Genomic DNA, 54,828 nt, shown 5'->3' with positions numbered 1-54,828 from the left:
GATCACGCAGTTGGAGATCACGACGTCGATGGTGTTCGCGGGCAGCGGGACGGCCTCGATCGTGCCCTTGAGGAACTCCACGTTCGTCGCGCCCGCCTTCGCCGCGTTGGCCAGGGCCAGGGCGAGCATCTCCTCGGTCATGTCCAGGCCGTACGCCTTCCCGGTCGGGCCGACCCGGCGGGCGGAGAGCAGGACGTCGATGCCGCCGCCGGAACCGAGGTCCAGGACCCGCTCGCCCGCCCGCAGCTCCGCCACGGCGGTGGGGTTGCCACAGCCGAGGGAGGCGGCGACGGCCTCGGCGGGCAGGGCGTCGCGCTCGTCGGCGCCGTAGAGGGTGGAGCCGAAGGTCTCGTCGACCTCGACCGGCTGCGGCCCGCAACAGGCGGTGCCGCCCTCGGTGACCTGCAAGGCCGCCGCCGCGTAGCGCCGGCGGACGGTTTCGCGCAGCTCGGTGGACTGCTCGCTCATGACTCACTCCCACGGCCCGTGCCGACGTTGCATCGACACTTATCAATACAGTTCCTGTTGCAAGCTTGCGCCTTGAATCGAAAAACTTCAACATAGAGGCATGTCGAAACAAGAGCTTGAGGTGATCGGCCAGGACGCCGACTGCTGCACAGGGCTGAGCGCGGCGCCGTTGGACGAGGACCGGGCGGCCGAGCTGGCGAAGGTGTTCAAGGCCCTGGGCGACCCGGTCCGGCTGCGCCTGATGTCGATGATCGCCTCGCGCGGCGAGGGGGGCGAGCTCTGTGTCTGCGAGCTGACCCCGGCCTTCGACCTGTCCCAGCCGACGATCTCCCACCACCTCAAGCTCCTGCGGCAGGCCGGACTCATCGACTGCGAGCGCCGCGGCACCTGGGTGTACTACTGGGTGCTGCCCGGCGTCCTGGACCGGCTCGCCGCGTTCCTCACCACCCCGCACCCCGCGGGAGCCACCGCGTGAGCGCGCCCCTCGGCCGCCGCGTCGCAGCCGAGGCGATCGGCACCGGTCTGCTGGTCACGGTGGTCGTCGGCTCCGGCATCCAGGCCACCGAGCTTTCGCGCGACGTCGGCGTGCAGTTGCTCGCCAACTCCCTCGCCACCGTCTTCGGCCTGGGCGTACTGATCGCCCTGCTCGGGCCGGTGTCCGGCGCGCACTTCAACCCCGCTGTCACCCTCGCCGCCTGGTTCACCGGCCGCCGGGGCCCGGACGGCCCGTCCCTGCGGGACGTGGCCGCGTACGTGCCCGCGCAGATCGCCGGCGCCATCGGCGGCGCCGTCCTGGCCGACGCCATGTTCGCGAGGCCGCTGGTGACGTTCTCCACCCACGACCGGTCCGCCGGGCACCTGTGGCTCGGCGAGATCGTGGCGACCGCCGGGCTCGTCGCCCTGATCCTCGGTCTGGGGCGCATCGGCCGGACCGGCCTCGCCCCGGTCGCCGTGGCCTCGTACATCGGGGCCGCCTACTGGTTCACCTCCTCCACCTCGTTCGCCAACCCGGCGGTGACCGTCGGCCGTGCCTTCACCGACACGTTCGCCGGGATCGCACCCGCCTCCGTCGCCCCGTTCGTCGCCGCCCAACTCCTCGGAGCCGTGCTCGGGCTCGGCGTCGTGGCCGCGGTGTACGGGCGGCGCCCCACCCCCACCGCGGAGGCCGCCGCCCCGCGCGGCACACCCGAACTCTCAGCGCCCTGACCCCCTGGTCCTTCGAGAAAGACGTCTCCCATGAGCACTCCCACCGCCCCACGCCCGTCGGTCCTGTTCGTCTGCGTCCACAACGCCGGCCGCTCCCAGATGGGCGCGGCGTTCCTCAGCCACTTCGCCGGTGACCGGGTCGAGGTCCGCTCGGCCGGCTCGGCGCCCGCCGACTCGGTCAACCCGGCCGTGGTGGAGGCGATGAAGGAGGTCGGCATCGACATCTCCGCCCGGTCCCCGAAGGTCCTCACCACGGAGGCCGTCCGGTCCTCGGACGTGGTCATCACGATGGGCTGCGGGGACGCCTGCCCGGTCTTCCCCGGCAAGCGGTACCTGGACTGGCAGCTGGACGACCCCGCCGGACAGGGCGTCGAGGCCGTCCGGCCGATCCGCGACGCCGTCGAACAGCGCGTGCGCGGCCTGCTCACCGACCTCGGCCTCCCGGTGGCCTCCTGACCAGTCACGACGCCCGTCCGAGGGTGGCCCCATCGACGGTGACCGGAGAGACGAGCGGGTGAAAACGCCTCCGTGCCGATCGGCGCCGTGCGGCAGGATGGAGCCGTGCCGACCGAGTCAGACAAGATCGAGCTGAGCGAACACGAGTTGCGTGAGATCGCGGGTTACGCGGCCGAATGCGCGCGCAGGACGCTGTCGATCTTCGAACGGAGTCGTCCCGCCGACACGCGCCCCCGCGACGCCGTCGACGCGGCCCACGCCTTCGCCGGGGGCGGCCGGCGCACGGCCGCGCTGCGGCAGAGCGCGTGGGCGGCGTTCAGAGCGGCACGGGAAGCCGGATCGCCCGCCGCGGGCGACGCGGCACGAGCGGCGAGCCACGCGGCCGCCGCCGGGTACCTGCACCCCCTGGCGGACGCCCATCAGGTGAAACACATTCTCGGCGCGGCAGCACATGCGGCACGAGCGGAAGAGCTGGCCTCCGAAGAGGACCGGTGTGTCACCGCGGGCACCCTCGAATGGGCGCGTCATCACGCGCCACCGGCGGTCACCGCGGTGCTCGGCCGTCTGCCCGCCGCACCTCCCGGAGGCGGGCGCGTGGGAGAACTGATGCGCGATCTCGACATCGCGCTCCGCGCCTGAGGGCGGCCACCGCAGGCCCGCCGAGCGGTCCGTCAGCGGGACGCGTCGAGGTGTGCACGTCCTCGAAGTCCATCAGCTGCGAGAACAGCTCCGGCCACGGCTTCCTGATGCCGCCGACCTCGAACTTCTCACCGGCCGCGAGGAACCGGTCCAGCAGACCCCGCTGGTCGGTCGCCCGCGGCCGAGCCGAGTGCTTCCGACGCCTCGGCCGCTGCCCTGCGCAGCCGTACGGACGTCTCCGAAGCGGCGAGGGCCGCGAGGCGCTCGGCCACGTCATCGTCGTCCTGCGGCAGCGCCCCGACGGCCCTGATCCGGCGGGTGAGGCCGAGCACCGCGTGGTAGCGGACGGCCTCGTGCGGGTCGTCCAGGCCCCTCATGAAGCGGCGTGCGTCGGCATCGGAGACGTCGTCCGCGTTCAGCAGGGACAGCGCGGCCGCCCGGACCTCCGGAGCGGACGCCCGGTCGGCGAGCCGGCGTACGGCGGGCAGGGCCTGGGCGAGGCCGGCCAGGGCGTTGCGGGTGCGCCAGATGTCGTCCCGCCCCGATTCCAGGTGGGCCGTCAGCGTCCATGCGACCAGGTGGCGTTCCCAGAGGCGCAGGCCGCCGTCGATCAGCGCCCCCAGGCCGCCGATCGCCCCGGCGCGTACGGGGCCGTCCGGGTCGTCGAGGAGCGGCAGCAGCAGCCAGACGGCGTCCAGCGCCCCCGACTCCCCGAGGGCGGCGGCCGCGGCCCCTCGGGTCGGGCCGGGCAGGGTCCGGTCGTCGAGGGCCGCGCGCAGGTGCTCGGCCGCGGCCGTGGTGTCGACGCGGCCCAGGGCAGCGCGCGGCGCTCGGTCCGGCGACGGGATCGCCCAGCCACTTCACGGCCGAATCGGTGATTCGCCGGTCCCCCCGTGCGCCGAGCAGGTTGAGCAGCCACAGCGCCGCTTCCGGGTCCCTCTCCTCCTCCAGGGCGGTGGCCGGCGCGTCGTCCGCCACGCCGGAGCCGGTGCGCGGCAGCCGCTTCGCCACCGCGATCCGCACCAGCGGCGACGGGTCCCGCAAGCCGGCGAGCAGCGAGTCGAGCAGCCCCTCGGTGCAGGCGGCCGGGAGGATCTCCAGGGCCTGGGCGCGCGGCCCCCGTGCCCTCACGGGCCGTACGGACCGTCTCCGCCCGGACCTCCGGATCGTCCCGGAACCGGTACACCAGGCTCCGGGCACGCCCCCACACCGCGGGGTCCGGATCGCCGAGCGACTCCACCAGGGCCACGACGTCACCGGGCACGCCGAGACCGTCGAGGCCGACGAGCGCGTTGATCCGGACACGCCGGTCCGGGTCCCGCAGGAGCCGTCCGAACGCCTCCGCCACCGGCGGACCGGCCGGCTCCAGCCGGAGCGCGGCCGGCGCGGCCACCGCGGCCCGGTGCCGTACCGCCGGGTCCGGATCGCCCATCAGCGCCATCAGCGTCCCGCCGACGGCCTCACCCGCGCCGAGCCGGCCCAGGGCCTGGGCCGCGGCCGCGCGTACCTCCGCGTCAGGATCCCCTGCGGCCCGCACGAGTGTGGCGGTGTGCTCGCGACCGCCGATTCTCCCCAGCCCCTTGGCCGCCGCCGCGCGGCGCCCCGGATCCGTGCCGTCCAGCTCACGCAGGAAGTGAGCGATGTGATGGTCGACCGACATGGCACCCCCTGGGAGTCAAGACTCCCGAGCCGCCCGGAGGTTGTACGCGCTCAGTAGCGCTGTGCCTTGGCGATCTCGGCGGTCAGTTGTGGCTCGGGGGGCTTGCGGCTGATGGCGAGGGGGCGGGCGATGTCGCCGGGCGCGAGGTCCTGCGCGCCGACGAAGCGGGTCTCGACGACCTTGCCGTCGGGGTCGCGGAAATCGACCTGAACAGCGTAGGAGGCGGTCGCGTCGGTACGGTTCGTGATGTTCACGACGACCGCGAGCAGACCGCTCGTCTCCGCTCGCGGCTTTCCGGTGAGCGAGACGTCGGCGGTGGCGTTGCCCCGGCCTTCGATGTCCTCGAGTTCCTGCTCGGCGGCCCGGTTGGCGCGCGCGACCTCCGCGGACACCGACGCCTCGAACTCCGAGGCCCTCGCCGAGGCGGAGGAGGCCGCGGCCGAGGCCGCCGCGCGGGCGGACTCCTTGACGGACTCACCGAGCGAGGCGAGGGCGGACGGCGCGGCGCCGGAGAACGACGCGGTGTCGGGTGCCGTGAGGCTCGGGGTGAACGAGGCATCGCCGTCGCCGTCGTCGTCGCTGCTGCACGAGACCAGCGACGCCGTGCCCGCGACCACGACGACGAGGCCGGCGACGGCGGTCGCGACGCGGGTTCGCAGAGGCTGCGGCTTCGGCATCGACATCGGCTTCAACGTCTGCTTCGGCATCGGCTTCGGCTTCGCCTCTGACACGCCGTCGCTCATGAGATCGGACCCTTCGTGGGGGGTTTGTCTGAACCATCACCTTTTGATCGGCTGGCAACAGCGTGCCCCGCACGCTCCTACGGGGCCACCCAGTGCGGCGCGGAAGAGTGGCCCCGCGGCGTCAGCGGAGAGAGAACGAGGCGCGAACGGAGAGAGCGGAGCTACAGCAGCGGCATCGGCCGCCCCGTGCTCCCCTCGCCCCGAACCGTCGCCGTGGTCCCGCAGTACTCGGCCTCCACGACGGCGATCGGGTCGCCGGTCCAGTCGCCGTTGAGGTTGAAGGCGAGGGAGTGCCGCCCGTTCTCGGTGGTCACCGCGCCCGACAGCGAGCCGTGGATGCCGCCGGTGTGCCCCCAGACCTCCTTGCCGCAGGAGAGCGTCATCCTCATCAGCCCCAGCCCGTAGGCCGCCGAGCCCGGGGGCCGCTCCCCTCCGTCCGGAACGGTCGTGGTCATCTCCTTCAGCCCCGCGGGCGAGAGGAGCCTGCCGCCGAGCAGGGCGGACGTGAAGCGGTTGAGGTCGGCGGAGCTGGAGACCATCTCGCCCGCCGCCCCGGCGATGGACGGGGCGTCTTCGCCGTCGCCGACGGGGACGAATGGCACGACAGGACCGTCTCCGGCACCTTCGACTCCACCCTCGTCAGCCCCGCGTATCCCGTCACCGGCGGCGGGACCGCGACCCTGGCCCACACCACGTACTACCGGCAGGAGGCCCCGCAGAAGGGCGAGGTCCTGGTCTCCTACGACGACGGGACGCCCGTCACGGTACGCACGTACACCGCCGACGTCCCCTCCCGCACGGAGACCGTCACCCTCCATGTGCCGGCCGGTGCCCGCACAGCCCGCGTCCGGTTCCGCTACACGGTCGGCAACAACTGGTACTGGGTGATCGACCAGGTGCGTCTGACCTCGTCGTGACCCGCCGGTGCCGCCGAGTCCGTCGGCGGTCGGCTTGAACCCATCGCGCCTCACAGACGTAGGGAGTACCGGGAGGGCCTCTGCCCTCCCGGCATCCGCAACGACACGTCCAAGGAGTACCGATGACCACTTCGCGCCTCAGCGACGGGCTGACGACGCGCCAGCCCCTCGTACTGGGCCTGTTCCGCATGGTCCTGGGCCTGTTGTTCGCCAGCGAGGGCGCTGCGACGGTCTTCGGGGTGCTGGACCGGAAGGCCAGTCCGGTGGGCGACTGGCCCTTCTGGTACGCCGGGGTGATCGAGCTGGTGTGCGGCGCTCTCGTCCTCCTCGGGGTCGCGACCCGCAGCGCGGCCTTCCTCAGCTCCGGCATCATGGCGTTCGCCTACTTCACCGAGCACCAGAAGGACGGCCTCTTCCCCTTGCAGAACGGCGGACTGGCCCCGGTGCTGTTCTGCTGGGGCTTCCTGCTGCTGGTGTTCTCCGGGCCGGGCGCGCTGTCCCTGTCGGGCCTGCTCGGCCGGGAGAGCCGGGAGAATCCCGCGGGGTCCGCCGCCGCTCGCGGGACCGTCTAGGAACCCGGCCCGCGCACCGCTTCCTCAGCTGTCGAAGTCGACCGTGAGGGTCTCGGAGACGGGGAAGGACTGGCAGGTCAGGACGTAGCCGGCGTCGACCTCCGCGGGTTCCAGCGCGTAGTTGCGGCGCATGTCGGCCTCGCCCTCGGTGACCAGGGCGCGGCAGGTGCCGCAGACGCCGCCCTTGCAGGCGAACGGCAGGTCGGGGCGGGTCCGCTGGGCGCCGTCCAGGATCGTCGCCGCGCGCGGCAGCGGGGCGGTGGTGGAGCGCCCGTCGAGGGTGAGGGTGACCTGGCTGACCGGGCCCTCGGCGACGGCGTCCTCGTGGCGCACCTCCCGCACCGGCTCGTCGTCGGCGAAGAACAGCTCCCGGTGGATCCGCTCGCCGGGGACACCGAGGTCGGCCAGGACGCGCTGGGCGTCGCGGACCATGCCGTGCGGGCCGCACAGCCACCAGTGGTCGGCGTCGGCCACGTCGACCAGGCCGTCCACGAGCGCGGCGAGCCGGGCGCCGTCGAGGCGGCCGCTGAGCACCTCGGCCTCGCGGGGTTCGCGGGAGAGGACGTGCGCGAGCTGGAAGCGGGTGGGGTGGAGGTCCTTCAGGTCGGCGAGGTCGTCGGCGAACATCACCGAGTCGGTGCGGCGGTTGCCGTAGAAGAGGGTGACCTGAGAGCGGTCGTCGGCGGCGAGGACCGACTCGGCGATGGACAGCATCGGGGTGATGCCGGAACCGGCGGCGACCAGGACGTGGTGTCCGGGCGTGGTGAGGTCGGGGGTGAACGCGCCGGTGGGTGCCATCACCTCGATGACGTCCCCGGGGCCGACCTCGTGGACCAGCCAGGAGGAGAACAGACCGCCGGGCACCTCCCGCACGCCGATGCGCGGGCGGGCGCCGACCGGCGCGCAGATGGAGTACGAGCGCCGCTCGTCGCGCCCGTCGACCAGGCGGCGCAGGGTGAGCGACTGCCCGGGGGCGAAGACGAACTCTCCGGCCAACTCGTCCGGCACCTCGAAGGCCACGGCGACCGCGTCGTCGCACAGCCGCTGGACGGCGGCCACGCGCAGCGGGTGGAAGGCGGGCCGGCGGCGCGCCGCCCGCACGGGGGCGGGGCTCAACAGCTCTGCCATCAGATCTCCTTGACGTACTCGAACGGCTCGCGGCAGGCACGGCAGCGCCACAGCGCCTTGCAGGACGTGGCGCCGAACCGGGAGGTCTCCTCGGTGTCCGCCGAGCCGCAGCGCGGACACGCGACCTCGCAGCGGGTCGGCGACAGCACCAGCGGCACCGGGCCGGGCGCGGGGCGCGGCGCCGGTCCGGGCGGGGCGATGCCGTGCTCGGCGAGCTTGCGGCGCCCGGCGGGCGTGATCCAGTCCGTGGTCCACGGCGGGTCGAGCACCGTACGGACCTCCACGCGCGGGTACCCGGCGGCCGTCAGCCGGGCGGCCACCGCGGCGCGCATCTCGGCCATCGCCGGGCAGCCGGAGTAGGTGGGGGTGAGGCTCGCGACGACCGTGCCGTCCGCGCCGACCTCGACCTCGCGCAGGACGCCCAGGTCGGCCAGGGTGAGCATGGGCAGTTCGGGGTCCGGGACGTCCTCGGCGATGCGCCGGGCGTGCCGGGCGTCCGTCAGGGTGGTCACCATGTCGCCTCCGGGTGGGCCCGTGCCACGGACTGGAGTTCGGCCAGCAGCGGGGCGAGGTGCCCGGTGTGGTCGCCGTCCCGGCCGGCTCCCGGAAGCGGCTCTGCCGCCGGCAGGGTCAGTCGGGCCGCGTCCATGACCTGGTTCAGGACGGTGACGACCTCGTCGCGGACGTCGTACGCCGCGAACAGCTCGTCCAGATACGGGGTCACGGCCAGCAGCGCGGCCCGCGTGCGGCGCTGCGACTCCTCGGTGCCGTCACCGAGGCGCACGACCCACTCGGCGGCCCACTGCCGGTGGTACGTCAGCTCCTTCACGCCCTTGACGGCGATCGCGGCGAGCACCGGGTCGGCGGCTGCGGTCAGCCGCTCGAAGTGCGCGAGCCGCCAGCTGGAGAGCACCAGCAGCCGTACGACGCTGAACGCGAAGTCGCCGTTGGGCAGTTCGGCCAGGCGTACGTTGCGGAAGTCGTCGGCGTAGCGGAGGTAGGCGTACGCGTCCTCGTCGCGGCCGGTGCCGTCGGCGTGGCCGGTTCGCGCGTACAGGAGGCGGGCCTGGCCGAGCAGGTCGAGGCCGATGTTGGCGAGCGCGACCTCCTCCTCCAGCTCGGGGGCGCGGGTGGTCCATTCGGCCAGGCGCTGGGCGCAGACGAGGGCGTCGTCGGCGAGCGCGAGGCAGCTCGCGGCCAGTTCCGCCCGGTCGACGCCGGCGGGCACGTCGGTGTCCACGCCGTGCAGCGGGTCCTCGAAGCCGGTGCCGAACGCCCACCGGGCGTCGCTGTCGTCGTGCCCCTCGGCGAGGGACAGGTAGACGTGGTCGTCACTCATGCCCTGCTCCTAGATGTGGGGGACGTCGTCGGGGATGTCGTAGAAGGTGGGGTGGCGGTACACCTTGTCCGCGCTGGGCGCGAAGAAGGGGTCCTTCTCGTCGCGGGTGGAGGCGGCGATGTGCTCCGAGCGCACCACCCAGATGCTCACTCCCTCGTTGCGCCGGGTGTACAGGTCCCGGGCGTGGGTGAGGGCCATGCGGTCGTCGGCGGCGTGCAGCGAGCCGACGTGGACGTGGTTGAGGCCTCGCTTGCCGCGCACGAACACCTCGTACAGCGGCCAGTTCGCCCTGGTCTCCTGCGTATCGCTCATGCCGCCGCTCCTTCGCGTGCGCGTGCCGTCTGCTTCGCCGCGTGGGCCGCGGCCGCCTCCCGTACCCAGGCGCCGTCCTCGTGGGCGGTGCGGCGCCGCTCGACGCGCTGTGCGTTGCACGGCCCGCCGCCCTTGATGACCCGCATGAGCTCGTCCCAGTCGGGGGTGCCGAAGTCGTGCCGGCCGCGTTCCTCGTTCCACCGCAGCTCGGGGTCGGGCAGGGTGACGCCGAGCTTCTCCGCCTGGGGCACGGTCATGTCGACGAAGCGCTGGCGCAGTTCGTCGTTGCTGTGGCGCTTGATCTTCCAGGCCATGGAGGCCGCCGAGTTGGGGGAGTTCTCGTCCGGCGGTCCGAACATCATCAGGGAGGGCCACCACCAGCGGTCCACCGAGTCCTGGACCATCTGCCGCTGGGCGTCGGTGCCGCGCATCATGGTCATCAGCAGTTCGTAGCCCTGCCGCTGGTGGAAGGACTCCTCCTTGCAGATGCGCACCATGGCGCGGGCGTAGGGGCCGTAGGAGCTGCGGCACAGGGGGACCTGGTTGCAGATGGCCGCGCCGTCCACGAACCAGCCGATCACGCCGACGTCGGCGAAGGTCGGCGTGGGGTAGTTGAAGATCGACGAGTACTTCTGGCGTCCCTCGATCAGCCGCTCGGTGAGATCCGCGCGGTCGGCGCCGAGGGTCTCGGCGGCCGAGTACAGGTACAAGCCGTGCCCGGCCTCGTCCTGGACCTTCGCGAACAGGATCGCCTTGCGGCGCAGCGAGGGGGCGCGGGTGATCCACTCGCCCTCGGGCTGCATGCCGATGATCTCCGAGTGCGCGTGCTGCGCGATCTGCCGGATCAGCGTCCTGCGGTAGCCGTCGGGCATCCAGTCGCGCGGCTCGATGCGCTGGTCGCGCGCGATGGTCGCCTCGAAGTACTCCTCGAGCTGCGGTTCGGCGCGCCCCGCCGAACCGGGCTGTTCGTCGTTCATGCCATCTCCCCTACCGACCATTCGTTCGGTTAATAATACGGTGCACTCCCCCGGTTTCCACAAGTGCTCCGTTCATCGCCACGTGTGGAAACCCTGTCCGGTCTTGCGCCCCAGCTCGCCGCGGGCGACCTTCTCGCGCAGCAGCCGGGGCGGCGCGAAGCGTTCGCCGAGGGTTTCGTGCAGGTGTTCGGCGATGGCGAGGCGTACGTCGAGTCCGACGAGGTCGGTCAGGCGCAGCGGGCCCATCGGGTGCTTGTAGCCGAGCCGCATGGCGTCGTCGATGGCCTCCGGCTCCGCGACGCCCTCCTCGACCATGCGGATCGCCTCCAGGCCGAGGGCCACACCGAGACGGCTGCTGGCGAAGCCGGGCGAGTCCTTCACCACCACGTCCTGTTTGCCGAGGCCGTGCGTCCAGTCGAGGGCGGCGCGCAGGGTGCCGGCGTCGGTCTCCGGCGCGAGGACGATCTCGACCAGCTCGGAGGCGGGCACGGGGTTGAAGAAGTGCATGCCGAGGAAGCGGCCGGGCCGGGTGAGGGCGCAGGCCAGCTCGGTGACCGACAGGGAGCTGGTGTTGCTGGCCAGAACGGTCGCCTCGCTCACCGCCCGCTCGGCGGCGGCCAGCACGCGGGCCTTGAGCGCGGCGTCCTCGGGGACGGCCTCCACGACCAGGTCCGCGTGCGCGGGCAGCCCGTCGACCGATCCGGCCGTGGTCACCCGGGCGAGCACCCGGTCCGCCGGCTCGGACAGCCGGCCGCGTTCGGCGGCCCGTGCCAGGCCGGTGGCGACGCGCTCGCGTGCCGCGGCGGCCGCCTCGGCGCCGCTCTCGACGACGGTGACGGACGAGCCGGCCGCCGCGAAGGACTGCGCGATGCCGGCGCCCATCCGGCCGCCGCCGATCACCCCGACGACCGCGGGTGCTGTGCTCATGTGCGGGTCCTCTTCTCCAGGAAGCGGGTCATGCGGTCCTTCTTGTCCTGGCTCTCGAAGAGCACGGCCTGGGCCAGGTCGTCGGCGACCGGGTGGGCCCCGGGCGAGTCGACGACGAGCTTCGTCAGGCGCAGGGCCGCGGCGGAGGACCTGGCCATGCGGTCCAGCAGCGCGTGCGCCTCGTCCAGCAGCCGCTCGGCCGGTACGACGTCGATGACCAGCCCGGTCGCCAGGGCGGCCCGCGCGTCGAGGTTGCGCCCGGCGAGCAGCACCTGCTTGGCGACCGACTCGCCGACCAGCTCGGGCAGCCGCCAGCAGGCGCCGGCCGCCGCGAGGATGCCGAGCCCCGGTTCGGGGTTGCCGAAGACGGCGTCCGGTCCGGCGATCCGCAGGTCACAGGCGTACGCCAGCTCCGCGCCGCCGCCCAGCGCCCAGCCGTCGACCGCCGCGAGGGTGGGCAGGGGCAGCCGCCGTACCCGTTCGAACAGCCGGCTGTTGATGCCCTGGAGGGCCTCGTCCCGGCCGCGCCGGAGCAGCTCGGCGATGTCTGCGCCGCCCGCGAAGACCCGGCCGTGTCCGGTGAGCAGCAGCAGCTTCGGCCGACGCTCCAGCTCCGCGCACACGTCGTGCAGCTCGTCGATCATCCGCCCGCTGATGGCGTTGCGTGCCTCGGGCCGGTGCAGGGTGACGACGACCCGGTCGTCGAGTTCCTCGACCAGGAGCGTCTCGTGGGTCGCCGCGCTCACACCCGCTCCACCAGCATCGCCACGCCCTGGCCGACGCCCACGCACAGGGTCGCGAGGCCCCTGCGGGCGTCCTCCCGCTCCAGCCGGCCCAGCAGGGTGAGCAGGACGCGGGCGCCCGAGCAGCCGAGCGGGTGGCCCAGCGCGATGGCGCCGCCGTCGGCGTTGACCTTCGCCTCGTCGAGCTCGAGGCGGCGGATCACCGCCAGGGCCTGCACGGCGAACGCCTCGTTCAGCTCGACCGCGTCGAGGTCGCCCCTCTGCCATCCGGCGCGGGCGAGAGCCTTCTCGGTGGCGGGCACCGGGCCGAGGCCCATGAGGTTCGGCTGGACGCCGGCCGAGGCGGAGGTGACGATCCGGGCACGCGGGGTGAGCCCGTACCGCTCGACGGCCGCCGCGCTCGCCACCACGAGCGCCGCCGCGCCGTCGGAGAGCGGCGAGGAGGAGCCCGCCGTGACGATGCCGTCCGGGCGGAAGATGGTGCGGAGCGCGCCCAGCTTGTCCAGCGTGGTGCCGGGGCGCGGTCCCTCGTCGCGGGTGATCTCGCCGTCCTTCACCGCGACCGGCACGATCTCCCGGTCGAAGTGCCCGGACTCCTGCGCCGCGAGCGCCCGCCGGTGGCTGCGCAGCGCGAACGCGTCGGACTCCGCGCGGGTGATGCCGTCGAGCGCGGCGACCTCCTCGGCGGTCTCGCCCATCGACAAGGTCACCTTCACCGCCTGCGGGCCGGCGCCGGCGGGCACGGCCCGGTCGGCGGCGGCGAAGCGCGGATGGGTGAAGCGCCAGCCCAGCGACGTGTCGTGCACCTCCCCCGGCTTGGCCCAGGGCGTGCCGGGCTTCTGCATCACCCAGGGGGCCCGGGTCATGGACTCCACTCCGCCGGCGACGACCAGGTCGGCCTCGCCGGCGCGGATCGCCTGGGCGGCGGAGGCGACGGCCGTCAGGCCCGAGGCGCACAGCCGGTTGACGGTGTAGCCGGGCACGGTGTGGGGGAGCCCGGCGAGCAGCACGGCCATGCGTGCCACGTCCCGGTTGTCCTCCCCGGCCTGGTTGGCGGCGCCGAGGATCACCTCGTCCACGGCGTCCGCCGGAATCGCGGCGCGGCGCACGGCCTCGCCGACCACGAGGGCGGCCAGGTCGTCGGGGCGTACGGAGGCCAGGGCGCCGCCGTAGCGGCCCTGCGGGGTGCGGGCCCCGTCGATCAGGTAGACCTCGTCAGGCATGTACGGGCTCCTCTGGGGTGACCGGGCGGCGCGACCGAAGCGTGGCGAACCGCCTCTTGACAGGCAAGGTTCGTGGCTGGATAAGTTGACCCTGCCGCACGCTAACCGAATGTTCGGTCGGTACACAAGGTGGTAGGAATCGTGACGCAAGCCATGGCGACGGGACCGGATCCCGCCGCATCGATGTTCGCCGCGGACGAGGCGTCCCGCAGTCTCGGCATCGAGCTTCTCGCGCACGGCCACGGAACCGCCGTGCTGCGGATGACCGTGACGGCGGCGATGGTCAACGGGCACGGGATCGCCCACGGCGGCTGTCTGTTCCTCTTCGCCGACACCGCCTTCGCGTGCGCGTGCAACGGGCACGGCCCGGTGACCGTCGCCGCCGGGGCCGGCATCGACTTCGTCGCCCCCGCCCACGAGGGCGACGTCCTCACGGCCACCGCCGTGGAGCGCACCCGGTTCGGCCGCAGCGGCATCTACGACGTGAGTGTCCTGCGCGGTGACACGCTGATCGCGGAGTTCCGCGGCCGCAGTCGCAGCGTCGGCCGTACGCAACCCGAGGAGTCGCAGCCATGACCAGCGAGCGGGAGACCCCGGCGCCGACCGCGGCGCGCCGGGGGGAGCCCCTGCCCACCGAGCTGTCCGACGACGCCGAGCGGCTGTCCCGTGCGGAGCTGCGCGATCTCCAGCTGCGCCGGCTGCGCGCGACCCTGCGGCACGCCTACGACAACGTCGAGCTGTACCGCGGGAAGTTCGACGAGGCCGGTGTCACCCCCGAGGACTGCCGCGCCCTGGAGGACCTGGCCCGTTTCCCCTTCACCACCAAGGCCGACCTGCGCGACACCTACCCCTTCGGCATGTTCGCCGTCCCGATGGACCAGGTCCGCCGTGTCCACGCCTCCAGCGGCACCACGGGCCGCCCCACCGTCGTCGGCTACACCGAGAACGATCTGGCGATGTGGGCGGACGTCGTCGCGCGGTCGATCCGCGCCGCCGGCGGCCGCCCCGGCCACAAGGTGCACATCTCCTACGGCTACGGACTGTTCACCGGCGGCCTCGGCGCCCACTACGGCGCCGAACGGGCCGGGTGCACGGTGATCCCCGCCTCGGGCGGCATGACCGCGCGCCAGGTGCAGATCATCCAGGACTTCCGGCCCGAGATCATCATGGTCACGCCGTCCTACATGCTCACCCTGCTCGACGAGTTCGAGCGGCAGGGCGTCGACCCGCGCTCCACCTCCCTGGAGGTGGGCATCTTCGGCGCCGAGCCGTGGACGGAGGCGATGCGCCGCGAGATCGAGGAGCGCATGGACATCCACGCCGTCGACATATACGGGCTGTCCGAGGTGATCGGCCCCGGCGTGGCCCAGGAGTGCGTGGAGACCAAGGACGGCCTGCACGTGTGGGAGGACCACTTCTACCCCGAGGTCGTCGACCCGTTCTCGGACGAGGTCCTCACCGAGGGCGAGGAGGGCGAGCTGGTCTTCACCTCCCTCACCAAGGAAGCCCTGCCGGTCATCCGCTACCGCACCCGCGATCTGACCCGGCTCCTGCCCGGCACCGCCCGGCCGGCCTTCCGCCGGATCGAGAAGATCACCGGCCGCTGCGACGACATGATCATCCTGCGCGGGGTGAACGTCTTCCCCAGCCAGATCGAGGAGATCGTGCTGCGCACCCCCGGTGTGGCCCCCCACTTCCAGATCGAGCTGACCCGGCGCGAGCGGATGGACCATATGACCGTCCGCGTCGAGGTCCGCCCCGGCACCCCCGCCGACCGGCGCGAAACCGCCGCCCGCGCGATCGCCAGGGGTGTCAAGGACGGGGTGGGAGTGACCGTGGACGTCCTGATCGTCGAGCCGGACACCCTGGAGCGCTCACTGGGCAAGCTGCACCGGGTGAAGGACCGACGCGAGGCATGATTTCCCGCTTGTCACAATGACACGATGAACAGAACGACCGCACCGGCCTCCGGCGACCGCCGTGGCCGCCCCGTCTACGACCGCGACTCCCTTCTGGAGGTCGCGGTCGCGGTCTTCAACGAGCGCGGCTACGACGGCACCGGCATGGAAGAGCTGGCCAGGCGCCTGGGCCTGAGCAAGTCGAGCATCTACCACCACGTCTCCGGCAAGGAGGAACTGCTCGACCTCGCCGTCACCCGGGCCCTGGACGCCCTCTTCGCGGTCCTCGACGAGGTCCCCGGCCCGGACACCACGGCGACGGCACACCTGCGGCATGTCGTACGGCGCAGCGTGGAGGTCCTGACCGCCGAGCTGCCCTACGTCACCCTGCTGCTGCGCGTCCACGGCAACAGCCCGGCCGAGCAGCGGGCCCTGGAGCGGCGGCGCGACTTCGACCACCGGGTGGCGGCTCTGGTGGCCGACGCGGCGGCCGAGGGCGGCGTACGGGACGACATCGACCCGCATCTGGCGAGCCGGCTGCTGTTCGGTACGGTCAACTCCCTCATCGAGTGGTACCGGCCGGAGGGCGGTCTGCCGGTGCCGGTGCTCGCCGACGCCCTGACGGCCGTCCTCTTCGAGGGTCTGCGCGGGCCGAAGCCGCACCCGGGGCGCTGAAAGAAGCCGAAAGAAGCCGAAAAGAAAAAGACAAGGAGTGGATGAACTCCTTGCCATGTTCAACTTATAGCGCACCGGGGGGCTTGCGGCAAGACCCCCCTCGTGCCGCAGAATCTCCGGCCTAGGCCGGAAGCTGCGGAAATCGGAGTCGCTGAATGCGTGTGTTGTTGTCGACCTACGGGTCGCGCGGGGATGTCCAGCCGATGGCGGCGCTGGCGGTGGCGCTGCGTGGACTCGGTGCGCAGGTACGGGTGTGCGCGCCGCCGGACGAGGAGTTCGCGAAGCTGCTGGCCCGGGTCGGCGTGGAGCTGGTGCCGGCCGCCGAGCCGGTGCGCACGCTGGTGACCGGGACAGCGCCGATGACACCGGAGGGCCTGCCCCAGCGCGCGGCCGCGCTGGTCGCCGCGCAGTACGAGGCGCTCGCCTCGGCGGCCGAGGGATGTGCCGCGGTGGTGGCGACCGGCCTGGTCCCGGCCGTGGCCGCGGCGCGGTCGGTGGCCGAGGAGCTGGGCGTCCCCTTCTTGTACGTGAGCTACTTCCCGACCATGCTGCCGTCGCCCCACCACCGGCCGCACGCGCTGCCGCTGTGGCCGCTGCCGCCGGAGGAGACCGACAACCGGGTGCTGTGGGAGCTGAACGCCCGCAGTTTCGACGCCCTGTACGGCCCGGGGATCAACGCCCACCGGACGGCGATCGGCCAGCTGCCGGTGGACGACGTCCGCAGCCATGTCTTCACCGGCCGGCCCCTGCTGGCGGCGGACCCGGTCCTGGCGCCGTGGCAGGAGCCGGCGGACCTCGACGTCGTACAGACCGGCGCGTGGATCCTGGCGGACGAACGCCCGCTGCCGGACGGACTGGAGGAGTTCCTGGAGGCCGGCGAACCGCCGGTGTACGTGGGCTTCGGCAGCATGCCCATGCGCGAGTCGAAGGACGTCGCCCAGGTGGCCGTCGCGGCGGTCCGCGCGCAGGGCCGCCGCGCGGTGGTCGCCCAGGGCTGGGCCGACCTGGGCCTGATCGACGACGGGGACGACTGCTTCGCCGTAGGAGAGGTGAACCAGCAGGCGCTGTTCGGGCGGGTGGCCGCCGTCGTGCACCACGGCGGCGCGGGCACCACGACGACCGCGGCCCGGGCCGGCGCGCCCCAGGTGGTCGTACCGCAGCTCGTGGACCAGCCATACTGGGCGGACCGGGTGGCCGGCCTGGGCATCGGCGCGGCGCACGACGGTCCGACTCCGACCTTCGATTCCCTGTCGGCCGCGCTCGCGACCGCCCTGGCCCCCGAGACCCGCGCGCGGGCGAAGGCCGTGGCCGGCACGGTCCGTACCGACGGGGCGGCGGCGGCCGCGAAGCTGCTGCTCGACGAGATCGGCTGAGAGAGGCCGCCGGTGTCCGCGTGCACTCGCGCGGACACCGGCGAGCCGGAACACCGTCAGCCTGGACACCTTGCCGCGTGCAGCGGTCGCGAGAGACCACAGATCGGAACTGATGACTGACGTGAATCCCCTGACCACCAGCGCGTTCGACCTTCCCGACCGCCTCTCCCCCAAGGCCGACCCGACGCTGATCGCGGGCGACGAGCGGCACTTCGCGGCCATCGCGCAGTGCCTCGAGGAGTCGATCGCCGAGCTCTCCGGCCGCCTCGACGCCGAACGCAGGGCGCCCGGCGGCATCGGCCGGCAGGCGATGGACCGGGACACGGAGATCCACCGGCTGACCTCCCGCCTGCGCACACTGCGCCGCTTCGGTCTGGACCTGTGCCTCGGACACATGGTCGGCGCGGACGACTCCGAGCCCGTGTACATCGGACGGCTCGGCCTCACCGACAGCACGGGCCGTCGGCTGCTGATCGACTGGCGCTCCCCCGCGGCCGAGCCGTTCTTCGGGGCCACCCACGCCAACCCGATGGGTCTGGCGAGCCGCCGCAGGTACCGCTGGACCCGCGGCCGGATCAGCGACTACTGGGACGAGGTGTTCAGCTCGGACGGGTTCGCCGGGCACGCCGCGCTCGACGACCAGTCCGCCTTCATCGCCAGTCTGGGCACCGACCGGTCGCCCCGGATGCGCGACGTGCTCGGCACCATCCAGGCCGACCAGGACGCCATCATCCGCGCGGGATCGCGCGGCGCTCTGGTCGTCGACGGCGGCCCGGGCACGGGCAAGACCGTCGTCGCCCTGCACCGCTCCGCCTACCTCCTCCACTCCGACCCCCGCCTCGGTCACCGTCGGGGCGGCGTGCTGTTCGTCGGCCCGCACCGGCCCTACCTGGCCTATGTCGCCGACGTCCTGCCCAGTCTCGGCGAGGAGGGCGTGCAGACCTGCGTCCTGCGGGACCTGGTCGCCGAGGGAGCCGCGGCGACGGCCGAGACCGACCCGGACGTGGCCGTCCTGAAGTCGTCCGCGAAGCTGGTGAAGGCGATCGAGGCGGCCGTCAGGTTCTACGAGGAGCCGCCCGCGAAGGGGATGACGGTCACGACCCACTGGTCCGACATCCGGCTGAGCGCCGACGACTGGGCCCTGGCGTTCGAGGCGGCGGAGCCCGGCACTCCGCACAACGAGGCGCGCGAGCAGGTCTGGGAGGAGCTGCTCACGATCCTGGTGGACAAGCACGAAGGCGGCGACGACGCCACGCCCGCCCTGCTCCGCAGATCGCTGCTGCGCAACAGGGAGCTGCTCACCGCGTTCAACGCCGCGTGGCCGCTGCTCGAAGCGGCCGACCTCGTCGGAGACCTCTGGACGGTGCCCGCCTACCTGCGGATGTGCGCTCCCTGGCTCGGCCCCGACGAGGTACGCAAGCTCCAGCGCGCGGACGCGCAGGCCTGGACGGTGTCCGACCTGCCGTTCCTGGACGCGGCGCGGCAGCGGCTCGGCGACCCGGAGACGGCGCGCCGCCGGCGCCGGCACACCGCCACCCTCGCCGCCGAACGCGAGCGCATGGCCAAGGTCGTCGACTCCCTGCTCGCCGCCGACGACGACGGTGAGGGCGCGGTGACGATGCTGCACGGACAGGACCTGCAGGACGCCCTGGTCGACGAGACCGCTCTGCCCACCGCCGAACCGGACCTGCTCGCCGGTCCGTTCGCGCACGTCGTCGTGGACGAGGCTCAGGAACTGACCGACGCGGAGTGGCAGATGCTGCTGCTGCGCTGCCCGTCCCGGAGCTTCACCATCGTCGGCGACCGCGCCCAGGCCCGGCACGGGTTCACGGAGTCGTGGCAGGACCGGCTCGCGCGGATCGGGCTCGACCGGATCGACCTGGCCTCCCTGACGATCAACTACCGGACGCCGGAGGAGATCATGACGGAGGCCGAGCCGGTCATCCGGGCCGTGCTCCCGGACGCCAACGTGCCGACCTCCATCCGCAGCGGCGGCGTCCCCGTCGTGCACGGATCCGCCGCCGACCTCCACTCGGTCCTCGACACCTGGCTCGCCGCGCATGCCGAGGGGATCGCCTGTGTCATCGGCGATCCCACGTTCCGGGCCACGTCCCGGGTCCGCTCGCTGACCCCGGAGCTGTCGAAGGGGCTCGAGTTCGACCTGGTCGTGCTCGTCGATCCGGAGGAGTTCGGCAAGGGCGTCGAGGGCGCGGTCGACCGCTATGTCGCGATGACCCGGGCGACCCAGCGGCTCGTCGTCCTCACCTCCTGACGGCGGCCGCGGGGGCGGCGGTCAGCCGGAAGCTCTGAGCGGCGGAACCGTCGCAGGCGCGCTGCACCAGCTGCGTGCCCTGCGACGAACTCCCCGTGGTGCTCAGGCACTTGCCGCTGTGCCGCGCGATGAAGTGGTAACGGCCGGACGTCTCCCGGACCGGCAGCCACTGCTGGTTGCCGCCACCGCCGTAGGACCACAGCTGCAAGGGCGCGTTGTCCGCGGTGGAGACGCCGGTGACGTCGACGACCTGCGCCGGGTCGCCGCGGTTCGCGATCCGGGTGTAGCCGCCGTCGGTGGAGCGGAACTGGAACTGCTGGGCCGTGGTCCCGTTGCAGGGGTACTGCTGGATCGCGGTGCCGTTGGCCGTGGCCGCCGCGCGCGCGTCGACGCAGGTGCCGCTCTGGTTGTCGGCCAGTGAGTACCAGGCGGTCTCGGAGATCGGGTCGGTGGGCGCGGGGCCGCCGCCCGCTCCGCCGAGCCACTTCAGCCCGTCGATCAGGAACCGGTTCTGCGTGGCGCTGGCGAACGTCGAGGACAGCCGGGTGTCGGTGGCGTAGTTCATGGCGTTGTGCCCGAAGTTCGCGTACAGCATCTTGTACTGGCTGTTGGTCCACAGGATGGGGTAGTAGCCGCTGTACCAGGACTGGTTCGGGTCCGTGCCCAGGGGGAAGCTCGACGGGTCGACGGACGCCAGGATCTTGATGTTCGGGTTGGTCCGCAGGTCGTTGGACCAGCTGTACCACTCGCTGACCGCGGACGTGAAGGTGGCGGGCAGGGCGGCGGTGGAGGGGTGGGTGCGGTCCTCGGTGCGCAGCACGGCCGTCGTCGGCCCCCAGGTGTTGCTCCTGAAGTTGCCGCTGCCGAGGAACTGGTTGTAGTACCAGGGCCAGGATCCAGCGTCGGTGGTGAAGGCCGACACGTGGAAGCCCAGCCAGCCGCCGCCGGCCCGTATGTACCGCTCGAACCCGGCCCGCTGGGCGGCGGACTGGGGTGCGTCGTCGAGGAAGAGGACGACCTGGTAGTCGTTCACCCCGCCGTTGGCGAGAAGGTTCCAGTCGGTGGTCGCCGTGTAGGTGAAGTTGTTCTGCGCGGCGGTCCGCGGGAACCACTCGTTGGCTTCCTTGACGAAGTCGATGTGGGCGGCGTCCCAGGTGCCGTTGTAGAAGGCGATGACCTTGAAGTCGGGCGCCAGGGGCGCGGCGGAGGCGGTGAGCCCGGCGTGGGCCGGGGCGGTCAGCCCCAGCGCCAGCGCCAGCGTGGTCAGCAGCCGTACTACGAGCCGCCTCACGGGTAGCTCACCAGGTTCGCCACGTTGGTGGCGGAGTTGGAGGGGCCGCCGCGGTCGTTGATGACGTGGCGGATGGTCCCGGTGCCGCCGAGCGAGACGGTCACCATGTTCTGGAAGCGCACGTTCGGGTTGTTGGGGACCTCGAAGGCGTGCTCGGCGGTGACGGCCGGGTTGACGTTGAAGTAGCAGTAGCTGCCGAGCCCGTACGCCTGGTGGCTGGTGACCGAGTTGGCGACCTTGTAGGCGGCGTAGCCCTGCGTGGAGCCGTTCATCCAGGCGGCCTGGTTCAGCGGGTCGTAGGGCATCTCGTTCTGGTAGAAGTACGTCCGCCCGCCGTTGCCGTTCCAGATCGTCTGGTGCTTCTGGTAGTGCTCGACGAACAGGCCGTACATGGTGACGTTGTCCCCGTTGACGACGAGTCCGGTGTCGGCGGTGTTGCTGTTCCAGCCGATGCCGCTGCCGTGGTCGCCGCGCCAGATCCACATGTGGTCGCCGATGACGTTGTCGCTGTTGACGACGAGGCTGGTGGTGGCCTTTCCGACGGCGGCGCCGCCGACGCGGAAGTAGACGTCGTGCAGGGAGGTCGGGTTCGCCGCGTGGCCGGCGGCGGCGCCGGCCGGGCCGATCTCCACCAGGGTCTGCGAGTTGGTGGTCCCGGCGTCGAAGAGGACGCCCGCGATCTTCACGCCGTCGACGTCCGCGACGGTCATGGCCGTGATGCCGTTGTCCGGGATGAAGGTGGCCAGGCCGAGGCCGAGGACGACGGTGTCGGGGCGGGTGACCCGCAGGGTCTGGTCGAGGTGGTAGACGCCGGGGGTGACCAGCAGGTTCTTGCCTGCGGCGAGGGCGGCGTTGATCTGGGCGGCGGTCGCGCCCGGCTTGACGACGTAGAACTGGTCGATGCCGAGGGAGGTGCCGGCGGCGGTGCCGTTCGCCCAGGTGGTGGCGGAGGAGTTGGTGCGCAGGGAGGGCACGAACACCTGGTAGGCGCCCGCTCCGTCGACGTACAGGAAGGGCTTCTCGCGGACCGTGGGGGTCTGGGCGACCGTGGTGTACGGCGGGTTGGGGAAGCTGTTGCCGGGCACGCCCTGGCTGCCGACGAAGACCATGTTCCAGTTGGAGCCGGTCCAGCTGCCGAGCTGGGAGTTGCGGGTGAGCCACTGCTGCTGGGTGCCCGACCGTACCTGGCCGTCGATCTTGCTGTCGGCCATGAAGCCGCCGCTGGACCAGCCGCCGTCACTCAGTTCCAGGTTGCCGCGGACGTGCATGCGCCGGTACCCGGACGCCTGGGAGACCGCCCACCGGTCGGTGCCGCCCGTGGGGTTGACCGACAGGTTCTCGGCGCCGCGCCAGAAGTTCTGGGTGGCGTTCTGCGGCGGGAACCAGTCGGCCTCGACATGCACGGCCCCGTTGATCGTGACCGAGTCGGGCGACTGTCCGAGCCCCAGGACCTGGGTGTAGAAGCCGACGTTGACGTCGTTGCTGTACGTGCCCGGCTTGAACATGACGGCGTAGCGCTGGGAGCCGAACTGGTTGGTCTCCTGCTGCTGGAAGATCTGGTTCAGCCGGCTCTGGATCGTGGCCGACGGCATCGACGGGTCGAACACGACCACGTTGGGGCCGAGGTCGACGTCCCCGGGCGCGGTGCTCACCGGCGTCACCTGGAAGCGTTGTGCGGCCGTGCCGTTGCAGGTGTACTGCACCAGCTGGACGCTGTCGGCGGTGGAGGCGGAGGGGACGTCGAGGCACTTGCCGCTGTTGCGGTTGACGAAGTGGTAGGCGCCGCCGCCCTCGTCGACCGCCTGCCACTGCTGGTTGTTCCCCCCGCCGTACGTCCACAGGTGCACGGCCGCGTTGTCGGCGGTGGACACGTCGCTGACGTCCACGACCTGCTGGGCGTCGTTGCGGTTGCCGATCCGTACGAAGCCGTCGCTGGTCGCGGTGAAACTCCACTGCTGGGCGGTGGAGTTGTTGCAGGCGTACTGCTGGACCGTGGTGCCGTTCACGGTCGCGGCCGCTCGGGCGTCCAGGCACTTGCCGCTGCCGGTGTTCACCACCGTCGACCAGCTCGTGGGCAGGGCGGCGGCGGTCACCGCGTCCGGGGCGGACGGGGCGGCCTGGCTCGGCTGGACACCGGTGAGGAGTGAGGCGGCCGTGGCCACGGCGGCGAGGGCCGAGACACGGCGCACCGCGGCGCGGGCCGGACCGGAGCGGGGACGGCGGCCGGTGGGGGGTGGCGGAAATCGAAGCACTTCTTCTCCTGTGCCGCCGCGGCGGCGTGGGTGGGGCGGGGGGAGGGAGCGGGGTCAGCCGGCGTACTGGGCGAGGACGCGGGTGAAATCCCAGGGCTGCTGGGCGACGCCCGAGCAGGTGTCGGCGCCGCCGCCGGTGCAGGGCCGGTCGCGGTTGACCGACCAGAAGGTCAGCCGGGCGAGGTGCCGCTGCTGGGCGTAGGCGAGGATCGTGCGGAAGTCGGCGACGGTCACCGTCTCGTTGTTGTCGGTGATGCCGTTCATCGAGGAGATGCCGGTGTGCCGGTAGGCCTGGTCGTCCGAGTACCCGTAGGCGTTCTTGACGGCGGTCTTGAGTCCTTCGGCGGCGCGGACGGTGAGCTGGCCCATGTTCTGGCCGGCACCGCCGAAGTTGAACGGCATGATCGTCCAGCTGTCCACCGTGAGTCCGGCGGCAGCGGCCCTGCCGATCAGGCTGCTGTCGGGCCCGTTCTGCCCGGTGCCGAAGGTGACGTACACCTTGATCCCGGGGTTGTTCGCCTTGACGGTCTTCAGCGCGTCGACCGTGCGCTGCTGGACGGTCGGGCTGTCGTACGCAGCCGCCTCGATGTCGATGTCGATCGCCTTGAGACCGTAGGCGTTGATCACCTTCTGGTAGGTGCAGTCGTACAGCTGCACGGCCGTCCCGTTCGCACTGTTCGCCCCGGCCACGTCGGCACACTTGCCGCCCAGCCCGGTGATCCGCCCGGTGGCCGCTGCGGCGCCGGTCGCGGGGGCGCCGGTCAGGCCGGTGAGGAGGGCGGCGGCGACCGCCGTGCCGAGCAGCCGCCTTACCGCGGGTCCGGTCGAGAGGCGGGGGATCACCTGGTCACCGTCCACTTCTGGTTGGCGGCACCCGTGCAGGTCCAGATCTGGAGGCGGGTGCCGTTGGCCGAGCTGTTGCCCGTGACGTCCAGACACTTGTTCGCCTGCGGATTCACGATGTCGCGGGAAGCCGGCACCGCCCACTGCTGCGCCGCGGAACCATTGCAGTCCCACACCTGCACGACCGTCCCGTCGGCCGTACCACCCGACGCCACGTCAAGACACTTACCGAGCGCACGGATCGTCCCGTCAGCCCCCACCGTCCACTGCTGCGCCGCGGTCCCATTGCAGTCGTACAGCTGCACGGCCGTCCCGTTCGCACTGTTCGCCCCGGCCACGTCGGCACACTTGCCGCCCAGCCCGGTGATCGGGCCCGTGCCGCCCGGCTGGGCGGTGTCGGTGCTGACGCGGACGTAGTCGACCAGGAGTTGCTGGGGGAGGACCGTGCTGCCGTCGGGGTCACCGGGCCAGTAGCCGCCGACCGCGAGGTTGAGGATGAGGAAGAAGGGCTTGTCGAAGACCCACTGGCGGCCGCCGAGGTCGGCGGGGGTGCGCCGCTGGTACACGGTGCCGTCGACGGACCAGGTGATCGCGTTCGGGCTCCAGTCGACGGCGAAGGTGTGGAAGGCGTCGGCGAACACCTGTCCGCCGGGCAGGGTGTACCCGGCGCCGATGCCGCCGGAGCCCGAGTAGCCGGGGCCGTGCAGGGTGCCGTGGACGGTGGACGGTTCGAAGCCCACGTTCTCCATGACGTCGATCTCGCCGGAGTTGGGCCAGCCGACCTGGCCGATGTCGTTGCCCAGCATCCAGAACGCGGGCCACATGCCCTGCCCGCGCGGGATCTTCATCCGCGCCTCGACCCTGCCGTACGTGGTCGTGAACCGGCCGGCCGTGTTCAGCCGGGCGGAGGTGTACTCGCACCGGCCGTACCAGCACTGGTAGTTGCCCGGGTTCTCCCGGCGGGCGGTGATGACCAGGTGACCCTGGCCGTCCAGCGCGGCGTTGCGGTTGCCGGCGGTGTAGTACTGCCGCTCATGGTTGTTGACGTTGTCGCCGGTCTCGATCTGCCATTTGGCGCCGTCCACGGCCGAGCCCGCGGGCCCGTCGAACTCGTCGGAGAAGGTGACGGCGGCAGCCGCCTGGGCCGCCGCGGCCGTCCGCGCGGAGGGTTCCGCCGGGGACGGTGACGCCCCCTGGGCCAGTCCGGTGGACAGCGAGGCGAAGGCGAGCAGCGAGGCGAGCGACAACAGCAGGCGCCGGGGCGTGCGCGGGGAGTCCATGACTCTCCCTTCATGGGGCAGGACGCGGCTCGACATTGCAGGTACATGACAGAGCCGGGCGCGGCGGAGCCCGATCGATGACCGCGCCGGTGGGTGGGAGGTGGGAACAGCTTGGGGACGCTCCGAGAACAGTCCGGGAGCAGCCCTTGGGGAGCACTTACTTCACCATGTGATTTAAGAAGTGAGCAATGCACCTGTCAAGTGTTTGGTACAGACCTGTACACGCGGGTCCACACCCCTGCCGGCCGACGGCGGCCCCACGTCCACCGCCCACGTGGACCTCGGCGGCAGGCCGCGCCTTTTCGGCGACGGCCCGCCCGCCGATCGGTGGACGCTCAGGACGCGAGCCAGTCGCGGTAGTGCGTGGGGGCGATACGGGCCCCGTCCGGCGCGATCAGGACATCACCCTTGACGACGGCGAACATCCCGGCGGTGTCGTCCGTGACGACCTGGCGGCCGTCCCCCTTGGCGGCGACGGTGACGCGCCCCAGTTCGTCGAGCGGGAAGACCTCGGGACCGGCGATGTTCCGGATGCCGTCGACAGGCGCGCCCGCGGCGGTCTCCGCGACGGCGGCCGCGACGTCGGCGGCGGCGATGGGCTGGACGGGCGTGCGGGGCAGCCGTACGGTCTCGCCGTCCGTGGTCCAGGACAGGACCGCGTCGACGAACTCCATGAACTGGGTGGCCCGCACGATGGAGTACGGGAGCCCGCCGGCCTGAAGCAGCTCCTCCTGGAGCACCTTCGCCCGGTAGTAGTCCAGCTCGGGCACCTGGTCCACGCCCACGATGGACAGGACGACGACATGGCCGACGCCGGCTTTGCGGCCCGCCTCCAGCAGGTTGTCCATCGACGTCCGGAAGAAGTCGAGGGACGCCGCGTCGAAGGTGGGCGAGTTCGTCAGGTTGACCACCACCTCGGCGCCGGCGAGCGCTTCGTCGAGGCCCGCTCCGGTGATGATGTCCACGCCCGTCGACAGGGCGGCCGCGACCGCCTCGTGTCCCTGCTCCGTCAGGCGTCGGACCACCTGCGAGCCGATCAGTCCCGTGCCGCCGACCACGACGATCTTCATGACCGTTCCTTCCCTAGTCCCTGCGTCGCGTGTCCGCGCGGCGGCCCGCTCGGGGGGAGCACACCGACCTCAAACCCGGACACTTCTTATCCGGGATAATACTCGGACACATGTTGTCCGAGTCAAGGCTCCGAGTAGGGTGAGGCACGTGAAGATGTCAGGCGGGGTGGAGTGGGCGCTGCACTGCTGTGTCGTGCTCACCTCGGTGCGGGAGCCGGTCCCGGCCGCCCGGCTGGCCGAACTGCACGACCTCTCCCCCACCTACCTCGCCAAGCAGCTCCAGGCCCTCTCCCGCGCCGGGCTGATCCATTCGGTGCAGGGCAAGTCGGGGGGCTACGCGCTGACTCGGGCCCCCGAGCTGATCACCGTCCTGGACGTGGTGGACGCCGTGGACGGCCCGGGTCCCGCCTTCGTGTGCACGGAGATACGCCAGCGCGGCCCGATGGCCACCCCGGCCGAGGCCTGCACGACTCCGTGCGCGATCTCCCGCGCCATGGCCGCCGCCGAGGCCGCCCGCCGGGAGGCCCTCAGGGCGATCTCCATCGCCGACCTGGCGAAGGACGTCGAGTCCGACTACGGCACGGGCGCCCTGGACGGGATCGGCGCCTGGCTGCGCGCGTCGGCCGGCTGAGGATCCCACCGCATCGCCGTCTGACCACCGGACGGTCCGCCGCGGCCCGTCACACCAGCTCGTAGCCGCACACGAGGTACATCCGGGTGACCGGGCCCGTCCCGTCGGGGAGGGTGAAGGTTCCCAGATCGCGCTCGCGTGCGCGCCGTAGGGTCGGCAGGGGCAGGGTCAGTTCGCCGTGGAAGAGGCCCGGGTACTCGGCGCTGCTCACACAGATGATGTCGTGGCCTTGGCAGCGGCATGCCTCCCCTGGCGCGTGGGACGCCTCGTGTGCGGGCCGGAACCGTACGGTGCGGTGGCCCGGGTTCCGGGACCCGGCCGTCTCGATGAACAGGCCGAGGCGGTTGACGCGCAGGTCGTGGTCACCGGGGACGTAGGGGAAGTGCGCGAGCGACAGGCGGAGCGGAAGGTGAAGCGGCAGGTGGGTCGGCCCGGTGCCGCTGGTCAGGCGGTGCCAGTCGTCAGGGAAGTCGTGCCGCACGTCGAACAACTGCGTTCCGGCACCGGGCAGTCGGCGGCGGGCCGTCGCGTTCGCGGCTCGTGCGGGTGACCGCCTGGAGCCCCGCTCCCCAGCCGATGCCGAAGGCGCCGTTGCCCGCCGCCGAGTCGTAGCCGAGGGCGAGGGACGGACCGAAGCCGGACCGGCCGGGGGTGAGCGCGAGGGGAACGGAGAGGCCGCCCGTACCCGTCGCCAGGTTCGCGGTGAACTTCTCCCCCATTCCGCGAATGGCCCCGCCGCCCTTCGGCAGCGAGATCACCGGGGTGTTCGGAACGGCCGGTGCGGAAGGGGTGAACGCTGAAGGGGAAAATGACGACGGTGTCGCGGCACCCGAAAAGGGAGGGAACTCGTCCGAATCGAAGCCCGTGACCATGCCCGCCTCCCCCGATGGTGGGCCATCAGGGGAGGGCTGACCGATACGCGTCAGAGCAACCCTGACGTGGAAATCCCCCGAACGAAGCGGCAGTTGTCATTTGTTTGTGTGAGCTTCCGATCGACCGGCTTGACAGGGCGGCGACGGCCTTCCGCGTCGGTGGCACTGGACTCCGCCCGGCATCGAGGGCGGCCTGGCCGGCCGTGAGGTTCTCCGGGGGGACGGGCACATGGTCTGGTCGCTGCTGCGTCGCGGGCGGGCGACGCCCCTGCTCCCCCGGCCCGGCGTCTGCGGGCGGCACCGGCACGTCCTGCGCACGGAACGCCTCCTGCTCTACACCCCGCGGAACATGCTGGACGTCGGCGACCGTCCTTGCCGCCGCCTCGGACCCGCAGGCCCAGCGATGGCTCGGATGGGACCGGGGCCTGGTGACCGACGCGGCCGTCCGCACGGCCCTGCTTCGGCTGCGCCCGGTGACACCGGCTCCCGTCGTCACTTCCCGGCCGCCCGGCGCCCGCTGGCCGAACCGTTCGAACCCGGCCCGGATCAGGGGGAGATGCTGATCGCCGTACGCCTGGACGACGGCCGGTACGCCGGTGCCACGGAGCTGAACACCGCCACCGGGGAGACCGGCGGATGGCTGGCTCCCCATGCGCGTGGCCGCGGCCTCGGCACGAAGCTGTTCCGGGCCGCCGCGCTGCTCGGCCACGCGCATCTGGGGCTCGCGTCGGTGCGGGCAGGGTGCGAGCCGGCGAACGCCCCGAGCGCGCGAGCGCTGACGCGTGCCGGATTCGTCGCGGACGACGGACCGCCGCGTCATGTCCTGCCGGACGGCCGCGAGATCGACTCCCGCCGGCTGCGCCACACGGCCCCGGAGCCGGCCACCCGCTGCCCCGGGGCCGGGCCGCTCATACCGTGAGGGTGGGTTCGTGCTCGGGCCTGTCCGCCGGTGGCAGGGGATCGTCGTGCCGCGCGAACAGCCTGCCGGGCCACCACATCCATCGGCCCACGTCCAGGGTCAGCGCGGTGACCAGCACCGAACGGACGACCAAGGTGTCCAGCAGCACGCCGAACGCCACCGCGAACCCCAGCTCGGCCGCGAACACCAGCGGCAGGGACGCCATCGCGGCGAAGGTGCCGGCCAGCACCAGACCCGCCGAGGTGATCACACCCCCGGTGGCGGACAGACCGGTCAGCGCACCGCGCCGGGTGCCGTGCGACAGTGCCTCTTCCCGTACCCGGGTGACCAGGAAGATGTTGTAGTCGATGCCCAGGGCGACCAGGAACACGAACGTCAGGAGCGGGAAGGAGGCCTCCGTCCCGGCGAAGTGGAACACGTGGTGGAACATCAGAGCGCTCACACCGAGGGCCGCCCCGAACGACAGCACCACCGTCGCCATGAGCAGCAGGGGTGCGACGATCGCCCGCAGCAGAAGCGCGAGGATGAGGAACACCGTCACCAGCACGATGGGGATGATCACCTCGGAGTCGCGGGCGGCCGCTTCCCGTGTGTCGAGAAGGATCGCCGTGCTGCCGCCGACCTGGGCGTCCGCACCCTCGATCGCGTGGACCGCGGCCCGGGCCCGCTCGACGGTGCGCATCGCGGCCGTGCTGCTGGGATCGTCCTCCAGCTCCCCGAGCAGGACGGCCTCACCGTCCTCGGTGATCGGCGGCGAGACGCCGGCGATCCCCGGGACGCCGGACAGCGCGGTGCGCACCCGCTGCGCCGAGGCGGCCTCGGCCACGACGTGGAGGGGGTCGCCCGACCCGGCCGGGAAGTGCCGGGACCGGATCTCCTCGCCGACGGCCGACTGCGGTCTGCCGGTGAACTGGTCCGTGTGGGAGAGCCCGTCGGCCTTGAGCCCGAACGTCCCGATGGCCAGGGCGGCGAGGCCCAGCGCGGTACCGATCCACACGATCCGCGGCCGGGCGGAGACGGCGGTGCCGACCCGGTTCCAGACGCCGTCCTTGCTCGCCCCGGCCGATCCGTACGACGGCCGCACCGGCCAGAAGACCCAGCGGCCGCAGACGACCAGCAGCGCCGGCATCAGGGTGACCATGGCGAGCAGTCCGATCAGGATGCCGACGGCGCAGGCCGGCCCGAGCCCCTGGGTGGAGTTGAGGGTGGCCAGCATCAGGAGCATCAGGCTGACCGCGACGGTCGCCGCGCTGGCGACGATCGCGGGACCGGAGCGGTGCAGGGCCTCCGCCATCGCCTCGTGCCGGTCCTCGTGGCGCCGCAACTCCTCCCGGTATCGCGAGATGAGCAGGAGCGCGTAGTCGGTGGCGGCACCGAACACCAGCACGGTCAGGATGAAGCCGGTCTGCTTGTTGACGGTGAGTCCGGCGTCCCTCGCCAGCAGGTAGATCACCGCCTCCGACGTGACCAGGGCGACGCCCGCGGTCAGCAGGGGCAGCAGCGGCAGCACCGGGCTGCGGTAGGTGAGCAGCAGGATCACGACCACCACGGCCGCGGTGATCGTCGTCAGACCGCCTCCCGATCCGAACGCCTTGATCGAGTCGGACGCGTGACCGGCCGGTCCGGTGACATGGAACCCGAGACCGTCGGCGTTCTCCTCGCCGACCTCGGTCATCGCGCCGACGGCCTTGCCGATCCCCTCCCAGCCCGTCCTGTCCTGGTGGACCTGGACCACGGTCAGGAGGGCCTGGCCGTCGCGGGACCTCGACGGGCCCTGCGGCTGCCCCACGACGCGGTCGATGCCCCGGAAGGCCTCGGCGTCGGCCTGGGCCTTGGCCAGGTCGGCGGCCGTGATGCCGGCGGGCCGGTCGTAGATCACGATCGCGGGTACGGTGTCGGCGAGCCGGAACCTCTCGGCCCGCTCGACGACCTCGGTCGACTCCGCGCTGCCGGGCAGCCAGGCCGAGTTGTCGTTCTCCTCGACGTCGCCGAGTTGGCCGGCCAGCATGAGCGCCGGGACCAGCAGGACCGTCCAGAGGGCGAGGACGACCCATTTCGCCACCCTGCCACCGGGCAGGGACGCCATTCTTCGCAGCATGTGGATTCCCCGGTGTGTCAGTCGATGTGAGCGAGCTTGTCGGGATTGGCGACGGCGTAGATCCCGCACACCTGGTCGCCGTCCGGGGTGAGGTCGAGGACGAGGACGGCGAAGGGGGTGCCGTCGGCGAACAGCACGGCGGACGGGTCGCCGTTGACGCTGCGGTAGGCGATGTCGAGGCCTTTGCCGGAGTGGGGCGCGACAGCGGCGAACAGCCGGGCGATCTTGTCCCGGCCGTGGAGCGGCCGCAGGCCGCCCGCGCCCTTGCCGCCGCCGTCACCCCACAGGGTCACCTCGGGCGCCAGGAGCCGCAGGAGGGCGTCCAGGTCACCGCCGAGCGCGGCGGCCAGGAAGCGTTCGGTCACCTGCTGGCGGACCTGGGGGGCGGGCTCGTACCGGGGGCGCCGGGCGTGGACGTGTTCGCGGGCCCGATGGGCGAGCTGGCGAATCGCCGAGGGACTGCGGCCGAGGATGTCCGCGATCTCGGTGTGGGCGTAGCCGAAGACCTCGTGCAGGACGAACACCCCGCGTTCCAGCGGGGTGAGGGTCTCCAGGACCACCAGCAGCGCCATCGACACCGACTCGGCGCGCACCGCCGCGTCGGCGGCGTCGTCGGGGGCGGGGGTGTCGGTGAGGGGGCTGACGAGCGGTTCGGGCAGCCATGGCCCGACGTAGGTCTCCCGGCGGCGGCTGATGGCGGCCTGGTGGGCGAGGGCCCGGTTCACCGCGATCCGCACCAGGTAGGCGCGCGGGTTGTCGATCCGCTCCGCCCCCGCCGTCCCTGTCCTGTTCGTCCACGACAGCCAGGTCTCCTGCACCACGTCCTCGGTGTCGGCGACGCTGCCGAGCATGTTGTAGACGATGGAGAACAGCAGCTCACGGTGGTCGTGGAAGACCTGGGTCGCGGCCGGTACGTCCGGCCGGGCGTCCGGCGGGGCGTCTGGCGGGGTGTCGGACATCGTGGGCCTCCCGTCGTGGTCACGTTCCCAACTGAGAGGGATCCGGGCGCCCGGAGTGTGACATCGACTCCCCGAAAGTGATCTGAATCTCATCCGGGGCCGACCGCTCAGTCCGGCAGCGCCTTGCGCAGCGCCCGGTCAAGGCGCTCGGCCAGTTGGGCGTCGGTCGGTGGGGCCTCGCCGAAGAGGGGGGCCAGTTCGGTGGTGAGGGTCTGGGTGAACGCGCCGTAGAGAGGGGTGCGGGGGCGGGGCACGGCCTGCTGGAGGGCCTTGAGGAGGATGTCGGTGGCGTACGCGGGGCGGCCGGCGGCGTCGCGGGGCATGCGGTCGGCGCTCTCCCCCGTGGCGGAGGGTGCCGGGGTGGTGGAGACCCGGGCGTTCGTGCATCGCACGTCGGTGTCGTAGACGGAGGTGCGGGTCGCGGCGAACCCGGCGTCCAGGAGGCAGCGTTCGCTGTCGGCGCCGGTGAGGAAGTCGATCAGCGCGGCCGCGCCGTCGTAGCGCTGGGTGGACCGCGTCACCGCCAGGTTCTGGCCGCCGAGCACCGCCCGGCCGGGCAGCGGGACCACACCGAGCTGTTCGGGGGTGAACGTCTGGTGCAGGGTGCGGTAGGCGTACGGCCAGTGGCGCAGGAACGCCGTGCGGCCGTCCGCGAAGTCGCCGAGCGAGGCGGTCTCGTCGGAGCCGAAGGCGTCGTCGAGCGTGTACGAGGAGTCGGTGCGCCGGCGCAGTTCCGCAACGCCGTCCGTGAGGTGCTGGACGTCACCGTCGTAGTGGCCGTCTGCCCCGGTGAGCGCGAAGTCCCCCGTCGCCGAGGCGAACGCCTCGATCGCGTTGACGGTACGGCCCTCGTAGGCGGCCAGTTGGGTCGTCCAGCCCTCCTCGTAGCGTCCGGGTTCCTTGCGGTCCAGGGAGTTGATCAGTTCCCGCAGCTCCTGCCAGGTGACGTCCTCGCCGAGGTCGGTACGGCCCACCTCGGCGAGATGGTCGCGCCGGTAGTAGAGGAGGCCGACGTCGCTGTTGAACGGCACCGAGTAGACCCGGCCGTCCCAGCGGGCCGTGCGGGCCACCGACGGGATGACGTCCGCGTCGACGGCGTCGTCGGCCAGCGGCCGGACCAGTCCCGCCTCGGCGAACTCCGGCACCCAGGTCACGTCCAGGTTGACCACGTCGTACCGGGCGCTGCCCGACTGGAGGGCGCCGAGCAGCTGGCTGCGCTGTTCGTCGGCGGAGCCGGGGAGTTCGACGAGGCGGGCGTGGTAGCCGGTGCCGCTCTTCTCCTGCTGCCGGTTCCAGGCGTCGATGAGCTGCTGGCGGATGCCGTTCTTGCCGGTCACGTCCCGCCCGCTGGCCACCACGATCTCGCCGGGCGTCGCGGCGGCCGCGGACGGTTGCTCCGGACCGGCGGAGCCGCCCGTGCAGGCGGTGACCGCGAGGAGCAGCAGGGCGAGCAGCGCCCGCCGGAAGTCGCCGGGGAGCATCAGTCCTCCCCCGTCCCCGCGCGCGCGACCTCGTCGTGCAGGGCGGCGCCGAGGTCGTCGCCGGCGTCCAGGCAGCGGCCGCCGCTCGCCTCGGCGATCGCGGCGTCGGCGCGGCCCCGGTCGCAGGCTCCGCTGTCCAGGGACACCAGGACGACCGGCACCTTCGTCCGCCGGGCCCCGGACAGGACGTCGTCGAGTCTCCCGCCGGTGAGCCGGTTGTTGTCCTCGTCGTCCGTGAGAAAGACGATCAGCTGCGGTCCGTCGTCGTCGGCGCCGCGGCCCGCCATGTCGTCGAACGCGGCGAGCAGGACGGCGTGCGGGTCCGCCTCGGCGTCGCGCACCGTCGTCCGCCGTGGGTCGAGGGCGCGTTCGGTGTCGGCGCGCCGGTGGTGGCCGAACGGGAGCAGGACGTCGTGGCGGGCGCCGGACGTGCCGGACACCGTCCACACGCCGTACTGGTCCTGGTCGCCCAGGCCGCCCAGCGACTGCTTCAGGATGCCGGGGCCGCCACTGGCACCCTCCCACAGGCCGGCCATGGAGCCGGAGTTGTCGAGCAGGTACAGGACACGGCCCGGGCCGCTGGCGCCGCGGTAGCGGGTGAGCGCCGTGTCCATCTCGGTGCGGCCGGTGTCCCCGGCCGTCCGGCCGGGGTCGCGCAGGACCCCGGTGCCGAGGTGGTCGGAGTCGAGCAGGGGACGGTCGCCGGCCGCGGACCGGAAGCCGGCGTCCCGGAACACCGCGAGGCCGTCTCCGTCGGTCAGCCAGGTGTGGAAACGGCCGACCGCGTCGTCGCGCGCGGTCACGTCCAGGTCGGCATCCTTCCAGCGGACCCGCACGAAGGTCGGGGTCAGGCCCGGGACGTCCGTGGGGTACGCGGCCAGCCGCGGGGTGCGGATCGCCTGGCGGCAGCCGACGCCGCTCTTCAGCAGGAACTCCGGGGCGAGGGCGGCGGTGGTGCGGTCCGTGTCCGCGTCGTCGGGCAGCGCGCACAGCAGGTCGGCGGCCTTCGGCGCGGGTGCGCCCGGCGCCAGCCGCCGTTCTGCGTCGCCCGGATCGCCGGTGCCGTCGTACAGACCCAGCGTCGCCAGCAGGGCGGAGGTGGTGAACTCCGGGTCGGGGCGGCGTACCTCCGCGTCCGTGTCCCGGCGCCGAAGGTCGTCGATCAGCAGGGACAGCGGTCGGTCCCGGCGTTCGTCGAGGGTGCCGGCGAGGTCGCGGGGGACGGCGAGGACGACCGGGGAGTACACGAAGGGCCGGCTGTCCCGTTCCAGTTCCGCGTAGACGCGGCCCTGCCGGCCGCCGGTGACCCGGGTGACGTCCGTGGTGGAGGCGGGGATCCACACATCGGGCTGGGGGCCGATGTCGCGCTGCGGGTTGTCGTCCTCGGCGACCGGCTCCTGCCATGCGTCGGTGTCCTCGCGCAGCGCGCCGACCGCGTCAGCGGAGCCCGCGCTGTAGACGGTCAGACCGCTGCGACGGCAGCCGTGGCCGGTGGTGTTGGCCGTCGAGGTGAGATACGCGTCGGCGGCCGCGCGGACCGTGGCCTCCAGGTCGGGGTCGGTGAGGACGCGCAGTTCGAGGGGGGTGGCGCAGGTGGGGTCGTCGTCGGGGCCGAGGAGGACGTAGCCGAGGCCGGAGACGGCGACCACGAGGACGACGCTCAGGGCGGTCCGCAGCGCGGGGCGCCCCTGCCGGAACCAGCGGGCGGCGGCGCGCAGACCGGCGCCGAGTTCGTCGAGGAGAGGGCGCAGGACGGGTGCGAGGGCCGGTTTCAAGGGGGTGAGGAGAGTGAGGCGTTCCTTGAGGGGCGGCCGTCGCGGGCTCTCCGGCCGGGGCGCCGGGACGGGACGTCGTGACTCCGCGGCGGGGACCGGGACCGGCGCGCCCCGGGCGCCCAGCAGGACGTCCGTGTCGGGATCGCCCGCGCGCTGCGGCTCCTGCGGCTCGCCGAGCGTGGTCGTACGGCCCGTCGTGGCCATCCGTCCCGGCAGGGCGCCGTACAGCTCCTGGAACCACACCTCTTCGTCGCGGTCGAGGAGATGGAGGAGTTCACGGGTGAACGGCGTGGGCGCGGTGCCGTCGCCGGCGTGGATGAGGCGGTTGGCCTGCACGCTCATCAGCAGCAGAATCTTCTGCCGGTCGACGGCGTGGTGGTCGGCGAAGTCCTGGAAGATCCTGGCCGCGTTACCCGCGTAGCAGCAGTCGAGGATCAGGACGATCCGCTCCGCGGGGCTCCCGGCGAGTTCCGTGAGGACGCCGGTGAACTGGGCGGCGCCGGGGAACACCGCCCAACCACCCGCGACCACCCGTGCGTTGCGCATCTGGAGGAACAGTTCGTTGCCCGCGCTGGGGACGGCGCCGTGTCCGGCGAAGTAGAGCAGTAGCAGGCCCTCGGCCTCGTGGGCGGCGCGGCGCAGTTCCTCGCTGACGTCGTCGAGGGAGGGCGAGCGGGCCACGGTGATCTCGTCCGCGCCGAACACCCCGCCGTCGCGCAGGACGTCCCTGAGCCGGTCGAGGTTGTGCCGGACGCCGGGCAGGTCGCCGGGTACGCCGTCCGGTTCCGCCGGTCGTGTGTGGTCGTACTCGGAGACGCCGACGAGCAGCGCCCGGTTCACCTGTCCGCGCGGGTCGAAGCGGCTCACCGGCCTACCTCTCGTCGAGGTTCACCGGATCGACGCTCGCCTCGGGTGGTTCACCGCTCTCCACTTCGCTGCGGTTGGCCCGCCAGGCCTGGACGGCCCGGGCGGTGTGGTCGAGCAGTTTCGAGACCGCGATGGTGGTGGTCGAGCTGACGACGGCCAGCCAGATCTCCATCGCGACGCCCATGTGCCCGTCGGGTTCGTCCCCGCGAGGCCGCTCGACGATGCGCAGCCCCTCCAGGGCCCGCTCGCGCTCGAGCCACGCCTTCAGCGCGCTGACGTCGCTTCTGCTCGCTCTCGCGTCCAGCCGGACGCGTATACCTTGGTCGGCCACACCTTCCCCCTCAGCCATACCCTCCATCATGGCACCGAGGACGCGGCGGACGGGAGGGGTCGGACACCAACGCACGTGGGGAACCGAGGGCGTTCCCCGAGGCCCCGCGGACCCTGGCGGTCCGAGGGGCCTTCGCTCACGCGAGGGGTCAGCGGCGGGTGCGCAGGCGGTCCAGGAGGCCGCGGGCCTGGGCCCGGCGGCGTGGGTCGGCGGCGGCACGCCGTGCCTGGTCGATCGCGCGGCGACCCTGCGGGCTCCTGACGAACTCCCTGATGCGTCGGATGAGGCTGCTCATCGTGGTCCCTCCCTGGTATCGGGGCGTGTCCCGTTGCCGGTTCACCTACCCACGGAAGGACCGTACAGGCAGGCGTGCCGTGCGCGTCGGCATCGGCGGGGCGCCGACCGCTTGATCGCGTGATACGGCGTCAGGCCCGCGTCGGTCAGCGGGACGGCCGCGACGGGATCAAGCACGTTCAGCGGGACCAGGTGGCGCGGGTCGTCCACGGAGGCTCGTACGGGAACGCCTCGGCGGGCCGGCTCATCACCGCGATGTCGGAGTGGCACACCCCGGCGGCGGTGACCTTCTGCGAGACCTGCCCGGGGCCGCGCTCGGGATCGGGGGTGGTCGCCACCTCGGGCGGCGCGCCGATGGTGCGGTACTGCGGTGCCTTCATGGTCGTCCTCCGAGGCTCGGTCGGACAGCAGGAGGGGACTTCTGTCTCACTGGGACACAAGGAGGGCAGGGGTCGGGCTGCGGGGTGTGCGGGGGCGGCCGACAATGGGGGTGGCGGGGCGCGTGTCCGGCCCGGCCGGGCCGCCCTCGGCGGCGTCGGGTCGACTGAAGGCAGAGGGCCTGCTCATGCGCGCTGAGTCTTCGCGGGCCGCGCGGACGGGGGTCTTCCTCGCGGTCCCTCCGGCCCTGTTCTGCGTGTGCGCGCCGGCGGCGATCACGTCGGCCGTCGAGCGAGGCAGCGCCTGGGGCTGGGAGCATGCCCGCACGCTCACCCTGTCGGCCGCGGCCGTGACCGGGGCGGCGGGCTGGACCTTCGCGAGCGTCGTCACGCAGCAGGTCGTGGCGCCCGAACGGGCCGGCGAGGCGTCGGGCGTCCTGCTGACCTTCCTGGTCGCGCCGCTCGGCTCGCGCGCGACGCGCGGCGGGGGCGCGCCGTGAAGAGCGGGGCCGAGCGGGCCGAGATCCTGCACCGGTCGCTGCGGGTGACCTTGGCGGCGTCCGCGGGCTTCTACGCCTTCCTGTACGGGCTCGACGAGCCGCTCCTGGCGCTGTACGCGCTGTTCGCGCCCATCGCCCTCGGGCTGCTGTCCCCGATCCCGGGGTCGGGGCGGCAACGGGCCGCGGTGATGCTCAAGGCGCTGCCGGTGGGCCTGGCGCTGGTGACGCTGGGGACCGTGCTGGCGGTGGAGACCTGGGCGGCGGTCCTCGGGATGCTCGCCGTCGGCTTCCTCCTGGCCTACGCGGCCGTCGCGGGGCCCCGGCCGGCCGGGGCGGCGCCGGGACTCCAGCTCTTCTACATCCTGGCCTGCTTCCCGCCCTACGCCCCGCAGACCCTGGACCTGCGGCTGGTGGGGCTCACCGTGGGCGTGGTGCTGCTGGCGCTGTGCGAGCTGTTCGTCCTGCCACGGCCCGCCGGCGAGACGTACCGCCAGAGCCTCGCGAGGGCCGTCGCGATCGCGGGCGACGTCCTCGCCGGCCGCGCCGGCCACCCGCCCGAGGTCCTGCGGGCGGAGGGCGCGCGACTGCGGCTGTCGAACGTCCCGCCGGCGGAACGCCCCGCCGGACCGGGCCGTGCGGTCCGCGCGCTCTCCCAGGCGGGGTCCGCGGCCCGGCGCCTGCTCGAACAGCTCGCCCATCAGACCGAGACGGGGCAGCTGCGTGACCTCCTCCGGGAGGGCGGCCGTACCGACACGGCGACCCGGTGGCTGCTGCCACGGGTGGCCTCCCGGTGCGACGAGTGTGCCGCGCTGCTGCGGGCGGAACGGGCGACCCCGGGCCCGCAGCGCCTGGACGAGGCGATCGGCGCGTTCCAGGAGATGCGCGTACGGGAGGCGGCGGACCCGGCGGCCACCGAGGCGCCGGTGTCGGCACCGGGGCCCGTACCCGTGCCGGTGGAGGTGCCGGTGGAGGTGCCGGTGGAGGTGCCGGTGGAGATCCTGCGTCGGCAGGCCGCGCTGCTGGCCGTCGCCGAGTCGGTGCGCGTCCTGGAGATCTCCGTACGGGTCGGCCTCGACGGGCGACGCACGCCGCCGATCGAGCCGCGGGAGCTGTTCTGGTACACGGAGGCGGCCACGTCCCGGCTGTGGCTGCGCCGGCTCGTCGGCAACATGACGCCCCGCTCGGTGCAGTTCCACAACGCCGTCCGGATCGCCCTGGCGCTCGGCGCGGCACGGCTGGTCGCCGGTTCGTTCGACCTGAGCCACGGGTTCTGGGTGCTGCTGGCGGTGCTCACGCTGAGCCGGACCACCGCCATGGAGACCTGGGCGGCCATCCGCCTTGCCGTGGCCGGGAATCTCGCGGGTGCCGTCGCGGCGGGCGCCCTGCTCATCGGCGTCGGACAGCACACCGACACGTACGCCGCGCTCCTCGCGCCGGGCATGCTGGTCGCCTTCGCGCTCGGACCGCTGCTCGGGATCGCCTGGGCGCAGGGACTGTTCACGCTCGTGGTGGCCACCGCGTTCGCCCAGATCACCCCGGCCTCCTGGCGGCTGGCCGAGGCGCGGATCGTGGACGTGGTGACCGGCAGCCTCGTCGGTCTGCTGTGCGCCATGCTCGCCTGGCCGGCCGGCGCCCGCCGGGAGGTGCGCAGGACCATGGCGGGGCTGTTGCGTGCGTGCGGGCCGCTGATCGAGGGCACCGCCGAGGCGCTGACGGCCGTCCCCCCGGGCTCCGCGCCGCTCCCGCAGACGTTGCCCGCCCTGCACCGGCTGCGCCTGGCCGAGTCCGCGTACGCCCAGTTCCGCAGCGAACCGGCCGCCTCCGCCGGTGCCGACTCCTCCGCCGGGGCCGACTGGCACGGGCTGCTCATCGCGGCCCATCACGTCCTGCTCGGTGCGCAGTGGCTGCCCCGGTACGACATGCCGGGCGGTGCGCTGCCGCCGGACGCCGCCGAACGGGCCCGGGCCGATGCCCGGGCGACGGCCGCGACGACGGATCGGCTGGCCGCGTTGTGCGCCGGAGACGGCAGAGGAAGGGATACAGGAGAGGGCGCAGGAGGGGGCACGAGAAAGGGCACGGGCGAGAGCACAGGAGAGGGCGCAGGCGAGAACGCCGACGAGGCCGACAAGCGGCCACAGCCCGACGGACTTCGGCCGGAGCGCGCGCCCGGCCCCGCGCCCCCGGTGTCACTCCCCCTGCCGACCCTGGTCGACCTCGACGCGTGGCTGACCAGCCTGACCTCCCAGCTGTCCCGCGTCGAGCCCGGCCTGCCCGGCGCGGGGCAGGCCGGCGCGGGTCAGGCCGGCGCGGGTCAGGGCCGCAGCCGAGCCGCCAGCCCCTCGAAGTAGCCGCGATGCACGGCGGTCAGGTCCACCTGCTCGGGGTCCAGCAGCCACAGCAGATGGGCCCCCTCGATGAACGCGGCCGTCTCCACGGCCAGGACCTCCGGGTCCAGGCCGGGCCGGGCCGAACCGTCGGCCACGGCCCGCCCGAACAGGGCGGCCAGATGGGCGCGCAGCGCCCGGCCACGGTCCCGGAACCAGGTGTGGAGCACGGAACCGGGCTCCAGGTTCTCCGCGGTGAGGGTGGTGTGCAGGGCGGCCAACTGCCGTTCGGTGGCGGCGGTGTGCTCGGCGTCCCGGACGAACCAGTCGAACGCCTCCTCCAGGGTGGGTTCGGCGTCCTTCGGGACGGACAGCCGGGCCAGGGCGCGCCGGTCGGCCTCCTCCAGGACGGCCCGTACGAGCCCGTCCTTGCTGCCGAAGTGGTGGATGAGGGCGGAGGGAGTGGCGCCGACGCGCTCGGCGATCGCGGCCACTCCGGTACCGCGCACCCCCTGCCGTGCGAACAGCTCGATCGCGGCGTCGACCATCGCGCGGCGCCGCTCCACACCCCGCTTCTGCACCTGCCCCTTGACTCCGGCCATGGGGATCAGGGTGCCCGGCGGGGACGGCGGCGTCCAACTCGCCTCTTCGGGCAACCAGGTGCGTGGGCCGCACCGGACCATTATCTTGAACGACCATGCAGGAAAATAACGCACAGGAAACCGAACCGACGACCGCGTACCTCACGGGCCGCGAGCGGACCGTCCACGTGGGCGCCGACAAGGACGAAGGCAAGGACGGCGACATGGACGGCGACATCGAGCTGTGGGCGGAGGACTTCGGCGATCCGGCCCACCCGACCGTGCTCCTGGTGATGGGCGCGCAGGCACAGGGCGTGCAGTGGAACGACGGCATCGTGCGCCGTCTGGTCGACGGGGGCCGCCGGGTCATCCGCTACGACCATCGCGACACCGGACGCTCCTCCGTCGTCGACTACGCCGCCCAGCCGTACACCGTCGCCGACATGGCCTCCGACGCGCTGGCCGTGCTCGACGCCTTCGGGGTCGAACGGGCCCATCTGGTGGGCGCGTCCCTCGGCGGCATCATCGCCCAGCTGCTGGCGGTCACGCACGCGCCCCGGGTGTCGACCCTGACGAGCCTGTCGTCCCAGCCGCTCGGCACGGACACGGTGGCGTCGGTGCAGCGCGTCATGGCGGGGGAACCTTCGATCCCCGGCGAACTCCCGCCGCCCACGCCCGAGTTGCTGGCCGCGCTCACCACCGCCTTCTCCGGTCCGGACACCGGCCTGGAGGAGTATCTGACCGCCCGGATGCCGCTGTGGCGGGTGCTGCACGGGCCGGTCCTGCCGTTCCCCGCGGCCGAGTACCGCGCCATGGAGCGGCGGGTGTACGAGCGGGCGCGGGACCTGCGGGCCGGGCTCAACCACACCCTCGCCGGGGCCGTCGGTACGGGCTCCACGGCGGACCTGGCCTCCGTCACCGCGCCGACCCTGGTGCTGCACGGCACCGAGGACCCCATGTTCCCGCCCGCCCACGCCGAGGCCACCGCCGCGGCCGTCCCGGGCGCCCGCCTGGTGATGCTCGACGGCATGGGCCACACCCTGCCCCCGGCCCTGGACGACCGCCTCGCCGACGAGATCCTGCGCCACACGGCACGATCACCGGCGCGCGAGGCGCCGGCCGACCGATGAGTTTCCGGCCGCCCCGAGGTCCTAACAGGCAGCAATCCCCGCAAACCCTCTCCGGAGGCCATGGAGGCCATGGGGGCCATGGGGGCCATGGAGACCATGGAGGCGATCATGTTCGGTACCACCAAGGCGTTCAGCAGTTTCTCGGTGAACGACCTCGACGCGGCCAGGAAGTTCTACGGTGAGACGCTCGGCCTGCGGGTGTCCGAGGAGAACGACCTCCTGGCCCTGCACCTCGCGGGAGACCGGGACATCATGGTCTACCCCAAGCCCGATCACACCCCGGCGACGTACACCACGCTCAACTTCCCCGTCGACGACATCGAGGCGGCGGTCGACGAGCTGAGCCGCAAGGGCGTGCGCTTCGAGCGCTACGACCATCTCGAGGCCGACGACAAGGGCATCCACCGCGGCGGTGGCCCGCTGATCGCGTGGTTCACCGATCCCGCCGGCAATGTGCTCTCCGTCATCGAGGAACCCGGCGCGGGCGGTTCCTGAGCGGCGGGCCGCCGGTCACGCACCGGTCACCCCCGACGCGCGCGCGGGCTCCGCAAGCCACTTGCATGACTTGCGCTATTCTTGCGCTCATGGCGCGACGACTTGCGGAAGTGGCGAAGAAGGTCGGGGTCAGCGAGGCCACGGTCAGCCGGGTGCTCAACGGCAAGCCCGGCGTCTCCGAACCCACCCGGCAGGCGGTCCTCTCCGCCCTGGACGTGCTCGGCTACGAGCGGCCCACGCAGCTGCGCGGTGAGCGCGCGCGACTCGTGGGCCTGGTCCTGCCGGAGCTGCAGAACCCGATCTTCCCCGCGTTCGCCGAGGTCATCGGCGGGGCGCTGGCCCAGCTCGGGCTGACGCCGGTGCTGTGCACCCAGACCAGGGGCGGGGTCTCGGAGGCCGACTACGTCGAACTGCTGCTCCAGCAGCAGGTGTCGGGCGTGGTCTTCGCCGGCGGTCTGTACGCGCAGGCCGACGCCCCCCACGACCACTACCGGCTGCTGGCCGACCGCAACATCCCGGTCGTGCTGGTGAACGCGGCCATCGAGGACCTGGGCTTCCCCGGGGTGTCCTGCGACGACGCGGTGGCCGTCGAGCAGGCCTGGCGCCATCTGGCCTCCCTCGGGCACGAGCGGATCGGCCTGGTCCTGGGCCCCGGCGACCACGTGCCCTCGGCCCGCAAGCTGGCGGCCGCCCGGACGCTCGCCGGGCGGCTGCCCGAGGAGTACGTCGCCCGCACCATGTTCTCCATCGAGGGCGGCCACGCGGCCGCCACCCGGCTGATCGACCGCGGGGTCACGGGCTTCATCTGCGCCAGCGACCCGATAGCGCTCGGCGTCGTACGAGCCGCCCGACGCCGGGGGCTCGACGTGCCTGCGGAGATCTCCGTGGTGGGCTACGACGACTCCGCGCTGATGAACTGCACCGAACCCCCGCTCACCACCGTCCGCCAGCCCATCGAGGCCATGGGCCGGGCCGCCGTCGAACTGCTGGACGCGCAGATCGCGGGGCGTGCCGTGGCGGCGGACGAACTGCTCTTCGAACCGGAGCTGGTGGTCCGCGGATCCACCGCGCAGGCGCCTCGTCACTGAGATCCAGCCTCCTGTCGAATAATTGCATATTGTGCGCGACATCTTGCAGTCGGACGATGGCGGTGCTTGAGTGTGCGACGCCCCACAGCTCGTGGCGAGACACAGCTCGTGGCCCGACACAGCTCCTGCCCGCCCCCCACTGCTCCTGACCGTCCACTGCTCCTGCCCGGAGGGGTCCAGCGATGTCCAGCACAGGGTTCCGCCATGCCTTCCTCGCGATCGGCGTCTGTTCCTCCCTCGTCCTCACCGCCACCGCCTGCGGGTCGAGCGACGACTCGGGGAGCGGCAAGACCCGGATCACCGTCAACTGCGAGCCGCCCCGAAGCGCCAAGACCGACCGGCGGTTCTTCGAGGAGGACCTGGCCTCATTCGAGAAGCAGCACCCGGACATCGACGTGGTCGCGCACGACGCCTTCCCCTGCCAGGACCCGAAGACCTTCGACGCCAAGCTCGCCGGCGGCCAGATGGAGGACGTGTTCTACACCTACTTCACCGACGCCCGGCACGTGGTGGACATCGGCCAGGCCGCCGACCTCACGCCGTACCTGAAGGAACTCAAGAGCTACGAGACCATCCAGCAGCAGCTACGGGACATCTACACCGTCGGCGGCAAGGTCTACGGCATCCCGCGCACCGGCTACTCCATGGGACTGATCTACAACCGCGCCCTCTTCGAGAAGGCCGGCCTGGACCCCGACGAGCCGCCGGCCACCTGGGATGAGGTACGCGCCGCCGCGAAGAAGATCGCGGCGCTCGGCGACGGCACGGTCGGCTACGCGGACTACAGCGCCCAGAACCAGGGCGGCTGGCACTTCACCGCCGAGCTGTACTCGCAGGGCGGCGACGTCGTCTCGGCCGACGGCGAGAAGGCCACCGTCGACACCCCCGAGGGCCGCGCCGTCCTGCAGAACCTGCACGACATGCGCTGGACCGACGACTCGATGGGCAGCAAGCAGCTCCTGGTCATCAACGACGTGCAGCAGATGATGGGTTCGGGCAAGCTCGGCATGTACCTCTCCGCCCCGGACAACATCCCGATCCTGGTCAAGGAGAAGGGCGGCGACTACAAGGACCTCGCCCTGGCCCCGATGCCCGGCGGCAAGGGCACGCTCATCGGCGGCGACGGTTACATGGTCGACAAGAAGGCCACGCCCGCCCAGATCCGCGCCGCTCTGAAGTGGCTCGACGCGATGTTCCTCACCCCGGGCGATGGCTTCCTCGGCGACTACGCCCGCGCCAAGACGAACGACGCGCCGGTCGGCCTGCCCGAGCCGCGCCTGTTCACCGGCGCCGCCGACGCCAAGGACCAGCAGGTCAAGAAGGCCAACGCCAATGTGCCGGTGGAGAACTACCAGGCCTTCCTGGACGGCAACCAGAGCCTGGAGATGAAGATCGAGCCGCCGAACGCCCAGCAGATCTACTCGGTCCTCGACGGGGTCGTCTCCGCCGTCCTCACCAAGGAGGACGCCGACATCGACCAGTTGCTGAAGGACGCCTCCGGCAAGATCGACGGCATCCTGGCCCGGAGCTGACGACCATGACGAAGACGGCTGCGCGGCGCCCCGCCGAGGCGGTCGCCGTACGCCCGGTCCAGGCGCCGCCCCCGGCAGGGGGCCGGGGGCGGCGCCGCCTCCTCGACCAGGTCCACGCCTACGGTTTCCTGCTCGGCGGGCTGATCTGCTTCGCGCTCTTCTCCTGGTACCCGGCGATCCGCGCGGTCGTCATCGCCTTCCAGAAGTACACGCCGGGCTCGTCGCCCGAGTGGGTGGGCACCGCCAACTTCACCCGTGTCCTGCACGACCCGGAGTTCGCCGCCGCCTGGCGCAACACGCTCACCTTCACCGCGCTGGCCCTGCTCATCGGCTTCGCGATCCCCTTCGTCCTGGCCCTGGTCCTCAACGAACTGCGGCACGCGAAGGCGTTCTTCCGCGTCGTGGTCTACCTGCCGGTGATGATCCCGCCGGTGGTCAGCGCCCTGCTGTGGAAGTGGTTCTACGACCCCGGCGCGGGCCTGGCCAACGAGGCGCTGCGGTTCCTGCACCTGCCGACCTCGAACTGGTCCAACGGCGCCGACACCGCGCTGGTCTCCCTGGTGATCGTGGCCACCTGGGCCAACATGGGCGGCACCGTCCTGATCTACCTGGCCGCCCTCCAGTCCATCCCCGGCGAGCTGTACGAGGCGGCCGAACTCGACGGCGCGAACCTGCTCCAGCGGATCCGGCACGTGACGATCCCGCAGACCAGGTTCGTCATCCTGATGCTGATGCTCCTTCAGATCATCGCCACCATGCAGGTGTTCACCGAACCGTTCGTCATCACCGGCGGCGGTCCGGAGAACGCCACGGTCACCGTCCTCTACCTCATCTACAAGTACGCCTTCCTCTACAACGACTTCGGCGGCGCCTGTGCGCTGAGCGTCATGCTGCTGGTGCTGCTGGGCGCCTTCTCCGCCGTCTATCTGCGGCTGACGCGCTCCGAGGGGGACGCATGAGCACACGGACGCTCGTCTCCCCGGCGGTACTGGCCCGCCCGCGCGGCAAGGCCGTGTACTGGGCGGTCTTCACCGGCGTCGTGCTCCTCTTCGCGCTGGCGTTCCTGTTCCCCGTCTACTGGATGGTGACGGGCGCGGTGAAGTCTCCGGACGAGGTGGCGCGGACGCCGCCCACCCTGGTCCCGAAGGAGTGGCACCTCGGCGGTTACACCGACGCCTGGGAGCTGATGCAGCTGCCGACCCACCTGTGGAACACGGTCGTTCAGGCCGCCGGCGCCTGGCTGTTCCAGCTGGTGCTCTGCACGGCCGCCGCCTACGCGCTCTCCCGGCTGAACCCGGCCTTCGGCAAGCTGATCCTCGGCGGCATCCTCGCCACCCTGATGGTCCCGGCGCAGGCCCTCGTCGTACCGAAGTACCTGACGGTCGCCGATCTGGGGCTGCTGAACGATCCCCTCGCCATCTGGCTGCCGGCCGTCGCGAACGCCTTCAATCTCTATCTCCTCAAGCGGTTCTTCGACCAGCTGCCACGCGACGTCCTGGAGGCCGCCGAGATCGACGGCGCCGGGAAGCTGCGTGTCCTGTGGTCGATCGTGCTGCCGATGTCGCGGCCGGTCCTGGGCGTCGTGTCGATCTTCGCGCTGGTCGCCGTGTGGCAGGACTTCCTCTGGCCGCTGATGGTCTTCTCCGACACCGACAAGCAGCCCATCGGCGTGGCGCTCGTCCAGCTGTCGCAGAACATCCAGCTGACCGTGCTCATCGCCGCGATGGTGATCGCCAGCATCCCCATGGTCGCCCTGTTCCTGGTCTTCCAGCGGCACATCGTCGCCGGGATCAGCGCGGGCTCCACGAAGGGCTGACGCCGCCCCTCCGACAGAAAGGCAAGCACCGTGGGACAGCCCACCCATGCCCACAACGACCGCGAGGCGCGGGACTGGTGGCGCTCCGCCGTCATCTACCAGGTCTACGTCCGCAGTTTCGCCGACGGCGACGGGGACGGCACCGGCGACCTGGCGGGCGTCCGATCCCGGCTGCCGTACCTGGCCGAACTCGGCGTGGACGCCCTGTGGTTCACCCCCTGGTACCTGTCCCCGCTCAAGGACGGCGGGTACGACGTCGCCGACTACCGGGCCATCGACCCCGCCTTCGGCACGCTCGCCGAGGCCGAGAAACTGATCGCCGAGGCGCGGGGGCTCGGCATCCGTACGATCGTCGACATCGTGCCCAACCATGTCTCGGACCGGCACCCCTGGTTCCGGGCCGCCCTGGCCGCCGGCCCCGGCAGCGCGGAGCGCGAGCTGTTCCACTTCCGCCCCGGGCGCGGGGAGCACGGCGAACTCCCGCCCAACGACTGGCCGTCCCAGTTCGTCGGCTCCACCGAGCCGGTCTGGACGCGGCTGCCCGACGGCGACTGGTACCTGCATCTGTTCACGCCCGAACAACCCGACCTCAACTGGGCGCACCCGGCGGTCCGCCAGGAGCACGAGGACATCCTGCGCTTCTGGTTCGAGCGAGGTGTGGCGGGCGTGCGCATCGACTCCGCGGCGCTGCTCGCCAAGGACCCGGAGCTGCCTGACTTCGTGGCGGGCCGCGACCCGAACCCCTTCGTCGACCGCGACGAACTCCACGACATCTACCGGTCCTGGCGGGCGGTCGCCGACCCGTACGACGGGGTGTTCGTGGGGGAGGTCTGGCTCCCCGACCCCGAGCGCTTCGCCCGCTATCTGCGCTCCGACGAGCTGCACACCGCCTTCAACTTCTCCTTCCTCGCCTGTCCCTGGGACGCGGGGCGGCTGCGGACGTCGATCGACACCACGCTCGCCGAACACGCTCCCGTCGGCGCCCCGGCCACCTGGGTGCTGTGCAACCACGACGTGACCCGCACGGTCACCCGGTACGGCCGCTCGGACACCGGCTTCGACTTCGCGGCCAAGGCCTTCGGCACCCCGACCGACCCGGCCCTGGGCACCCGCCGGGCCCGGGCCGCGGCCCTGCTGACGCTGGCGCTGCCAGGGGCCGTCTACGTCTACCAGGGCGAGGAACTCGGCCTGCCCGAGGCGGACATCCCGCTCGACCGGATCCAGGACCCGATGCACTTCCGCTCCGGCGGCACCGATCCCGGCCGGGACGGCTGCCGGGTGCCGCTGCCCTGGACGGCCGACGCGCCCCACGCGGGCTTCGGTTCCCGTGAGGAGCCCTGGCTGCCCCAGCCCGCGGGCTGGCCGGCGTACGCGGTCGACCGCCAGCGCGACGATCCGGGTTCGATGCTCGCCCTCTACCGCACGGCCGTCGCCGCCCGGCCGGTGTTCGGCGACGGCCCGCTCACCTGGCTGCCCGCGCCCGAGGGGGTCCTCGCCTTCACTCGTGCGCGGGGTGCGGCGATCTGTGTGGTGAACCTCGCGGCCACGCCCGCCGAGCTGCCCGCGCATCACGAACTCCTGCTCACCAGCGGCCCGTTGGACGACCGAGGCCGGCTCCCCCAGGACACGGCGGCCTGGCTCCGGGCCTGAGCCGCCGCCCTGCGCTGTCCCCGTACCCCCCACCACGAAGGGATGAGCCCATGCACAGGAGCACCGTCAGATATATCAGGAGCATGCCGGCAATCGGTGCGGCCGTCGCCCTCGCCGCCGGCCTGCTCGTCGCCGTCACCCCGGCCGCCCACGCGGCGGCGGGCGCGAGTCTTCCGTTCACCTCCGTCGAGGCCGAGTCGGCCACCACGACGGGATCGAGGATCGGCCCCGACCACACCCAGGGCACCCTCGCCTCCGAGGCGTCCGGGCGCCAGGCCGTGCGCCTCACCGCCGGCCAGCGCGTCGAGTTCACCGTGCCGCGCGCGGCCAACGCGGTGAACGTCGCCTACAGCGTCCCGGACGGCCAGTCCGGCACGCTCGGTGTGTACGTCAACGGCGTCCGGCTCGCGAAGACCCTCGCCGTGACCTCCAGGTACTCCTACATCGACACCGGCTGGATCCCGGGCGCGAAGACCCACCACTTCTTCGACAACGCCCGACTGCTGCTCGGCCAGAACGTGCAGGCGGGCGACAGGGTCGCCTTCGAGTCGACCGGGACCCAGGTCACCGTCGACGTGACCGACTTCGAGCAGGTCGCGGCGGCCGCCGCCCAGCCGGCGGGCTCGGTGTCGGTCGTCTCCAAGGGCGCCGACCCCAGCGGCAACGGCGACTCCACCCAGGCCTTCCGGGACGCCGTCGCGGCCGCCCAGGGCGGCGTGGTGTGGATCCCGCCGGGCGACTACCGGCTGACCTCGTCACTCAGCGGCGTACAGAACGTGACCCTCCAGGGCGCCGGCCACTGGCACTCCGTGGTGCACACCTCGCGCTTCATCGACCAGTCCAGCTCCTCCGGGGGCGTCCACATCAAGGACTTCGCGGTCGTCGGCGAGGTCACCGAGCGGGTGGACTCCAACCCGGACAACTTCGTCAACGGGTCCCTCGGGCCGGGCAGTTCGGTGTCCGGCATGTGGCTCCAACACCTCAAGGTCGGCCTCTGGTTGATGGGCAACAACGACAACCTCGTCGTCGAGAACAACCGGTTCCTCGACATGACCGCCGACGGCCTCAACCTCAACGGGCACGCGCGCGGGGTCCGCGTCCGCAACAACTTCCTGCGCAACCAGGGCGACGACGCGCTCGCCATGTGGTCGCTGTACGCGCCCGACACGAACAGCAGCTTCGAGAACAACACCATCACCCAGCCGAACCTGGCCAACGGCATCGCCGTCTACGGCGGCACCGACATCACGGTCAGGAACAATCTGATCGCCGACACCAACGCCCTCGGCAGCGGCATCGCGATCTCCAACCAGAAGTTCCTCGACCCCTTCTTCCCCCTGTCCGGCACCATCACGGTCGACGGCAACACCCTCGTGCGCACCGGCGCCATGAACCCCAACTGGAACCACCCGATGGGCGCGCTGCGCGTCGACTCCTACGACAGCGCCGTCAACGCGAGGGTCGACATCACCAACACGACGATCGTCGACAGCCCGTACAGCGCCTTCGAGTTTGTGTCGGGTGGCGGGCAGGGCCATCCGGTCCGCAACGTCACCGTGGCCGGCGCGACCGTGCGGAACACGGGGACGGTCGTGGTGCAGGCCGAGGCCCAGGGCGCGGCCACGTTCCGTGACGTCACCGCGTCCTCGGTCGGCGCGGCCGGGATCTACAACTGCCCCTATCCGTCGAACTCCGGTTCCTTCACGCTGACCGACGGCGGCGGCAACTCCGGCTGGAACAGCACCTGGTCGGACTGCTCCACCTGGCCGCAGCCCGGCCAGGGCAACCCGGACCCCGATCCGACCCGCAACCTCGCCAAGGGCCGCCCGGCCTCCGCGACCGGGACGCAAGACGTCTACACGCCCGGCAAGGCGGTGGACGGTGACGCGAACAGCTACTGGGAGTCCACCAACAACGCGTTCCCGCAGTCCTGGACGGTCGACCTGGGCTCGACGGAGGCGGTCCGGCGCCTGGTCCTGAAGCTGCCGCCGTCCTCGGCATGGGGCGCGCGCACGCAGACCGTCACCGTGCTGGGCAGCACCGACGGCTCGGCCTACTCGACCGTCGTGGGCTCCACCGGCTACCGCTTCGACCCGGCGACCGGCAACACGGCCACCGTCTCCCTGCCCGCGGGCACCGGCCTGCGCTATCTGCGCCTGTCCGTCAGCGCCAACACCGGCTGGCCGGCGGGGCAGTTCAGCGAGGTCGAGGCGTACCTGACGCCGTGACCCCGTCCTGAGGCGATCAGATCCCGGGCCCGTCCCCCGGGTCCGGGATCATGCGCGGCGTCCACCACTCCAGCAGACCCCACACCCCGAGGGCGAGCGCCCCGACGGCCACGGCCGAGGCGACCCACGACCGGCCCACCCATCGCGCGGTCAACGCCCAGGCCAGCAACGGGAGCAGAGCGCCGCCGAGCGTGACGAGCGGCAGGTCGACGTACAGGACGCTCAGATCCCGGGACTGGCCCTCGAACCCGCCCTCGACACTGGACGCGGCCCGCGGCGCCCACGCCAGCGGTGCCGTGACCGCGCCGAGCGCGGCGAGAAGGCATCCGGCGGCGCCCGCCGTCGGCGAGTTGGTGCTCATGTCAGGAGGATGTCACAGGGGGCCGTTCGGTCTTCGGCTCCGCGACCGTATGGCCCCGCAGGACTCCGGCGGCGCCCGCGGCGACGAGGCACAGGGCCGCCGGCAGGAGGAAGGTGACGTTGAGCGGGACCAGGTGGGTGAGCCAGCCGATGACGGCGGGGCCGGCGAGCATACCGAGGTAGCCGAGGCCGGCGACGCGGGAGACGTTGGCGCCGGCCGCCGAGGGATCGGCGTGGCCGGCGGCGCTGAACAACTGGGGGATACAGCCCGAGAGTCCGGCCCCGAACAGCGCCCAGCCGAGGAGCGCGAGCGGGATCCACGCAGAGAGGGCGACGGCGGTCATGCCGAGGGCGGCCGTCGCGGCGCCGTGGCGCAGGATCGCGACGGGGCCGAAGCGGGCGGCGACCCGGTCGGCGAGGAGCCGGCCGACGGTCATGGCGGCGGCGAAGGTGCCGTAGGCGAAGGCGGCGAGGCTGTCGGAGGCGCCGAGGACGGTCTTCAGGTGCAGCACGCTCCAGTCGTTGGCCACCCCCTCGCACAGCATGATCAGCAGGGCGAGCACGGCCAGGATCCAGATGCGCGCGGGAGCGGGGCGCCCGGCCGACGCGGCCGCCGTGTCCTCTCCCTGGGCGTCGGGGGGCCGGCCGGTGCTCGGCGGGGAGCAGGCTCCGCGCGGCGCCGAGGGCGATCAGGGTCGCGAGGACGCCGGCGGTGCCCAGGGTCGCCGCGGGGCCCCAGCCCAGGCCGGCGGTCGCGGAGCCCGCGAGGGCGGCCAGCACCCCGCCGACGGAGAACGTCGCGTGGAAGGCGGACATCACGGGACGTCCGTACGCCTTCTCTACCTGGACCGCGTGGGCGTTCATGCTCACGTCCAGGCAGCCGTTGCCGAATCCGAAGACGAACAGGGCCGCCGCGAGCGTCCAGGGGTCGGCCGCCAGCCCCGGCAGCACCAGGGTGGCGGCGCAGAGCACGGCGGAGACGGGAACGACCGTGCGGGTGCCGAGGCGGTCGGCGAGCGGTCCGGCCAGCTGCATGCCGGCGAACGCGCCCAGTCCCAGCAGGACGAGGAAGCCGCCGAGCACGGCGTGACCGATGCCGACCCGCTCCTCGATGGCCGGGATCTGCACGACCCACATCCCCAGCAGGGTCCCGTTGAGGATGAAGTACGTGAAGGTCGCCGCACGGGCGGCACGCAGTGATCGTTCTCGTTCCATACGAGCAAACATATCGAACATGTATCGTGTTCGAAAATAGCCCTATCTCCCACACGTTTTGTTCAATCGCAAGTGGTGTTGAATCACGCCATGGGTAACGCAGACCGCCTCAGCCGGATCCGGGACGCCGTGCGCGCGGCGGGCAGCGCCAGCGTCAGCGAGCTGGCCGGCCTCACCGGCGCCTCGGAGATGACCATCCGCCGCGATCTGGACGCCCTCGCCGCCCAGGGCGTGCTGGAGCGCGTCCGGGGCGGAGCTCGCAGCACGGTCCTGCGGGGTGAGGAACCCCCGTTCGCCCTCAGGGCGCACGACGGCGTCGAGAGCAAGGCCCGGATCGCCGCGGAGGTCGCCGGCCTGATCGCCGACGGCGAGACGGTCGTCCTGGACAGCGGCACCACCTGCCTCGAAGTCGCCAAGGCGCTGCGCGGCCGGCGGGTGACGGTGATGCCCCTGTCGCTCCAGGCCATTCACCTCCTCGGCGAGAACCCCGGGCGGACGACCCTCCTGGTGCCGGGCGGCCGGCCCCGCCCCGGCGAAGGAGCCCTCACCGGGCCGCTCACCCTCGCCTCGCTCGCGGCCCTGCGCTTCGACACCGCCGTCATCGGCTGCTGCGGCCTGGCCGCGGACCAGGGGCTGACGGCCTACGACCTCGACGACGCCGCCGTCAAGCAGGCGGCCATCGGCTCGGCCCGTCGGGTGGTCGCGGCGGCGGACGGCAGCAAACTCGCCCACACCGCCCACGCGTTCGTGGCTCCCGTCACGGCGCTGCACACCCTCGTCACCGACGCGTCGGCCCCGCCGAGCGAACTCGCCGCGATCGAGGCGGCGAACGTCTCGGTCCTGACCGCCACGACGCCGTGAACGCTCTCAGGTGGTGATCTTCAGGCGGTGATGGAGATGACGCCGAGGGGCTCGCTTGTGGGCTGCGGGGAGCCGCCGGCGGGTTCGACCGTGATGCCGACGGCGACGGCGTCGTCGGGGGAGCCTTCCAGCACCCGGGTGTCGATCTTCGCGGTGCCCGGCAGCAGGCCCGCCGGCTCGGCCTCGCCCGTCTCGGAGGCGTACCAGAGCTCGTAGACCTTGCCGCCGGTCAGGGCGGGCAGGCCATGGGCGGTGAAGACGGCGCGGGCCTCCGAACGGGAGACGACGACGGCCGCCGTGGTGCCGTCGCTCAGCTCCCCGGTGTGGAGCGTGGCGTCGGGAGCCGTGAGGACGTCGGCGAACGCGGCGCGGGCCGTGTCGGCCTGCTGCTCGGTCCAGGCGGCCCGGGCCCGCGCGTCGTCGGCCTCTCCGTGCTGCCAGACGGCGATCCCGCCGAACGCGACGGCGGCCGCGACGCTCGCGGCGAGGGCGAGGCGCAGGACTCTCCGGCCCCGTGCGCCAGGGAGCCGGCGGACCTGTTCCTGCCGGGTGCGGGCGACGGCCCCGAGGGTGCGGGCGCGGGCCTCGGGTGTCACCGGGACGGTCTCCCGCGAGCCGAGGAGAGCGGCGGTCTCCACCAGGCCGACGAGCTCCCGACGACAGTCGTCGCAGCCGGGCGAAGGAGATGTGTTCGATGACCGCATCCCTGCGAGCCCGCCGGCTGGTGGCGGGAGCCGCCGCGACGGGTCTGCTGGGCGGCGGAGCCGTGCTCGGCCTGTCCGGCACGGCCACCGCGGCTCCGGCACCCGCGTCCGCCACGACCGTGGCGACGGTGGACCATCACGACACGTGCGAATGGAAGAAGGGCCACTGGGAGAAGGAGTGGGTCAAGGGCCACTGGGAGAAGAAGCGGGTCCACCACAAGACCTGGCACAAGGGCCACTTCGACCGCCACGGCCACTGGGTCAAGGGCCACTGGGACCACCACTTCACCTACAAGTGGGTCCATGTCCCCGGCCACTGGGAACACCACTGGGTCAAGGGCCACTGGGAGTGCAAGCACCGCTGACCACGAACGGACGGCACCCGGGCGTCGCACGCCCGGGTGCCGGGCTGTGTCCCTGCGGTCACCCGTCGGAGCAGGTCTCCCGGACATGGCCGGGCTCGCCCTCGGGCGTCACGTCCCGGTCGCGGCGTACGACGCTGATCTCGTCGCCCCAGCCGTCGCAGGCCTTCCTCATCCCCTGGTCGTCGTACTCGACGTCGACGACGTGCCGGCCGAACGCCTCGGTGTAGTCGCCGCATTCGTCGTACATCCCGCACTCCTCGACGACCGCGAAGTCCACGCCGACCTCCTCGCGGTCGGCGGCCAGTTCGGCGGTGTTCTTCTGCGCGATGGCCAGGCCCTCGGCGTGCGCGTGGTCGGCCAGCAGGGCGAGGAACGCCTTGGCGTCGTCGGCGGTCAGCAGTCCGTCGGGGGCCCGGGTGTAGGTGTCGTAGTTGTCCGGCTCGACGGCGTCGAAGCCCTTGGCCGCGCACGAGTCGATCCAGGCGTTCACCTTGCGGGCCACGCGGGCGCGCTTGGCTGCGGTGCCGATGTCCAGGAGGGCCTCGTCCCAGTCCCGGTCGACGACCACCTCGTCGTCGGTGTCGCGCAGCAGCAGGTCGTCGTCCCACTCCCCCTCGGCGTCGGGCTGGGCCTGGAACGCGTTGACGTAGCAGATGTTGTACGTGCCGGGCGCGGGGGACGCCGTATGGTCGCGGGCGACGATCGCGGCGCCGGGCGGTGGGGGGTAGGCGCCGCCGAGCTGGTAGTCGAAGCCCTTGCCGACGGGCGGAAGCGTCACCGCGGACGGCGTCGGCGTCGGCTTCGGGTCGGGATCCGGGGGCTCGGAGCAGGAGGCGAGGAGGAGCAGGATGCCCGCGGCCAGTGCCGTCGGCACCGTCACGGAGCGGCGGGGACGGACTCGCGGCACGCGCGAGGACGGACGGACTCCGGACCGAGGGGGCACGGCCGGACCGTAGTGGATCACCAATCGGCACGTCAAACCGGATGAGACCGGGCACCCGGGACGGCGGGGGGGGGGGGGGGGGGGGGAGGGGGGGGGGTGGGGGGGGGGGGGGGGGGGGGGGGGGAGGGGTGGGGGGGGGGGGGGTGGCGGGGGGGAGCAAGATGGCCT

Annotated in this window: 52 protein-coding genes and 5 pseudogenes (1 of these 57 running past the window's edge); 25 read left to right on the top strand and 32 right to left on the bottom strand. The window is 72.5% G+C overall.

The annotated features are described in order from the left end of the window. Positions 1-468: the 5' portion of an arsenite methyltransferase gene (gene arsM, locus ACZ6D7_RS16945; RefSeq protein ID WP_469491003.1), read on the bottom strand. It extends 297 nt beyond the left edge of the window; the window shows 468 of its 765 coding nt (coding positions 1-468); it begins with the start codon at positions 466-468; its stop codon lies beyond the left edge, outside the window. A 100-nt stretch (positions 469-568) separates the two neighbouring features. Between arsM and ACZ6D7_RS16940 the strand changes: the two genes are divergently transcribed. The 4 genes from ACZ6D7_RS16940 (at position 569) to ACZ6D7_RS16925 (ending at position 2,769) form a co-directional block, all read left to right on the top strand. Beyond that, positions 569-943 carry an ArsR/SmtB family transcription factor gene (locus tag ACZ6D7_RS16940; RefSeq protein WP_469491001.1) on the top strand — a complete coding sequence of 125 codons (375 nt, stop codon included), beginning with the start codon at positions 569-571 and terminating at the stop codon, positions 941-943. Beyond that, positions 940-1,674: an aquaporin gene (locus ACZ6D7_RS16935; protein WP_469490999.1), complete on the top strand. Its 735-nt coding sequence runs from the start codon at positions 940-942 to the stop codon at positions 1,672-1,674. Before ACZ6D7_RS16940 ends, ACZ6D7_RS16935 begins: the two co-directional genes overlap by 4 nt. Positions 1,675-1,704: 30 nt before the next feature. After that, the gene (locus ACZ6D7_RS16930; protein WP_469490997.1) at positions 1,705-2,130 is read left to right on the top strand and encodes an arsenate reductase ArsC; all 426 of its coding nucleotides are present in this window, start codon (positions 1,705-1,707) and stop codon (positions 2,128-2,130) included. A gap of 72 nt (positions 2,131-2,202) precedes the next feature. Further along, a complete protein-coding gene (locus ACZ6D7_RS16925; RefSeq protein WP_469490993.1) occupies positions 2,203-2,769 on the top strand; it encodes a putative immunity protein in 567 nt (188 codons plus the stop codon). 128 nt (positions 2,770-2,897) lie between these two features. Here ACZ6D7_RS16925 and ACZ6D7_RS16920 read toward each other — a convergent pair whose 3' ends face one another. Continuing rightward, entirely contained in the window at positions 2,898-3,146 is a 249-nt protein-coding gene (locus ACZ6D7_RS16920; protein ID WP_469491570.1) for a hypothetical protein, read from the bottom strand. 201 nt (positions 3,147-3,347) lie between these two features. On the opposite strand from ACZ6D7_RS16920, the gene ACZ6D7_RS16915 reads away from it, so the two are divergent. After that, positions 3,348-3,647 (top strand): hypothetical protein, encoded by a 300-nt coding sequence (locus ACZ6D7_RS16915; RefSeq protein WP_469491568.1) that lies wholly within the window; start codon positions 3,348-3,350, stop codon positions 3,645-3,647. 389 nt (positions 3,648-4,036) lie between these two features. Here ACZ6D7_RS16915 and ACZ6D7_RS16910 read toward each other — a convergent pair. The 3 genes and pseudogenes from ACZ6D7_RS16910 to ACZ6D7_RS16900 all read right to left on the bottom strand — a co-directional run. Beyond that, a pseudogene (locus ACZ6D7_RS16910) lies at positions 4,037-4,429 on the bottom strand (HEAT repeat domain-containing protein); the annotation flags it as partial. A 50-nt stretch (positions 4,430-4,479) separates the two neighbouring features. Continuing rightward, the gene (locus ACZ6D7_RS16905) at positions 4,480-5,112 is read right to left on the bottom strand and encodes a hypothetical protein (RefSeq protein ID WP_469491542.1); all 633 of its coding nucleotides are present in this window, start codon (positions 5,110-5,112) and stop codon (positions 4,480-4,482) included. A 221-nt stretch (positions 5,113-5,333) separates the two neighbouring features. Then, positions 5,334-5,807: pseudogene (locus tag ACZ6D7_RS16900) on the bottom strand (serine hydrolase); the annotation flags it as partial. A 404-nt stretch (positions 5,808-6,211) separates the two neighbouring features. On the opposite strand from ACZ6D7_RS16900, the gene ACZ6D7_RS16895 reads away from it, so the two are divergent. Next, positions 6,212-6,661 (top strand): DoxX family protein, encoded by a 450-nt coding sequence (locus ACZ6D7_RS16895; RefSeq protein ID WP_469490989.1) that lies wholly within the window; start codon positions 6,212-6,214, stop codon positions 6,659-6,661. 24 nt (positions 6,662-6,685) lie between these two features. Here ACZ6D7_RS16895 and paaE read toward each other — a convergent pair whose 3' ends face one another. From paaE to ACZ6D7_RS16855, 8 genes are all read right to left on the bottom strand, one after another. Continuing rightward, a complete protein-coding gene (gene paaE / locus ACZ6D7_RS16890; RefSeq protein ID WP_469490985.1) occupies positions 6,686-7,789 on the bottom strand; it encodes a 1,2-phenylacetyl-CoA epoxidase subunit PaaE in 1,104 nt (367 codons plus the stop codon). After that, complete coding sequence (gene paaD / locus ACZ6D7_RS16885; RefSeq protein ID WP_469490982.1) at positions 7,789-8,304, bottom strand: 1,2-phenylacetyl-CoA epoxidase subunit PaaD; 516 nt, start codon at positions 8,302-8,304, stop codon at positions 7,789-7,791. Before paaD ends, paaE begins: the two co-directional genes overlap by 1 nt. Continuing rightward, positions 8,298-9,128, bottom strand: coding sequence for a 1,2-phenylacetyl-CoA epoxidase subunit PaaC (gene paaC / locus ACZ6D7_RS16880; RefSeq protein ID WP_469490979.1), 831 nt, complete (start codon positions 9,126-9,128; stop codon positions 8,298-8,300). The genes paaD and paaC overlap by 7 nt, the downstream gene beginning before the upstream one ends. Positions 9,129-9,137: 9 nt before the next feature. Further along, complete coding sequence (gene paaB / locus ACZ6D7_RS16875) at positions 9,138-9,440, bottom strand: 1,2-phenylacetyl-CoA epoxidase subunit PaaB (RefSeq protein ID WP_469490976.1); 303 nt, start codon at positions 9,438-9,440, stop codon at positions 9,138-9,140. Further along, positions 9,437-10,417: a 1,2-phenylacetyl-CoA epoxidase subunit PaaA gene (paaA, locus tag ACZ6D7_RS16870; protein ID WP_469490973.1), complete on the bottom strand. Its 981-nt coding sequence runs from the start codon at positions 10,415-10,417 to the stop codon at positions 9,437-9,439. The genes paaB and paaA overlap by 4 nt, the downstream gene beginning before the upstream one ends. A gap of 72 nt (positions 10,418-10,489) precedes the next feature. Further along, complete coding sequence (locus ACZ6D7_RS16865) at positions 10,490-11,344, bottom strand: 3-hydroxyacyl-CoA dehydrogenase family protein (RefSeq protein ID WP_469490970.1); 855 nt, start codon at positions 11,342-11,344, stop codon at positions 10,490-10,492. After that, positions 11,341-12,090: an enoyl-CoA hydratase/isomerase family protein gene (locus ACZ6D7_RS16860; RefSeq protein ID WP_469490968.1), complete on the bottom strand. Its 750-nt coding sequence runs from the start codon at positions 12,088-12,090 to the stop codon at positions 11,341-11,343. Before ACZ6D7_RS16860 ends, ACZ6D7_RS16865 begins: the two co-directional genes overlap by 4 nt. Then, positions 12,087-13,310, bottom strand: coding sequence for a thiolase family protein (locus ACZ6D7_RS16855; RefSeq protein ID WP_469490965.1), 1,224 nt, complete (start codon positions 13,308-13,310; stop codon positions 12,087-12,089). Before ACZ6D7_RS16855 ends, ACZ6D7_RS16860 begins: the two co-directional genes overlap by 4 nt. A 153-nt stretch (positions 13,311-13,463) precedes the next feature. On the opposite strand from ACZ6D7_RS16855, the gene paaI reads away from it, so the two are divergent. The 5 genes from paaI to helR all read left to right on the top strand — a co-directional run bounded on the left by paaI (position 13,464) and on the right by helR (position 19,528). Then, positions 13,464-13,886, top strand: a complete 423-nt coding sequence (gene paaI, locus ACZ6D7_RS16850; protein WP_469491539.1) for a hydroxyphenylacetyl-CoA thioesterase PaaI — start codon at positions 13,464-13,466, stop codon at positions 13,884-13,886. Then, a complete protein-coding gene (gene paaK, locus ACZ6D7_RS16845) occupies positions 13,883-15,229 on the top strand; it encodes a phenylacetate--CoA ligase PaaK (RefSeq protein ID WP_469490960.1) in 1,347 nt (448 codons plus the stop codon). Before paaI ends, paaK begins: the two co-directional genes overlap by 4 nt. Positions 15,230-15,253: 24 nt before the next feature. Next, the gene (locus ACZ6D7_RS16840; RefSeq protein ID WP_469490957.1) at positions 15,254-15,883 is read left to right on the top strand and encodes a TetR/AcrR family transcriptional regulator; all 630 of its coding nucleotides are present in this window, start codon (positions 15,254-15,256) and stop codon (positions 15,881-15,883) included. 155 nt (positions 15,884-16,038) lie between these two features. Next, positions 16,039-17,256, top strand: coding sequence for a glycosyltransferase (locus ACZ6D7_RS16835; RefSeq protein WP_469490954.1), 1,218 nt, complete (start codon positions 16,039-16,041; stop codon positions 17,254-17,256). A 121-nt stretch (positions 17,257-17,377) separates the two neighbouring features. Next, positions 17,378-19,528 (top strand): RNA polymerase recycling motor ATPase HelR, encoded by a 2,151-nt coding sequence (helR, locus tag ACZ6D7_RS16830; protein ID WP_469491537.1) that lies wholly within the window; start codon positions 17,378-17,380, stop codon positions 19,526-19,528. Here the strand turns inward: helR and ACZ6D7_RS16825 are convergent. From ACZ6D7_RS16825 to ACZ6D7_RS16805, 5 genes and pseudogenes are all read right to left on the bottom strand, one after another. Next, positions 19,518-20,819: a ThuA domain-containing protein gene (locus ACZ6D7_RS16825; protein WP_469490951.1), complete on the bottom strand. Its 1,302-nt coding sequence runs from the start codon at positions 20,817-20,819 to the stop codon at positions 19,518-19,520. The two genes, helR and ACZ6D7_RS16825, sit on opposite strands and share 11 nt — an antisense overlap. Then, on the bottom strand, positions 20,816-23,008 hold the full coding sequence (locus ACZ6D7_RS16820; protein WP_469491535.1) for an RICIN domain-containing protein: 2,193 nt from the start codon (positions 23,006-23,008) through the stop codon (positions 20,816-20,818). The genes ACZ6D7_RS16825 and ACZ6D7_RS16820 overlap by 4 nt, the downstream gene beginning before the upstream one ends. Before the next feature lie 117 nt (positions 23,009-23,125). Then, positions 23,126-23,707: pseudogene (locus tag ACZ6D7_RS16815) on the bottom strand (glycoside hydrolase family 18 protein); the annotation flags it as partial. 203 nt (positions 23,708-23,910) lie between these two features. Next, positions 23,911-25,194, bottom strand: a complete 1,284-nt coding sequence (locus ACZ6D7_RS16810; protein WP_469490948.1) for a ricin-type beta-trefoil lectin domain protein — start codon at positions 25,192-25,194, stop codon at positions 23,911-23,913. 335 nt (positions 25,195-25,529) lie between these two features. Continuing rightward, complete coding sequence (locus ACZ6D7_RS16805; RefSeq protein ID WP_469490945.1) at positions 25,530-26,264, bottom strand: SDR family oxidoreductase; 735 nt, start codon at positions 26,262-26,264, stop codon at positions 25,530-25,532. Positions 26,265-26,418: 154 nt separating this feature from the next. On the opposite strand from ACZ6D7_RS16805, the gene ACZ6D7_RS16800 reads away from it, so the two are divergent. Beyond that, a complete protein-coding gene (locus ACZ6D7_RS16800; RefSeq protein ID WP_469491534.1) occupies positions 26,419-26,895 on the top strand; it encodes an RrF2 family transcriptional regulator in 477 nt (158 codons plus the stop codon). A 49-nt stretch (positions 26,896-26,944) separates the two neighbouring features. Here the strand turns inward: ACZ6D7_RS16800 and ACZ6D7_RS16795 are convergent, their stop codons facing one another. Then, complete coding sequence (locus ACZ6D7_RS16795; RefSeq protein WP_469490939.1) at positions 26,945-27,376, bottom strand: hypothetical protein; 432 nt, start codon at positions 27,374-27,376, stop codon at positions 26,945-26,947. Beyond that, positions 27,357-27,614 (bottom strand): SpvB/TcaC N-terminal domain-containing protein, encoded by a 258-nt coding sequence (locus tag ACZ6D7_RS16790; RefSeq protein WP_469490936.1) that lies wholly within the window; start codon positions 27,612-27,614, stop codon positions 27,357-27,359. Before ACZ6D7_RS16790 ends, ACZ6D7_RS16795 begins: the two co-directional genes overlap by 20 nt. Before the next feature lie 382 nt (positions 27,615-27,996). On the opposite strand from ACZ6D7_RS16790, the gene ACZ6D7_RS16785 reads away from it, so the two are divergent. Further along, a complete protein-coding gene (locus ACZ6D7_RS16785) occupies positions 27,997-28,686 on the top strand; it encodes a GNAT family N-acetyltransferase (RefSeq protein WP_469490933.1) in 690 nt (229 codons plus the stop codon). Here the strand turns inward: ACZ6D7_RS16785 and ACZ6D7_RS16780 are convergent. The 7 genes and pseudogenes from ACZ6D7_RS16780 to ACZ6D7_RS16750 form a co-directional block, all read right to left on the bottom strand. Beyond that, positions 28,676-30,784: an MMPL family transporter gene (locus ACZ6D7_RS16780; protein ID WP_469490929.1), complete on the bottom strand. Its 2,109-nt coding sequence runs from the start codon at positions 30,782-30,784 to the stop codon at positions 28,676-28,678. The genes ACZ6D7_RS16785 and ACZ6D7_RS16780 overlap by 11 nt on opposite strands. A 17-nt stretch (positions 30,785-30,801) precedes the next feature. Continuing rightward, on the bottom strand, positions 30,802-31,743 hold the full coding sequence (gene sigJ, locus ACZ6D7_RS16775) for an RNA polymerase sigma factor SigJ (RefSeq protein ID WP_469490926.1): 942 nt from the start codon (positions 31,741-31,743) through the stop codon (positions 30,802-30,804). Positions 31,744-31,850: 107 nt separating this feature from the next. Continuing rightward, positions 31,851-33,224: an extracellular solute-binding protein gene (locus ACZ6D7_RS16770; protein ID WP_469490923.1), complete on the bottom strand. Its 1,374-nt coding sequence runs from the start codon at positions 33,222-33,224 to the stop codon at positions 31,851-31,853. Then, positions 33,224-35,866: a caspase family protein gene (locus ACZ6D7_RS16765; protein ID WP_469490920.1), complete on the bottom strand. Its 2,643-nt coding sequence runs from the start codon at positions 35,864-35,866 to the stop codon at positions 33,224-33,226. The genes ACZ6D7_RS16770 and ACZ6D7_RS16765 overlap by 1 nt, the downstream gene beginning before the upstream one ends. Before the next feature lie 4 nt (positions 35,867-35,870). Continuing rightward, positions 35,871-36,215 (bottom strand): effector-associated constant component EACC1, encoded by a 345-nt coding sequence (locus ACZ6D7_RS16760; RefSeq protein WP_469490917.1) that lies wholly within the window; start codon positions 36,213-36,215, stop codon positions 35,871-35,873. A gap of 130 nt (positions 36,216-36,345) precedes the next feature. After that, positions 36,346-36,492, bottom strand: a complete 147-nt coding sequence (locus ACZ6D7_RS16755) for a hypothetical protein (protein ID WP_469490914.1) — start codon at positions 36,490-36,492, stop codon at positions 36,346-36,348. A 95-nt stretch (positions 36,493-36,587) separates the two neighbouring features. After that, a pseudogene (locus ACZ6D7_RS16750) lies at positions 36,588-36,871 on the bottom strand (hypothetical protein); the annotation flags it as partial. A gap of 185 nt (positions 36,872-37,056) precedes the next feature. On the opposite strand from ACZ6D7_RS16750, the gene ACZ6D7_RS16745 reads away from it, so the two are divergent. Both ACZ6D7_RS16745 and ACZ6D7_RS16740 read left to right on the top strand, forming a co-directional pair. Continuing rightward, on the top strand, positions 37,057-37,368 hold the full coding sequence (locus tag ACZ6D7_RS16745; protein WP_469490907.1) for a hypothetical protein: 312 nt from the start codon (positions 37,057-37,059) through the stop codon (positions 37,366-37,368). Next, positions 37,365-39,716 (top strand): FUSC family protein, encoded by a 2,352-nt coding sequence (locus tag ACZ6D7_RS16740; protein ID WP_469490904.1) that lies wholly within the window; start codon positions 37,365-37,367, stop codon positions 39,714-39,716. Before ACZ6D7_RS16745 ends, ACZ6D7_RS16740 begins: the two co-directional genes overlap by 4 nt. Here the strand turns inward: ACZ6D7_RS16740 and ACZ6D7_RS16735 are convergent. Next, positions 39,680-40,294, bottom strand: a complete 615-nt coding sequence (locus ACZ6D7_RS16735; RefSeq protein ID WP_469490901.1) for a TetR/AcrR family transcriptional regulator — start codon at positions 40,292-40,294, stop codon at positions 39,680-39,682. The two genes, ACZ6D7_RS16740 and ACZ6D7_RS16735, sit on opposite strands and share 37 nt — an antisense overlap. A 95-nt stretch (positions 40,295-40,389) precedes the next feature. Between ACZ6D7_RS16735 and ACZ6D7_RS16730 the strand changes: the two genes are divergently transcribed. The 8 genes from ACZ6D7_RS16730 (at position 40,390) to ACZ6D7_RS16695 (ending at position 50,212) form a co-directional block, all read left to right on the top strand. After that, positions 40,390-41,403 carry an alpha/beta fold hydrolase gene (locus ACZ6D7_RS16730; protein WP_469490898.1) on the top strand — a complete coding sequence of 338 codons (1,014 nt, stop codon included), beginning with the start codon at positions 40,390-40,392 and terminating at the stop codon, positions 41,401-41,403. A 108-nt stretch (positions 41,404-41,511) separates the two neighbouring features. After that, on the top strand, positions 41,512-41,898 hold the full coding sequence (locus tag ACZ6D7_RS16725; RefSeq protein ID WP_469491532.1) for a VOC family protein: 387 nt from the start codon (positions 41,512-41,514) through the stop codon (positions 41,896-41,898). A gap of 89 nt (positions 41,899-41,987) precedes the next feature. Then, positions 41,988-42,986 (top strand): LacI family DNA-binding transcriptional regulator, encoded by a 999-nt coding sequence (locus tag ACZ6D7_RS16720; protein WP_469490896.1) that lies wholly within the window; start codon positions 41,988-41,990, stop codon positions 42,984-42,986. 182 nt (positions 42,987-43,168) lie between these two features. After that, positions 43,169-44,518 carry an ABC transporter substrate-binding protein gene (locus ACZ6D7_RS16715; protein WP_469490893.1) on the top strand — a complete coding sequence of 450 codons (1,350 nt, stop codon included), beginning with the start codon at positions 43,169-43,171 and terminating at the stop codon, positions 44,516-44,518. Positions 44,519-44,523: 5 nt separating this feature from the next. Continuing rightward, a complete protein-coding gene (locus ACZ6D7_RS16710; protein ID WP_469490890.1) occupies positions 44,524-45,477 on the top strand; it encodes a carbohydrate ABC transporter permease in 954 nt (317 codons plus the stop codon). Then, entirely contained in the window at positions 45,474-46,334 is an 861-nt protein-coding gene (locus ACZ6D7_RS16705) for a carbohydrate ABC transporter permease (protein ID WP_469490887.1), read from the top strand. Before ACZ6D7_RS16710 ends, ACZ6D7_RS16705 begins: the two co-directional genes overlap by 4 nt. Positions 46,335-46,364: 30 nt before the next feature. Continuing rightward, entirely contained in the window at positions 46,365-47,984 is a 1,620-nt protein-coding gene (locus ACZ6D7_RS16700) for a glycoside hydrolase family 13 protein (protein ID WP_469490882.1), read from the top strand. Between the two features lie 50 nt (positions 47,985-48,034). Beyond that, positions 48,035-50,212, top strand: a complete 2,178-nt coding sequence (locus ACZ6D7_RS16695; protein WP_469490878.1) for a discoidin domain-containing protein — start codon at positions 48,035-48,037, stop codon at positions 50,210-50,212. A 16-nt stretch (positions 50,213-50,228) separates the two neighbouring features. On the opposite strand, the gene ACZ6D7_RS16690 is transcribed toward ACZ6D7_RS16695, so the two are convergent. Continuing rightward, positions 50,229-50,573 carry a hypothetical protein gene (locus tag ACZ6D7_RS16690; RefSeq protein ID WP_469490875.1) on the bottom strand — a complete coding sequence of 115 codons (345 nt, stop codon included), beginning with the start codon at positions 50,571-50,573 and terminating at the stop codon, positions 50,229-50,231. A gap of 1 nt (position 50,574) precedes the next feature. Further along, positions 50,575-51,787 (bottom strand): annotated as a pseudogene (locus tag ACZ6D7_RS16685) (MFS transporter). A 90-nt stretch (positions 51,788-51,877) separates the two neighbouring features. Between ACZ6D7_RS16685 and ACZ6D7_RS16680 the strand changes: the two are divergent. After that, complete coding sequence (locus tag ACZ6D7_RS16680) at positions 51,878-52,648, top strand: DeoR/GlpR family DNA-binding transcription regulator (protein WP_469490872.1); 771 nt, start codon at positions 51,878-51,880, stop codon at positions 52,646-52,648. 20 nt (positions 52,649-52,668) lie between these two features. On the opposite strand, the gene ACZ6D7_RS16675 is transcribed toward ACZ6D7_RS16680, so the two are convergent. After that, the gene (locus ACZ6D7_RS16675; RefSeq protein ID WP_469490865.1) at positions 52,669-53,352 is read right to left on the bottom strand and encodes an anti-sigma factor; all 684 of its coding nucleotides are present in this window, start codon (positions 53,350-53,352) and stop codon (positions 52,669-52,671) included. Here ACZ6D7_RS16675 and ACZ6D7_RS16670 point away from each other — a divergent pair. Continuing rightward, positions 53,343-53,717 carry a hypothetical protein gene (locus tag ACZ6D7_RS16670; protein WP_469490860.1) on the top strand — a complete coding sequence of 125 codons (375 nt, stop codon included), beginning with the start codon at positions 53,343-53,345 and terminating at the stop codon, positions 53,715-53,717. The genes ACZ6D7_RS16675 and ACZ6D7_RS16670 overlap by 10 nt on opposite strands. A gap of 58 nt (positions 53,718-53,775) precedes the next feature. Here ACZ6D7_RS16670 and ACZ6D7_RS16665 read toward each other — a convergent pair whose 3' ends face one another. Next, positions 53,776-54,579: an endo alpha-1,4 polygalactosaminidase gene (locus ACZ6D7_RS16665; RefSeq protein WP_469491530.1), complete on the bottom strand. Its 804-nt coding sequence runs from the start codon at positions 54,577-54,579 to the stop codon at positions 53,776-53,778. Positions 54,580-54,828: the final 249 nt, after the last annotated feature.

Source organism: Streptomyces sp. NPDC041784 (assembly GCF_055591025.1).
This window is presented reverse-complemented; position numbering and strand designations above follow the sequence as displayed.

Coding starts and splice junctions, on each gene's coding strand:
- ACZ6D7_RS16940 (WP_469491001.1), top strand. CDS start 569: ATGTCGAAACAAGAGCTTGAGGTGATCGGCCAGGACGCCGACTGCTGC.
- ACZ6D7_RS16930 (WP_469490997.1), top strand. CDS start 1,705: ATGAGCACTCCCACCGCCCCACGCCCGTCGGTCCTGTTCGTCTGCGTC.
- ACZ6D7_RS16920 (WP_469491570.1), bottom strand. CDS start 3,146: ATGAGGGGCCTGGACGACCCGCACGAGGCCGTCCGCTACCACGCGGTG.
- ACZ6D7_RS16905 (WP_469491542.1), bottom strand. CDS start 5,112: ATGTCGATGCCGAAGCCGCAGCCTCTGCGAACCCGCGTCGCGACCGCC.
- ACZ6D7_RS16895 (WP_469490989.1), top strand. CDS start 6,212: ATGACCACTTCGCGCCTCAGCGACGGGCTGACGACGCGCCAGCCCCTC.
- paaE (WP_469490985.1), bottom strand. CDS start 7,789: ATGGCAGAGCTGTTGAGCCCCGCCCCCGTGCGGGCGGCGCGCCGCCGG.
- paaD (WP_469490982.1), bottom strand. CDS start 8,304: ATGGTGACCACCCTGACGGACGCCCGGCACGCCCGGCGCATCGCCGAG.
- paaC (WP_469490979.1), bottom strand. CDS start 9,128: ATGAGTGACGACCACGTCTACCTGTCCCTCGCCGAGGGGCACGACGAC.
- paaB (WP_469490976.1), bottom strand. CDS start 9,440: ATGAGCGATACGCAGGAGACCAGGGCGAACTGGCCGCTGTACGAGGTG.
- paaA (WP_469490973.1), bottom strand. CDS start 10,417: ATGAACGACGAACAGCCCGGTTCGGCGGGGCGCGCCGAACCGCAGCTC.
- ACZ6D7_RS16865 (WP_469490970.1), bottom strand. CDS start 11,344: ATGAGCACAGCACCCGCGGTCGTCGGGGTGATCGGCGGCGGCCGGATG.
- ACZ6D7_RS16855 (WP_469490965.1), bottom strand. CDS start 13,310: ATGCCTGACGAGGTCTACCTGATCGACGGGGCCCGCACCCCGCAGGGC.
- paaI (WP_469491539.1), top strand. CDS start 13,464: ATGGCGACGGGACCGGATCCCGCCGCATCGATGTTCGCCGCGGACGAG.
- paaK (WP_469490960.1), top strand. CDS start 13,883: ATGACCAGCGAGCGGGAGACCCCGGCGCCGACCGCGGCGCGCCGGGGG.
- ACZ6D7_RS16840 (WP_469490957.1), top strand. CDS start 15,254: ATGAACAGAACGACCGCACCGGCCTCCGGCGACCGCCGTGGCCGCCCC.
- ACZ6D7_RS16835 (WP_469490954.1), top strand. CDS start 16,039: ATGCGTGTGTTGTTGTCGACCTACGGGTCGCGCGGGGATGTCCAGCCG.
- ACZ6D7_RS16810 (WP_469490948.1), bottom strand. CDS start 25,194: ATGGACTCCCCGCGCACGCCCCGGCGCCTGCTGTTGTCGCTCGCCTCG.
- ACZ6D7_RS16805 (WP_469490945.1), bottom strand. CDS start 26,264: ATGAAGATCGTCGTGGTCGGCGGCACGGGACTGATCGGCTCGCAGGTG.
- ACZ6D7_RS16800 (WP_469491534.1), top strand. CDS start 26,419: ATGTCAGGCGGGGTGGAGTGGGCGCTGCACTGCTGTGTCGTGCTCACC.
- ACZ6D7_RS16790 (WP_469490936.1), bottom strand. CDS start 27,614: ATGGGGGAGAAGTTCACCGCGAACCTGGCGACGGGTACGGGCGGCCTC.
- ACZ6D7_RS16785 (WP_469490933.1), top strand. CDS start 27,997: ATGGTCTGGTCGCTGCTGCGTCGCGGGCGGGCGACGCCCCTGCTCCCC.
- ACZ6D7_RS16780 (WP_469490929.1), bottom strand. CDS start 30,784: ATGCTGCGAAGAATGGCGTCCCTGCCCGGTGGCAGGGTGGCGAAATGG.
- sigJ (WP_469490926.1), bottom strand. CDS start 31,743: ATGTCCGACACCCCGCCAGACGCCCCGCCGGACGCCCGGCCGGACGTA.
- ACZ6D7_RS16770 (WP_469490923.1), bottom strand. CDS start 33,224: ATGCTCCCCGGCGACTTCCGGCGGGCGCTGCTCGCCCTGCTGCTCCTC.
- ACZ6D7_RS16760 (WP_469490917.1), bottom strand. CDS start 36,215: ATGGCTGAGGGGGAAGGTGTGGCCGACCAAGGTATACGCGTCCGGCTG.
- ACZ6D7_RS16755 (WP_469490914.1), bottom strand. CDS start 36,492: ATGAGCAGCCTCATCCGACGCATCAGGGAGTTCGTCAGGAGCCCGCAG.
- ACZ6D7_RS16745 (WP_469490907.1), top strand. CDS start 37,057: ATGCGCGCTGAGTCTTCGCGGGCCGCGCGGACGGGGGTCTTCCTCGCG.
- ACZ6D7_RS16735 (WP_469490901.1), bottom strand. CDS start 40,294: ATGGCCGGAGTCAAGGGGCAGGTGCAGAAGCGGGGTGTGGAGCGGCGC.
- ACZ6D7_RS16730 (WP_469490898.1), top strand. CDS start 40,390: ATGCAGGAAAATAACGCACAGGAAACCGAACCGACGACCGCGTACCTC.
- ACZ6D7_RS16725 (WP_469491532.1), top strand. CDS start 41,512: ATGTTCGGTACCACCAAGGCGTTCAGCAGTTTCTCGGTGAACGACCTC.
- ACZ6D7_RS16720 (WP_469490896.1), top strand. CDS start 41,988: ATGGCGCGACGACTTGCGGAAGTGGCGAAGAAGGTCGGGGTCAGCGAG.
- ACZ6D7_RS16715 (WP_469490893.1), top strand. CDS start 43,169: ATGTCCAGCACAGGGTTCCGCCATGCCTTCCTCGCGATCGGCGTCTGT.
- ACZ6D7_RS16710 (WP_469490890.1), top strand. CDS start 44,524: ATGACGAAGACGGCTGCGCGGCGCCCCGCCGAGGCGGTCGCCGTACGC.
- ACZ6D7_RS16705 (WP_469490887.1), top strand. CDS start 45,474: ATGAGCACACGGACGCTCGTCTCCCCGGCGGTACTGGCCCGCCCGCGC.
- ACZ6D7_RS16695 (WP_469490878.1), top strand. CDS start 48,035: ATGCACAGGAGCACCGTCAGATATATCAGGAGCATGCCGGCAATCGGT.
- ACZ6D7_RS16690 (WP_469490875.1), bottom strand. CDS start 50,573: ATGAGCACCAACTCGCCGACGGCGGGCGCCGCCGGATGCCTTCTCGCC.
- ACZ6D7_RS16680 (WP_469490872.1), top strand. CDS start 51,878: ATGGGTAACGCAGACCGCCTCAGCCGGATCCGGGACGCCGTGCGCGCG.
- ACZ6D7_RS16670 (WP_469490860.1), top strand. CDS start 53,343: ATGACCGCATCCCTGCGAGCCCGCCGGCTGGTGGCGGGAGCCGCCGCG.
- ACZ6D7_RS16675 (WP_469490865.1), bottom strand. CDS start 53,352: ATGCGGTCATCGAACACATCTCCTTCGCCCGGCTGCGACGACTGTCGT.